The sequence below is a fragment of the Peijinzhouia sedimentorum genome (assembly GCF_049340005.1).
In the GTDB taxonomy this organism is placed as follows: Bacteria; Bacteroidota; Bacteroidia; order Cytophagales; family Cyclobacteriaceae; genus CAXBDP01.
The window spans coordinates 115,343-173,013 of the sequence record NZ_JBMPIY010000002.1 but is presented as its reverse complement, the minus strand read 5'-3'; the positions used below and the strand labels follow the sequence as shown (position 1 = coordinate 173,013).

Sequence of the window (57,671 nt, the reverse complement as noted above, 5' to 3'; positions counted from 1 at the left end):
AGTAATTCGTGAGGAAATGAAGCATCATGGCGTGCGGGTTACATCCGTAATGCCTGGAGCAACATTTACTTCCAGCTGGGAAGGTGCAGGAATGCCCGAAGGGCGCTTTATGAAATCAGAAGATGTAGCAGACGTAGTATTCAATGCCTACTCAATTTCTGATCGAGCAGTGGTAGAGGAACTGATCATGCGCCCGCAATTAGGAGATCTTTAAGGCTTTAAATATTATTTCAGCTATTCTATACCTTTCATTTTTAACAATTCCCGTATTTAAAGGTTATTTTTGCATTAGCTTCAAACATTCATTTTTGGATTCATGTCATTAGCAACATCAAGCATTTCAGAGCTTAAAAAATACTGTAACAGTTTAGTTTCCTACAACAGAAGACAGACTGTAGAAGTACAAATTGGGAACCTCAAAATAGGAGGGAACAACCCAATAGCTGTGCAGTCAATGACAACAGCCGATACGCTGGATACTGCTGGCACAGTGGCTCAATCACTACGAATGGTGGAGGCTGGATGTGAGCTAGTGCGCGTAACGGCTCCAAGTATGAAGGAGGCGGAGAATCTTCGCAAAATCAAAGCTGAATTGCGTAAGCATGGTTGCGATGTGCCCTTGGTTGCAGATATTCACTTTACACCCAATGCAGCCGAACTTGCTGCACGAATCGTAGAGAAAGTCCGAGTGAATCCGGGAAATTATGCCGACAAAAAGCGATTTGAAGAAATAGAATATACAGACGAAAGCTACCATGCCGAGCTGGATCGTATTCGCTCCAAATTCACTCCGCTAGTAAATATTTGCAAAGAACATGGCACTGCCATGCGCATCGGAACCAATCACGGCTCCCTTTCAGATAGAATTATGAGCCGCTATGGAGATACTCCACATGGCATGGTGGAGTCGGCATTAGAGTTTTTGCGCATCTGCGAAGACTTGAATTTCTACAATATCGTGCTCAGTATGAAGAGTAGCAACCCACAAGTAATGGTGCAAGCCTATAGATTGCTTGTGCAGAAAATGGATGAAGAAGGATTGAAGCCTTATCCATTGCATTTGGGTGTAACAGAAGCTGGTGATGGCGAAGATGGCCGTATCAAATCAGCTATGGGAATTGGCACTTTGCTGGAAGATGGCCTTGGTGATACGGTGCGCGTGTCACTGACCGAAGAACCTGAATTTGAAATGCCTGTTGGTAGAAAACTGGTTGAGCGATATACTCATAGAGCAAATCATAAAGCTATCCATCCGATTGAAAATGCTCCTTTCAATCCATTCGAATATGAACTCCGAGATACGCATGAAGTTGCCAATATTGGCGGTGGAAATGTGCCTAGAGTAATTGCAGATCTTAGCACAATTGCTGACCCTCAATATCAAGATTTGAAAGCCATCGGTCATTTCTATTTGCCTGAATTGGATAAATGGAAAATGAATGACCAAGGCGTAGATTATGTATATGCTGGGACAAAGTCATTGGGTTTTATGCTGCCAAATGGCTTAAAAGAAATACTTGACTATCCAGTTTGGAAGCAAGTTGAGGATAAGAAAAATGCCTTTCCACTATTCACCAAAGAGGAATGGAAGCGGGAGGATAAGCAAGCCCATAACCAAATGAATTTCATTCGCTGGGATGCAGCAGATTTAGCAGATATTGAACTTCTAAAAACCAGCCAAAATATAGTTTTACTACTTGAGAGCAGCAATGAACATGCAATGCCCGAAATGAGACGCTTCTTTTTTGAGCTAGTAAATTTGGGTGTCACTATACCAGTAATAACCTTCCGCTCATATGCAAATGTAGATGATGAGGAGGCAAGCATTTTACATGCATCTACGGACATTGGTGGTTTGTTAATCGATGGTTTTGGTAATGGTATTATGCTCTCTTCAACTCATTTGAATAATATAGATAAGGTAGCATATCTCTCTAAAATCAAAGGTCTAAATCAATTGTCTTTTGGGATTTTGCAAGCTTCCCGTACGCGAATTTCGAAGACAGAGTATATTTCATGCCCTTCTTGTGGACGTACATTATTCGATTTGCAAGAAACAACTGCAATGATCCGAAAAAGGACAGAGCATCTAAAAGGATTGAAAATTGGTATAATGGGTTGTATTGTAAATGGTCCCGGCGAAATGGCTGATGCTGATTTTGGCTACGTAGGCTCAGGTCGTGGAAAAATTACTCTCTACAAAGGAAAGGAAGTGGTGAAAAAATTTGTTCCCTCTGAGAATGCAGTGGATGAACTTATTGACATTATAAAAGAAGATGGACGTTGGATTGAACCAGAAAATTAACATGGAAAATAAAGAGCAGAATAGTAGTGGGTCTTGGAAAGAATATTTTCAATTGGGTGATGTACTTTCCTATTTTACAAGGGTATTTAAGAAACCGGATCCAAACAAACCGGCCAATTTTAATTTGCGAATGATGCATGGGATCAATAAAATTTCGATCCTTATGTTTTTATTTGCACTTATTGTAATGCTAACCCGATGCGTAACCCGCTAATATGAAAAATGGATATTGAGTTTTATCGAGACTATTGCTTACAGAAGCCTGGGGTTACCGAATCCTTCCCCTTCGATGATAAGGTGTTGGTATTTAAGGTAATGAACAAAATATTTGCCCTGGCCGATGTAGATTTATTTGAAAGTATCAACTTGAAATGCGATCCCGAAAGAGCGGTGGAATTACGAGAGAGTTACCCAGCAGTGCAGCCCGGTTATCATATGAACAAAGCTCATTGGAATACAATATCAATGGATGGCTCACTATCCGACCAAATGCTCTGCGAACTAATTGACCATTCCTACGACCTGATAGTAGCAAGCCTTCCCAAAAAACTCAAACAGGAATTAGATGAAATGGGATGAGGATTAAGGCCTTTAAGTTTCTAAGCTCAGTGCAGGCTCACCTTATTGTTGCTGGCACGAGCGTGTCGGTCGTGTCTCCTCTCGTTAATCATTTAAATTCATTTACTTATATAAATAAAAAATCATCAAGAATATAACACCTCATTTTATCTTCCCAAAAAAAGCCTTCAACCCAGCTTTCAAATCATCATCTAATGGCAAGGTAGGATCACCATAAACTGGTAATTGCTTAGCGAGCACCTTCTCCTCAACCGTTTTCAATACATGATTCATTTTAGGTGCATACAGGTAATCTGCACTAGGTAAGGCATTTTTTAATACTTCTCCATTTGGATCATCCACTTGTACATCCATCCCACCTTGGACTATCAACACAGGCATATCCAATTTGGCAATTTCTACCGCGGGATCATATTTAAATAAGGTAATCAGATAGGGCTGAACACTTGGCCTAAAAAGACTAAAAAGGAATTGAGGTACTTCTTCTTCCATCTCACCTGCTTTGAGTTTTGCCATTATGGCCAACGAAGGTTCAAGAACCATTGGTGGTTGTGCTTCAAGTTGCTTGGCAATAACTTCATCAAGAGGAAAGCCACCCCCAGCTAAAGAAATAAATCCATCTGCCTCGCATCTTTGCACAGCAATCATTCCTACAAGCGATCCTTCGCTGTGGCCTGCAATCAAAACTTTTTCAAAGTTCTTTTCAGTCTTCAGAAATTTAACCCATTCAGCAGCATCGTTGATATAATCTTCGAAGCTCATATCTTCTTCCTTGGCTCCGGTTTGGCTTTGGGCAATTCCTCTTTTGTCTATTCGCAGACTAGAAATTCCTTCTTCGCCCATAAATTCAGCCAAGTATTTGAGGGAATTATTTTTTCCTTGAAACAATGGCGAATTTCCATCTCGATCTGTCGGACCAGAGCCTGGAATTATAAGGATAGCAATTGAACTTCCTCCCGCAGCATTTAGTAAAGTGCCATGCAAGGTTGCACTGTCATACTCTATGCTTACTGCTTCTTCATTTTGCGCAAACACAAAAACTTGGGTGAAAAAAATGAAACCTACTAACAAGCTAATTTTCATGGTTTATGGCTTTAATAATATTAATCATCTCTTCAGAAAAACACTAAAAGTAGTTCCTTCATTCACTTTGCTACTTACTTCTATTTTTCCTCCCATAGCTTCAGTTTGGGTTTTGATCATATAAAGACCTAAACCTTTACCTTCAATGTGATGATGGAATCGCTTGTATAATCCAAATAGGCTAGATTGAATTTGCGGGAGGTTCATTCCCAGGCCATTATCACTAACTACTATTTCGATAAACTCTCCTTTATCCAATATTTTTATTTCTATTCTTGGCTTAATATCCGGTTGTCTATATTTAATTGAGTTATTTATTAAGTTATATAAAATACTTTGGAAGTAACCTGGAATAGTCAATAAACCTTCAACTTCTATCTGATCAAAAATTATTTCAGCATCGTTCTTTTTGATTTCTTCTTTAAGTTCATTGATTATTTTTTGGAATACTATTTCAAACCTGACATAAGTCTTGGTTTGGTCAAAATTGTCTCGAATATCCAAGATATTATTGAGGTCATTAATTACATGATCCAATTCCACTATAGAATTTCCAATGTAATCAATCAATTCATCTCTTTCTTTTCCGTCTATATCATCCATTGCCATTAAGGCATATAGGCCGAGGATGTTTGCGACAGGCTTGCGGACATTATGAGATACAATGTAGGAAAACTGCTTTAAGTTAGTGTTTTGCTTAGTGAGTTCATCAATCAGCTTAATGCGTTCATCCTCCCTCAATTTTTTATCAGTAATGTCAGATTCTATGGCTATCATTTTTTTAACTTCACCATCCTTATTCAATATAGGCGTTATATTGATACCTAGCCAAAGGTGATTGCCAAATTTGTCATGCGTGAATAATTCTATTGAAAAGGATTTTTTACTTTCTAGCTTTTTGAAATACTGACTCACAGTGCTCATGGCTGTTTCGGAACCAAACAGAAATGAATTTCTAGATTGGCCTATCACTTCATCTAGCGTATATTTTGTTATTCTTGTAAAGCCCTCATTCACCCACTCAATTATTCCATTAGCATCCATTATCACTACACCATTTACCGTTTTGGAGGCAACGAGCGATAATTTTTCAAGTTCTTTTTGATATTTCTTATTTTCGGTAATGTCTGTGGCACTAAATACTACACCGGTAATGGTATTCGAGTCGCTATAAGCTGGGTTATAGTTTAACGCAAGATGTCGGATTTCATCATTAACTTTTATGCTAGTTTGTGTTTCAGTTGAAATGCCTTTTATGGCCTTCTCGAAGTATTGCGAAAAGAGATTAATCTCCTTTTCATGAATAATTGAAGTGAACTGTTGCCCTTCCTCAATTTTGATTCCTTGTCTCAAAAATAGGTTTTTTGCTTCAAGATTTAACTTAAGAATAGTTTGCTCTCTATTTAATAGGAAAAACGCCTGTGAGGTATTGTTCAGCAGTGAATTTAAAGTAAACTCAGACTCTTTTATAATCTGCTCCTTAATTTTCTCGGCCGTTACGTCTTGCATAATTCCACCTAGCCTAATGGGTTTGCCTTTATCATCAAACTCCATTTTGCCAGAATCTTCTACCCATTTAGTTTCTCCATTTGGCGTGATAATTCGATAAATTTCAAAAAAAGGTTTCCCTTTTTTAGCATCCTCCATAGCCTTACTTACTCGCTCTCTGTCAAGCGGGTGGATGATCGTTTTCACAAACTCTGGTGATGAAAGGAACGGTGCTCGTTTTGGAATATTCAATAGTTTAGATATAGGCCCAGTTCTTTGCATTGTACCAGTATCCAAGTGATACACCCAACTGACCATATTTGCCGACTCAAGAGCGTATTTTAGTAAATCTGTTTTTCTTTTGAGTTCAGCTTCTTTATCCTTGATTTCAGATAGATCTGTGCCAACACCCACAAAGCCAATTAGTCTTCCCTTTTTATTATAAATGGCCGATGTTGTTACCAAATAGCTAAGCAGATCGCCATCTTTTTTACGCATTTTGGTTTCAATACTCACAGACTCATTGTTGTTCAATCGCTTGCCTAGCTGGAAAAAAAAGGCATCTAACTCTGAGGATTTTTCAAATACTTTTAGAATATTCTGACCAATTAATTCTTCAGGTTTATAGTCAAGTACCTGGCATGTGTATTCATTTACAAAATTGATGATGCCATTCAAATCGCAACTAATAATACCTTGGCCTATACTATCAATAATTTTTGCTTGAAAGCTTTGGCTTTCCATAGCGAGATATTGCTCAGTGATATCAGTTCCTGTACATGCAAAATATTGAATGGAGTCCGTCTCATCTGATTTGGGCTCAAAGGTAATCTGGTAAATTTTTTTTCCTATGCCTTCAAAAGTGATATGGAAATTGAATTTCACGATTTCCTTACTTTCTGAACACTTTTGTAGTTTCTCTTTTAAGAAACTAGCCGTTTTTGGATTGAAAAGCTGATTGATTTTATTTCCAATAATTTGATAGTCAGACCAATATTCCGCTTCTGCTCTACCAAGACTAGCCTCTACTATTTCATATCTTCCTTTTTCTACAAGCTTAAGAATTACTACAAAATTTTGGTTTTTCTTTAAGGTCTCAAGATGGATTAATTTAGAACTGTCTATTGTGCTTATCTGATTGATATATAAAAGCTTTACTTGCAATCCTTTCCATTGAATTGAGTTTTCGAGGATGTCTTCTTCCCTCAGGCTAAATATGTTTTGCGAAGGGTTTAGATGAGTTTCAGGGTAATTAAGAATTTGGCAAAACTCAGCTTTATAATTTTCACCAAGATTAGAAATAAGATGTTCTGGAAAGAAATACCTTGACCTAAATGATTGGTTGGCACAAAGGATTTTTTGCTGGCTTTCGTCATAAATCCACATTGGCAGTGGATTCAACTCAAATAAAATATTTTCGGTACTATTTTCCTCTGGGCTTTTCATTTCTAGCAGCCTCTAATGTCGGGAAATATGCCCAATAATCTAATTATAAAAGTATATTTCTGACAGGTTAATCAGCTTCTAAACGGCCTGGTTAATCGTGGCTCGGATTATTTCTAAATTTCCGTCCATTAAGGGTTTTGTGAAAAAGCCCTTTACATCTTTGTAAGCTTCAGACCTGTTTTTATCTCTTGGATCGATTGAGGAAGTAAGAATAAAGATGGTGGTCTTGATGTTAAGAAATTGAAATTTCTCTAAAAACTGCCATCCATCAATCTCAGGCAAATTGAGATCTAATAATATTGCAGCTGGAGTTTCACCTTCAATTTCAGCTAAAAAATCAAGCGCCTTAGAAGCACTAGTGAAGCTATAACTGTTTGATGAGATCCCTTTTATCTGAAGAATCTTCTCGCAAATCAAGTTATTGATTGGGTCATCGTCGATTATTAAAACCTCTGGAACACTCATGCCATTAAAAAATCAATTAAATATCATAGGTTATTTAAATAATGAGCTAAATATACTAATTATTCTTGATTCCAATTCATATAAGATTAGTGAAATAAAATTAGCCACATTTGAAAAACACCAAAGAATATTTTAATTGCACCTAAATATAGAATTTTAACGAAAGATGTTGTAGGAATCTTCTACTTTTTAAACACCTTATTTAGAGCTGAAAAACCATTTACAGTCATCTTTACTAGAGGAGTACTAGACATGATTTTTAGTTCTGTTCTAAAGCTAGTTTTTTCATTAAGAAAAGAGAAAATGTCTTCAGTTTTATTTTTTGCAAATAGATTGAAGAAAAATTGATCACCTGAATAGTTTTCTTTGGTTAATAGCCCTAATAAACTACTGTCATACCATCTGAAACGACTATTACTAAAGTGAGTGGAATATAGCGGGAGGTCACCTTGGGCTAGTCTATTGGCCATTAATGCTGCGTCTTCTTGTATACGACTAAAGGTGTAGCCAGTAGAGCCTTTACTTGCTCCACCCGCCGAACCAATCTTAATGATTTTACTATCTTTTTCAGCTCTCTTCAAAGGGAAATCAGTCATAGGAATAGCACCCATTTCTTCTTCTATTACTTCATAGGAGCCATCAATATGTTTTATCATATATTTTTCTAACTGCTTTGCATATTGCTCTTTCGTCCAAATGTCTTTTGAGAAGACCGTGAATTCAAGCAATGCTTCAGTCTCTGAAAAAGGCAAAATATACATAAAGCACGTGCCATCGATTTGAGGAACCCTGAAGTCCATAAAAGTGACGGCGTTTGGATCGAATTGCGGGTTTGATGTACGTATAACTTTACCGTAGAAATGCTGCCATAACCAATGGTATGGGTTTACTTTATCTGGTTTTGCTAGAAGGCTGCTAAAAATCCATTTGCCATTGAATTCACCAATATCACTTATTACCCTCCCGCTTTTATCTATGCTCTTGACTGTAGCATTTGTATAGCTAATATTTGTAGTATTTTGAAAGGCCTTATCAGTGAATTCATAAAAGTCCTTTCCCAAAATGGTTTTATACACAAAAGGCCTCAATTTCAACTTTCTCGAAACACAGCCATAATGTACCCAAGCATTTTCCCATCTCTTATGTACTATTTCCTCAAAAGGGCCAGGTCTCGACTCCCAAAAACTCCAAGTCCTATCATTTTGATTCTTAGATTCCTTCTCAATTATAAGTATTTTTTTCTCCTTAAGAGACTCATGTAAACTCATTTGATATGCCAAGCTCCTTCCAGCACATCCACCTCCAGCAATTATATAATCCCATTGAGTTTTCATCTTCACAATAATACATTAATTGAGTGAATTGTTATTTCTGAAAGTGAATTTCTGAAATTTTGCTCTGGCTACATAGGAGCTCTATCTAAATAGGGATAACGGAATTGCACAAATCAACCACATGTACAACTCTCAGACATGGCAATTGTCAGAACTATGATTAATAATAATTAGATGGTTTTTACATCGGAAAACCCATAACCCACATGTCTTTTATCAATCCGTTAGCAAATTCCCTATCTTTGAACAAACAATTGAAAAGCAATGAATCTAGACTTAGCTCTATTAAAAACAATATGCGAAACACCTGGAGCACCAGGTCACGAGAAGAGTATTAGAGATTTTGTAATTGAACAAATGACACCTTTTGTAGATGAAATTGAGGTGGATAATCTCGGAAATATTTTCACATTGAAAAAAGGAAAACGTAATCCAGATGGCAAAAAAGCAATGGTGGCGGCTCACTTAGATGAAATCGGATTTATTGTAACCCATATCGATGAACAAGGATTCCTCCGCTTTCATACCCTTGGAGGTTTCGATCCAAAAACGGTTGTATCTCAGCGAGTAATCGTGCATGGTAAGAAGGATTTGATTGGTGTAATTGGCTGCAAACCAATTCACGTAATGAGTGACGAGGAGCGTAAAAATCTACCTAAAATGACTGACTTCTTTATTGACCTTGGAATGCAAAAGGAGGAGGTAGATAAGTATATAGCAATTGGAAATCCTGTAACTAGGCAAAGAGATTTTATTGAAATAGGTGACTGTCTAAGCTGCAAGTCTATCGACAATAGAATAAGTGTTTACATTCTAATTGAAACTATGAAAGCACTAGAAACCCAGCCTTATGATGTGTATGGTGTATTTACTGTGCAAGAAGAAGTTGGTCTTCGAGGAGCGCAAGTTGCTGCACACAAGCTCAATCCAGATTTTGGCTTTGGGCTAGATACAACTATTGCTTTTGATTTGCCTGGAGCTCAAGCTCATGAGAAAATCACTTCACTTGGAAAGGGTGCGGCTATCAAATTGATGGATGCTTCAGCTATTTGTGACTATAGAATGATAGATTATATGAAACAAACTGCTGATAATCAAAAAATTACTTGGCAGCCAGAAATTCTGACGGCGGGGGGAACTGATACTGCCGGTGTACAATTACGCGGCAAAAATGGAGCTATTTCTGGAGCGGTTTCTATACCCACCCGCCATTTGCATCAAGATATAGAAATGGTAAATCGCGAAGATGTGAAATCATCTATAGCCCTATTAAAAGCCTGCCTCGAAAATTTAGATTCTTATAATTGGAAGCATTGAAAAAAAGTTGACAGGTAACAAAAGATGGTTATGAGATAACTGGATAAATTTTCATCCAACCACACAAGCCTGAAGTTCCTGTGAGCTAAAATACTAGGTTAATTATAAATCGATAACCCAATAATATCAACTATTCAAAGCATCAATTTTCTTGGCTACTTCCTCAGCTTCGGCTGTTTTTTCATCAGCTTTTCTTCGATCGGAGTGGGAGAGCTTATGCGCTTCTGCCATCAGCTTTGCGTATTCTTTTTGTAGTTTTTCTTTCTTGCTGGTTTTCTTAAATAGTCCAAACATGTTTACGAATTTTATAATACAACCAGCTAATTCAATATCTGTTCAGATCAATTATCTATTTCTTCATCAATTCCTAACTGGATTCCATTTTGGAATGTAACCACTTCAATTAAATAGCCTCTACGATCGTAATACGACCATTCTCCATCAGGTTCTCCATTTCTAAATAATCCTTTCGATTCTTCAGCTCCATTGTCATGGTAGAATATCCATTGGCCTTCTCTTACACCATCAACCATACTGCCTTTACCAGCAGTTCTGCCATTAGGATAAAAGTAAGTCCATTCTCCATGAGGCATGCCATCTAAGTAAGTGCCTTCAGACTCCTTGTTTCCATTACGGTGGTAGCTATAGCGAATGCCAGAGCCATTAGCAAAGCTGCCAGTTGGGAGTGTATCACCAAAAATGTTCATATATGGGCCTAACTCCATTAGTTTACCTCCCGCCCACGTTTCTTCCTGCATCAATTGACCGTTCTCGTGGAAAAGGCCCCAAAGGCCATCTTCTTCACCCAATAGAAATGATCCCACAGATTTTAGATTTCCTGATGGATAATAGAAAAACCATTGTCCATCTTCCATATCCGAACGATAGCGACCTTCTGCCTCAATTGTGCCCTGCTCAGTAAAATATTTCCAAAGCGAAACCTTCAAATCTTCTCTGTAATTACCAATGGAGAACATTTTGCCAGTTTCCAAATACATTTTCCAGAGACCATCTTTGAATCCATTGCGGTATTGTCCTTCCACACTGACCCTTCCATTGTAGTGATTTTCAAGGTAAGCTCCATTAGGTACTCCATTTTCATAAATTACTTCTTTGGCAATTCTGCCATTATCATGGTAAGCTTTCCAAGTGCCTGTAGCTATGCCATTTTCAAAAATGTTTTCACTTTTTAATTGACGATCTTCATAATACTCTTTCCAAATTCCATGCGGCTCGCCATTTAGGTATGGCTTCTCCGCAGCTAAAATTCCACTAGGATAATATTCTTTCCAGAGACCTACTTTTTTTCCATTATCATAGCGGCCTTCTTCTTTCTTCACATTGCCAAAATGGTAGGCTAAATATTCACCATTTGGTTCACCGTTTTTATAATTAAGTTCAGAAACTTGCTTACCCGACATGTCGAATATTCGACTTGGGCCTTCTCTTTCACCTTCGAGAAAATATACTTCAGAGTAGATTTTCCCATCTGCATAATATCCTTTCCAAAGACCCTGCATTTTTCCATTCTGCATTTCACCGGTCAGTTGTGGGTTGCCATTAGGATGGTAGAACGTCCAAGTACCAATCATCAAACTATCTTGAAATTGGCCTTGTGAACTTAATTTCCCATCTACACTATATTCCTTGTAATTGCCAGATGGCTTATCATTTTGATAGGTGATTTCATATCTCAGCATTTTATTTTCGTAAAAAAGCCAGAGGCCATCCCTCTTGCCATTCTCGTAATTTCCAGTTTGAACGAGCTGATCATCAGCATCGTAAAATGCCCATTGACCTTGACGCTGCCCATTTTCCATATTACCAACTGCACGTAAATTTTGCTCCTCAGTTGGAGGATTTACTTGGGCGTAAATATTTGATTGAAAGATGATTAGAAAACCTAAAGTAAGGATAATAAACCTATGCATAATGGATTTATATAATGTATTGATATGATAACAATATAACAGAAAAATGAATGAGAATTGGATGGCTACCTAAATTTTTAGCGATAAATGCCAATTTTGGATTTGCGAATTAGTTCAATCCAAGTTTCGTAACATATTAACGAAAAATCAGGCAAGTCGTTCGAGTTTGTTAAAGGGATTGTTCGAGCGATTTTAAGAACTCTCGGTTGATGATTGATTTGTTCTACTGATTCAACATCGTGCAAATATGAACTTACATCATGGTTCCAGTCTTCATCCACAGAAAAGCGGGAGGAAGGGTCGAAGCTAACTTGAGATAAATTCGCGAATGCATGACTTGCCAAATTTCCTTGTAAGTGCAGTGTAACGCTAAAATAGTTTCCCCACCAAAACATGGTTCGAAATAGTATTAACTCTTTTCCTTTTTTGAATCGCGGATAATCCAATATCAGATAGGGAAGTCCTTGCAAATTCTCGCCCTTGGAAATTTTACCACCTTGGGTGAGACTGCCAGCAGGAAGCAAACTGTGAAGGGAATTTACCTTGGGCTCTAGTCGGTTTTTAACCTCCCGCAATAGTTGCTTTACCTTTTCGTATGCAGTTTCTCGATACCTGAGAATTTCTACATCACTCAGAAACGAAAGTTCTTTTTCATCAAAAATCTCCTTCGAACCCATATTTTACATTTGGATCATTGCCGATGCCCAAGTAAATCCACTTCCAAATGCTGCTAAGCAAAGTAAATCGCCTTCTTTTAATTTACCTTTTTCGAAGGCTTCACTCATTGCAATGGGAATGGATGCGGCAGTGGTATTTCCATAATGCATAATGTTATTGAATACCTTTTCGTTTGGCAAACCAAGCTTTTCTTGTACAAAATTACTTATTCTCAAATTGGCCTGATGCGGAATGAAAAGATCAATATCTTCCTTGCTTTTGCCTGTAGCATCTAAAGCTTCTTGGATTACCTCTAAAAATCTGACCACGGCATGTTTAAATACCGTATTACCATTCATAGTTAGTTTGAAGGTTGGCCCGTCAATTAAGTCATGCGAAAGGCGCTCAGCACGACTACTTCCTGGATCTTTCACGTATAATTCTTCGGCAAATCTACCATCGGCATGCAAGTGGGTCGTTAATACGCCTTTGCTTGAATCATCCGTAGCTTGTAATATCACTGCACCGGCACCATCTGCGAAAATAACGCTAGATGAGCGGCCTTCATCAGAAATATCCAGTGCGGATGATTGTATTTCAGCTCCTACTAGCAATATTGTTTTGTAAGTGCCAGTTTTGATAAATGCATTTGCTACGGATAGGCCGTAGATGAAGCCCGAGCACGCATTGCGAATATCCAATGCACCAATACCACTAAGACCTAATTCTCTTTGCAACAATACTCCTGAGCCAGGAAAAAAATAGTCGGGAGTGATGTTGGCAAAAACGATAAATTCAATGTCCTTCACATCTATTCCTGCTCTTTCTATGGCCATTCTGGAAGCTTTGGTAGCCATATTTGCTACGGTATCTACTTCCGGATTGAACCATCTGCGCTCTTCTATTCCAGTCCGTTCCACTATCCACTCATTGGTGGTGTTCATTATTTTCTCAAGATCCTTATTAGTTACAATCTTTTCAGGTACATAATGGCCAATGCCTGTAATAACACTATTCTTCATAATTCGGGCTTATTTCTGGGTTTGCAATTTTAGGCAATAAATTCTAAACCAATAGTTTGATATTCTTGGTGTAAATCCACTTGTGGATGTGGACTTATAAACTTACTTTTCCTAAAAATGATTTGAAATGCGTTATTTTTCTGTAATCATATTCCTCCTTATTTGCACAAGCAGTTATGCTCAAATAATTGATATCAGTCAAAGTCCGACATTGCAAAAAGGTCTGACTTGGATCGAGAATCAAAAAACTAATTCCGCAGAAAGCTTAATAAAAATAGGTGGAATCATTAGTCCATCTGGCCAAGAGCAAGAAAGAGCCGAGGCTGTGATGCAGGAAATGAAACGAATTGGATTACAAGATGTGCGAATGGATAGCGGGCCAAATGTTATTGGAATTATCCCGGGTCAAAGTGCTGAACAATTGATTTTTGTGTCTACTTTGGACGATCTTGCTGGAGTTGCTGAGCACCAAAAAGCGGCTAATAGACTGCCATTTATCTCAAATGGAAAAGTAATTGGGCCAGGCACAAACACATCTTCCATTACAGTATCGATGCTATTGGCAGCAGAGGCAATTTTGGAAACTGGAATTAAACCACATTACACATTGGTATTTGCGTCGGTAGCGCAGGAGGAAACGGGATTGCAAGGAATGAAACTGCTGTACGACGAATTCAAAAATGATGCAATAGCATTTGTGGATATTTTGGGTGATGGTCGTTCATTAAGTTATGGCGCATTGGGCATCCATTGGTGGAAAATTCAAGTTTCGGGTCCTCCAGGACACTCTCTTAATGGTGGATTACCCAATGTAAATCAGGGAATTGGGAGAGCTATTGATAGAATTTTGAGTTTGGATTATCCGACAAAGTATAAGGATCAAAGCACCGTAATTAATGTTGGGATGATTGAAAGCGGCAATGTATTTAATCATAAGCCAGAGCAAGGTTGGTTTTCATTGGATATTCGTTCATTGGATGGGAAAGTGATAGAAGAAATTGAAACAGAAGTGGCTTCTCTTATTGCGCAAGTTGGCGAGGAAACTGGAGTTGAACTTAAAATGGAGCCGTTTCAGTTGACACCTGGAGGTCAAATTTCTGGCGCATTAGAATCTGAATTGGTTACCACAGGAATATCTATCAGTCAGTTTCTTGGATACGAACCGTCATTGAGTAATCGAGGTTCAAGCAATTTGAATGTTGCCATTTCACAAGGTACTCCTGCGCTTGGCTTGGGTGGTGAAAGAGGCGGGAGGAGAGGTTTCCCCGATGAGTGGGCCGATATTGAGACGATGAACAAATCAGCAAAACATGTATTCCTATTAGCAGCCTTACTGGGAACTAAATAAAAAAACCAATCAAAAAAAATTGCGTTCTATAGGTATCCTGACTTAATATTGTGCAAATAATCTCAATAAAATATATTTTTGAAATGCTTAAACAAACCAAGACAGTATCCTTCTTCCTATTAAGTTTTACCGTTTTTGGTATGATTGCTTGTCAAGAGAAAATTGATGCGCAAACTGTGGTGAGTAAGAGTATAAATGTGCATGGTGGCGATCTATATGAAAACAGTACCATCGAATTTTCCTTTAGAGATAGAGATTATAAAATACACCGCGATGGGGGAATTTATAATTATGAAAGGATTTTTACTGATAGCTTAGGCACTTTTCATGATTTTCTCAATAATGATTATTTCGCACGTGAAATTGACGGACAGCATTTCAGGTTGAGCGAAGAAGATTCCTTAGCTCAAGCAAATAGCCTCAATTCGGTAGTGTATTTTGCATTACTTCCATACTTCCTAAATGATCCGGCTGTTTACAAAACGATGCTTGATGATGTGGAGATTGATGGTGAGAATTATTATAAAATCAAAGTTTCATTTAGCCCTGAAGGTGGTGGAGTAGATTTCGAAGATGAATATGTGTATTGGTTCAATAAGGATGGGTTTACCATGGATTATTTGGCTTATTCATTTCATGTGAATGGTGGAGGAACCCGTTTCAGAAAAGCTATAAACAGAAGAGAAATCAATGGAATTATCTTCCAAGATTATATCAATTACACTGCCGCAACAGAAGTTGAGAATATTGCAAATTTTGACCAGTTGTTGAAAGATAATAAGCTGGAGCAAGTTTCTATTATTGACCTCAAAAATGTAGTGGTCAAAAGATAATAGCTACTATTTTACTTCCTCTATGTGCACTTGAATTTTGCCTATGGTATTTTTTACGGTAAGGTAAATAGTAACTGGGTTTTCTACAGTGTTAGATCTGTATTCATAGATTCCACCACGTTTTGTCAAACCTCCCGCCTCCACATCACCCAAATTCGTAGAAGTAGTCATTTCTACGTTCACAGTGTTTGGTAGCCAAATTTCCACAGCTCCAAGTGTGGTATTTATTTCAGCTTCGATAGTTTGCTTCCAATCACCTCTGAAGTCAGCTTCTACTTTGCCAGCTGTGGAATTAATATCCAAAAACTCCAAGGAAGAATCACCAAGTAGAGCCTCGCATTTGCCTGCTGCTGCATCTACATAAAGTCTCTTTACATTTGAATTGGCGATATTGATATTACTCAGTCCAGCTTTGAGTTCAACATTAAGTTCAAACTCAATGTCTTCGTTAATTTTCAAATTCCAAGCATTCTCAGTTTTCCCGCCTTCTCTATTGAAAACCCATTTGTTATTATTGCCTCCACCAGTAATATGTAATTCACCTACCTCGCTATCTTCTTCAACATAGTCTAAATCAATAGTATAATCCTCCATATTGTAGGTGAATTCTCCTTCCACTAATTTGCTAGTGCCAGGCTCAATACGGAGTTCACCCGCATTCATTTCTATATAGGCTTTCACTCGATTATTTGCGCCAATATCGATGGAGTTGTTGTTGGTAATTGAGCGCTCCATGAGTTTGCCTTCATTCACGATAATTTCGCAAGAAAACAAACCTACGATCAAGAGGCTGCCAACTAGAAACGGGAGAGACTTTTTCATTTTAAGCAGATGGTTTATTTCATTTGATTAAGATTGCCAGCAAGTTCAATAGCAACTTTTTGGTTGTTTTCATAGGCAAGCTCCTTGTATCGAATCAAATCGACGATGGTGCCGATAAAGCATAAGCCACACGTAAATAAAAATAGAAGCCCCATTCCGATTTCATTTTTTAGGAATCGTTGAACTCCAGCTATACATACAAACCCCAAAACGGCGGCAAGCAAAAAGGTCTCTTCAGATTTGCGTCGACTGCGGTAAGCATTTGCAAATATTTGTGCTTGCTCTTCTGTCATATTATTGATCAAAGATTGCACAAAGGCCATTTCGCTACCTTGTAATTCAGGAAGTAATTTTAATACACTAGGCATGGTTTGTCGTTTTTATGATGTTAAAATAATACTGATAATTCAGCTTGAAAATTCTTGAAATTAAAATAATTACAGCAAATGGGCCTAAAATATGCGCTTCTAATGAAGCAGATAAATTGCCATTGAAAAGCCAAGCGACTGAATGCCCTAGGCCGCAACCGAGACAAAAATCGAATCCTATTTGGTGAATTAAGCAAAGACTAAAACTACCAGAACTGTCTGCTGGATTGAAAACAGCCAATGCCACGAGACCTATTGTCCAGATTAGGCTTTCGATTGGCGGTATCCATTTTGGCAGTTTCATTAATTGCTTTTATATAAATATATGAGATTTGTGAGATCTGGGTTCGAATTGTTGATTATCGGAAAATGTGGAATCTTATTGATGATTTTTGATGGTAAGAATTCCTTGAAATGAAAAAAGCCGGCAAATACCGGCTTTCAATTTATTTCTGATTTTTAAGAATATCTCTAATTTCAGCAAGTAGTTTTTCTTCCTTGCTAGGTTCTGGTGGAGCGGGAGGAGCGGGTGGTGCTGCAGCTTTTTTCCTCTTCAGGTTATTCATACCCTTGATTACCATAAAGATGGCAAAAGCTATAATGATGAAATCAATGATAGTTTGGATAAAGTTGCCATAACTAATGGTGACAGCCGGCACAGCAGCGATTACATCTCCGGCAGCATTTGTAGTCTCTAATACACCTTCTTTCAGCACATATTCCAATTCTTTGAAATTCACACCACCTATTAATAACCCAATTGGTGGCATTAGAAGGTCGTTTACTAATGAACTCACAATTTTGCCAAAAGCAGCTCCAATTATGATACCTACTGCCATATCAACGACATTACCGCGCATGGCGAATTCTTTGAATTCTTTGATTACACTCATATTCTAATTAAGGTTGGTTCGTAAAGCAAAATAGTAATTTCTTTTTCTTTTTTTGATTTAGAGAAATTAAATTTTTCTAGGGCATTTTATCCGGTCTAGCCAATAAGGTTCTTCAATCTCATTTCGAGGTTTTTATGAGCCTCAATTTAAAATTGATGATTCTAACTTTGGTTAAGTCGTTTTAAGCCGTATAAGTTTTATAGGATTCTTATCCACAACTAAATTTTCCCTTGATTGATAAATCTCTTGTAAAATTTGGTGAGAGAAGATTGTGGGAAGCCCAAAAAGAAGCCAATGAAGATACAAGCATAAATAAATTGAAGCCTAACAAACCCGTTTTTCTCATAATTCCGCACCGAAACTAACACACTCTTTTGGACGATTTCGAATTTGCCGATTTTCCTCAATCTCCGTAGTAATTCATATTCTTCCATCACTATAAGAGACTCCTTATAACCTCCCGCTTTATCGAAAAGTGATTTCTTTATGAATAAGGTTTGACCGCCACCGCGAAAAATTATGCCTTTGAAACGAGTGAAATAAGAATTGCCTCTTAGAAATTTGTTTGAGGTATGAAATAAGGATCGAAAGCAACCATAATCTACACCTTCATTTATTTTGTGGAGGACATCACTTGTGAAATTTGCAGGAGGGAAACTATCAGCGTGGATAAAGTGCAGAATCTCTCCAGTTGCTTTTTTAGCTCCAGCATTCATTTGCTGGGCTCTTCCTTTATCAGTTTGTATTGCTTTTGCGCCAAAACTTATGGCATAGGCAATGGTTTGATCCTGACTACCACCATCTGCAATGATTATTTCTTTTATAAGAGACTTTTTATCCATTTTGATTAAATGAGGAAGTAATCTTTTCAAATTCTTCTCTTCATTCAAAGTAGGGATAATGATGCTAATTTTTGGTGGCTCCAAATTCATTCGGAAGCAAATTTAAATCAGCCACATTGTCTATATCTGAAAGAGTTTGAAGCATGTGTATGCTCAAGGATTTAGATTTCGCTCTTTGTAGTGATTGTTCCAAAACTTGCGCGTGGCTCCATTCCATATTTTGAAATAGCTCATAATGGACTTCTTTCATGGCAATTAGATAATAGCCGCCATCAGCCGCTGGACCAATTACCAAATCGTGATGATCGAGTGCCTGTTCAGCTTCATTCAATATTAAAATATTGATTTCCGGGCAATCAGAGCCGATAAGTATTAGTTTGGTGAAACTTTCTTTGAAATGAAATTCAAAAGCTTGAGCCATTTTTTCACCAAGACTGGAGCCTTTTTGTAAATGGAATTGGAAGGCTTCGATAGGCCAAAAATCAGAATTATCAATCCAATCCTTATTACTCCAAATCATTTTGGATCCATTGAATTGCAGAGCTACCTTTTTAGTGATTTGTAGTAATTGCCAATATATCTCCAAGGCTTTTTCATCTCCAATATCTGCTGCTAGGCGTGTTTTCACTTCTCCAGCTATGGGTGATTTCACAAATATGATCAGCCCTGATTTTGCCATTATGCTACCGAACCCCCGCAACTTGAGCCATTGCCAGCTGTACAGCCAAAGCAATGCCTACCAACTATAATTTCTCTTTTATTAAGAGCATCCAAATCGAATTCACTTATGTGTTGAGATTTACTTTGGCTCACTTTCAAGTCCAGCATTTGATTGAAATCGCAATCATATAAGAAGCCATCCCAACCGATGGAAAGTGTGTTGCGACACATTACAGAAACGGCAGCAGCAGGATTGAATGCATCAACTAATTCCTGCATATAGCTTTCGTAATTCCCACTATTGACCAAATAATCCAAGAAACGACTTATTGGCAAATTAGTAATGGCAAATAGAGAATTGAATTCAATATTGAAATCCTTTTTTAATGCAGTTTTAAATTCTTTTTCCAAAGCTTCCTGCGATGGAGGTAAAAATGCGCCTGCCGGGTTATACACCAAATTAAGAATCAAGCCGCTATCACTTTTGCCATAACCAACTTCATTGAGCAGTTTGAGGGCGTCTATACTTTTATTGAAAACGCCATCACCCCGTTGGCGGTCGGTTCTGGAACTTGTGTAAAAAGGAAGAGAGGAAACCACTTCTACCCTATGCTTTTTGAAGAACTGCGGGAGGTCATGATATTTTGGATTGGCCAAAATGATGGTGAGATTACACCTCACGATAATATGCCTACCTAGCTTTGAGATTTCTTCCACAAACCATCGGAAATTCGGATTCATTTCTGGCGCGCCACCTGTCAAATCAACCGTTTGGATATCGGTAGTTTTTAGCACATCCAAAATGCTTTGCATGGTAGCTTGGGTCATAATTTCCTTACGGTCTGGCCCAGCATCTACATGGCAATGCTTGCATACTTGGTTACACATTTTGCCCATATTCACCTGCATTATTTCTATGCCAGTGGCTTTTAATGGGCTCATGCCTATTATTTCTAATTTATCTTCGAAAAATGGCTGTTGATTTTCAGCTTCATTTTCTAATATCTCAATTTGCCTTTCGGCATGAGATAAGCGATGCCCGAGGGCGTTCAATGACTTCATTACATTCCAATTTCTTTCACCTTATTCATCATTTGTACACCATGTACTAAGCTGGCTCCACCTCTAATTGCAGCTGCTACGTGCACAGCTTCCATCATTTGCCCTTCCGAATAACCCTTTTTGTATGCATCAGACGAATATGCGTCTATGCAATATGGACATTGCACAGCATGTGCTACTGCCAGAGCAATCAATGATTTTTCTCTTGCAGTTAATTCTCCTTCTGCGAAAACTTCTCCATACCAATCGAAGAATTTGTCGCCCATTTTCTGCTGGAAGTCGGATATGTTTCCAAATTTATTGAGATCTTTCGCATTGTAATAGTGTTTTTCAGACATGTGCTTATGTTTAAGGTTTTAGGTTCAATTGATACAAAGTTCCAATTTTTGTTTCTAGATGTAGAATAGCATACGCTACAAATTGTTTTCAATTAGTTTTTCAGTTTCAAATCAATGTTTAAAAAGCAATTACGAATCTCAACAATTACACTCAAATAATGATTGCATTTTGTATGCTATTTAATTGAATTGTAGATTTAGTACAGGTTGAATTTTCCATTTCTAATCAAAACAACTTGTGGGATTTATTCATCCTCCCGCTTTTCCTTGCCACCTAAAGAATGGTAAACCAATGCAATTAATCGAAATGAGTTCTTTCATCTTCAAATAATTAAAATAATAAAAGCGACCCAATGCAGAGATTGGATCGCTTTTTCTATTGACACTTTTTCTCTTTATTTCCATTGTTATTTTTCATCCAATAGAAATACGAGTTATCCGAACTAATCAGATTTCATTAGGAGGAATTTTTTACATTATTGAATAGGAGCAGAGATATTATCCTGTTGCTGGCTGTGCGCTCCTAACACAACTATGCTGTAGCCTGCAATGATTGTCCCAATCGGGAAATTGAAAATGCCGAAAATTGATAATACAATTCCGAAAATGTAGCCACCTTTACTTTTCTTGTAAATAAGGTAAGCAGCAATTGTATTTAAAATCACAAAAAACAAAGCTATAAAGCCAATTAAACTAAAACCGAAATTAAAAAGGAATTCAATAACCCATTGATCTTGAACTCCTTCGTTCTCAATAATTTGCTTGATGAATGGAGCGAAGGCAAGAATGGCAACGCCTCCAATCAGGGCGAAAAATGCCTTGACGCCAAATATTATCGATACGATTTTACGGTGAATATCTTCTTTTGCCCAATCCATAGGAGTATTTTTTTGATGGTTTATAATCACTAATATAGGAATGAATGATTTTTTTTGCGTACTTTTTGGAAAAGCTTTAAGGAATGGACGAAAAGACACAAGTAAAGGAATATAAGAATGATGAAATCACCATTTTGTGGAAACCAAGTGCGTGCATTCACTCAGAAAATTGCTGGAGAGGACTTAACCAAGTGTTTAATCCACAAGAGAGACCGTGGATTGATGTAAACGGTGCAGATGTTCAAAGCATTAAGAATCAAATTGATAAATGCCCTTCAGGCGCATTATCCTATCCAAATATGGAAAAGCGGGAGGATAAGCCAGCTTTAGAAAATAGAATTAAGGCAGAGCTGCTAAAAAATGGCCCACTGGTTATTTATGGAGATGTAATTGTGAAAGATGCTGAAGGCAAAGAAACCTTAAAGGAAAAGCGAACGTCATTTTGTAGATGTGGTGCCTCCGCAAACAAGCCATTTTGTGATGGCACTCATAAAAAAGTTAATTTCGAAGGCTAATCACACAAGTTCTGGAAGCAAATACAATAGATCAGCTTAGCCTCAATTTTGATAATAGTACCACGTGGTTGCTAAACTTCTGCATTGCCTTTATCATGTTTGGTGTTGCTTTGGCTCTCAAGTTAGAGGACTTCAAGAGAATAGCTGAATATCCCAAGGCAGTACTTATTGGGATTATTTGTCAGTTTATTTTGCTGCCTCTTTTCACTTACTTATTGATATACATTTGGGAACCGATTCCTTCAATGGCTCTAGGAATGATGATGGTTGCTGCTTGTCCTGGAGGCAATGTTTCAAACTTTTTCAGTTTGCAGTCAGGGGGTAATGTAGCTCTTTCAGTCACGCTAACTGCATTTGCTACAATGATGGCCGTAGTAGCAACGCCATTCAATCTATATTTCTATGGAAGTCTTTACGAACCTACAGCTACCATTATCCAAAATGTAAATCTTGACTTTGCCGAAGCTTTAAAGACGGTATTCGTAATACTTGGCATCCCTCTATTTGCAGGGCTCCTTATTCGACAATATAATGATGTATGGGCTGAAAAGTATGGAGATTTGATTCGAAAAATTTCAATCGGAATTTTTATCGCTTTTATTATTCTAGCTTTCTCTTCCAACTACAATAATTTCATCCAGTACATTTCTTATGCATTTATTTTGGTAGCTATTCACAATGCTATGGCCTTTTGTATTGGTTATTATTCAGCGCAGTTGGCCAAGTTAGATGCGCCAGATCGACGTAGTATTGCCATAGAAACAGGTATTCAGAATAGTGGATTAGGATTGCTACTGGTATTTACTTTTTTCAATGGATTGGGTGGAATGGCTTTGGTCGTTGCGTGGTGGGGAATTTGGCATTTGGTAAGTGGACTTGCCCTTAGTTATTTTTGGTCATCTCGAAAAATTCCTGCTGTTTAAACTATGCTTTATTTCGTTTTGAAATACATCACACGCCTTGGGTTCTTCTTTTATTGCAAAAGGGTAATTGTAGAAGGTTTAGAAAATATTCCAAAAAAGGGTGCGGTAATTTTCACTCCTAATCACCAAAGTGCTTTTATGGATGCCATATTGCCCGCGGTGATGCTACCTAGAGATATTCATTTCTTGGCGAGAGCAGATATTTTTAAAAGCAAATGGGCAGGGAAAATACTGACAAAGCTACATATTAGACCAGTTTACAGACAAAGAGACGGTTTGCGTGAAACCTTAAAGAATATCGAGGTTTTCGAAGGCTGTAATGAATTATTGCGGGCGGGAGGTTGGTTGCTGATGTTTCCCGAAGCAAGTCAGTCTATGGTGCGGCGAGTTAGGCCATTATCCAAAGGTTTTACGCGTATTGCTTTTGGCGCATTAGCCTCTGCAGAAGAGGATGTAAATCTTTACATTATACCGATGGGTATCAATTACGAACATTATTCTGCGAGCAATGCGGTGATTAGGATGAGGCTAGGTTCGCCTATTTTGGTGAATGAGTACCTTGAAGAATATCAAGAAAATCCCACAAGTGCTGCTCGTAAATTGACTAAAGAGACAAGCAATGGCATGAAGAAAGTATGCTTGCATATTTCTGAAGCTGAGGAAACAAAGTGGTTTGGTGATGTGCCATACAGAGGAGTTGAATTAACTGATCCGGATTTTTTCCAAAAGGATGAACAAGCGAAGCTTAAGATCAAGAAATTTGGGCCAGCCTTTTTAGTAAAGTTGATGCATTTACCTGTCTATTTGATTTTACGATGGATTCTCACATTCAAAGTAAAAGATCCTCATTTTCAGCCATCAATTAAGTTTGCTGTAGCCTTATTTTTAGTGCCTATTTATTACATTGTAATTCTCATATTTGGCAACTTGTTCGACTTTGAATTTGTTGCTGCTATTCTGGTATCAATAGCTTTTCTATCCTTTTTCACTCAAAAGTGAAATCACCTTTCTCGCCTTAATTCCATTATCTTTGTGCTTTAGTTTTCATCGTTCTCAATAGCAAAACAGCCTTATCTGATTATTACAATTTGAAAATCCTTGCCTATATATTGATTTCCCTTTTAGTAATTGTGCTAGCTGTATTGCGACCTATCGATCGTGACCCAATTGAGGATGAGCCTTTTTACACAGAAATGATGCAGAGAATGGCTGGTTTTGAGCTAGCTGATATGGCAAATGATGACGCAAATCCTTTACAGGTTGGTTGGGCTGCAGTGAATATCACACCAGATGAGCCTGAGTTATTAATTGGCTACAAACCTCGTGGTCCGTATGTAGAAGTTCACGATTCGATTTTTGTGAGAAGTCTGCTGATCGATAATGGTGCAAATGAAGTAGCAATTGTGACAATGGATTTGCTTTTGGTTCCTCCGGCCTTAGTTCAGTATTTGGGGCAACAATTGTCGACTATTAATTTCGATATTAATAATATTTATTTCACAGCAACTCATACACATACCTCTATTGGTGCGTGGCTCAATTCATTTGCAGGCCAATTTATCGCTGGTGATTTTGATCCAAAACGAATAGAATGGCTTGGTGATAAAATCATTGAATCTATAGAGCAAGCAAGAGCTACTAAATCTGATGGAGCAATTGGATTTCAGAAGATTGAAACACAAGGTTTGGTAGAGCATAGATTAGATAAGCCGAGTAAGGATATTGATGAATCGCTGCGGATAATTAGAGTGAATAAGGAAAATGGTGAGCGAGGTATTTGGGTTACTTTCTCGGCTCATCCGAGTTTGATTAGTAAAAATACGCATGTGCTCAGTGGCGACTATCCCGCTGCCATGTTGCAGGATTTAAAAGCGGGAGGGTTTGATTTTGCTATGTTTAGTGCAGGGATGGTTGGCAGCCATCGCCCAAAGGAATATGGACTATTTGATATCGAGTTTCTGGAAGATTATGGAAGTAAGTTAGCCAATATCATTATTGATAATTTGGATAGTGCTTCATTTGATTCAACAGCTGGCATTGCTATACAAAAGCTTTCTTTATCGTTGCCAAAAAGTCAAATGCGTCTGACCAAAGAGATTGGAGTTAGGGATTGGATTTTTACGCTTGCTATGGGTGAGCTTGATGCCGAAATCAAAATACTGCAAATTGGTGATATTTTGATGCTTGGTATGCCGAGTGATTTTTCAGGCGAATTATCTGTAAATGGGCAATTCGATAAACTGGCTATTGATAACGACCGTCATTTAATGATTACAAGCTTCAACGGCGATTATATTGGCTATATCACAGACGATAGCAACTACGATACTTCAGTGAAAGATGAGGTTCGTTCGCTCAATTGGGTTGGCCCATATATGGGTGCGTACTTCACCAAAGTGGTAACTGAAATTATAGATTAGATTCCGTATTCATTATCGGCTAATTTCATTCAGTAAATCCAGCATATCCAAAGCTCTGGTGTACATGTTTAATGAACCATCTTCATAATATGGCCAGTCTTCTTTTGGCCTATCCCAATACAACTCAACTCCATTTCCATCAGGATCGTCCAAATATATAGCTTCGGATACACCGTGGTCAGCTGCGCCAGTTATTGGGTATTTGTGTTCTCTTAGCCTCTTAAGAGCCAAAGCCAAGTCTTTGCGAGTGGGATAAGCAATGGCAGTATGAAACAGACCAACACTTCGAGCTTCAGCGGGAGGTAGATTTTTGCTATACCAAGTATTCAAGCCAATATGGTGATGATATCCTCCCGCCGATATAAATGCAGCGTCGTTGCCAAGCTTTTGAGTTACTTTGAAGCCGAGTAAATCCACATAAAAGGCTAATGCTTTGTCAATATTGGCTACTTTCAGATGCACATGGCCAATACGAGTTTCGCTTGGAATGCTGTAATTTTCCATTTTTCAAAAGGTTAAGGCAAAATTCAAGGTTATGCTAAACTACTTTTTGTGTGTTTTCACCCGCTTTTTGCTGGCGAGAATAAAACTAAATATAGCTAAAAGTAATGTCAATGGAGTGAAAATATATCTTTCCATGTCATTGAGAGATATGATATTACCAATGGTATTCATTACGAAAATGAATACCATAAGCCACAAGGCAATTTTCACAACAATGGGATGAACTTTCAATTTAACGATTTTAGCCTGTATCGCTACAATGGCGAGCATGAGAAAATTTAATAGGATGGAAACCAACTCGAAATTGATCATTTCACTTTGGTTTTGTAGCCTGCCACCCCAAACAATCTGGTAAGGGACAATGCCCAAGAGTACCAAAAAATGAAATAGAATTGTTGCCAAAAGAATAATCATCATGCCTTTTGAGGCAATTTTATGAGAAATTTTGGTATGCATTTAGGTATTCTACAAATGGTTTTTGACTCTGTGAAATTGTTATAATTCATTGAATTTCCAATCGAAAGAGAAAGAATTATTTTGGCTTCTTGACTAAAGGTTTTTATTATCAATTTTAGGAGGATAGGTTTATCTTTGAGTTATGGTAAAAGTTTTATTTGTGTGCTTGGGAAATATTTGTAGGTCGCCTTTGGCAGAGGCTATATTTAGCGAAAAGCTTAAAAAGAAGGAGCTAACTAATCAAATAACGGTAGATTCATGCGGTACATCTAACTTTCATATCGGTCAACAGCCTGACCCTAGAACTATTGAAATTACCAATCATTATAATATTACCATCTCTCATAAGGCTAGACAGTTAATGCCAAATGATTTAGCTCATTTTGATTATATCATTGCTATGGATCGGCAAAATGCAGCCAATATCACCAAAATGGCACATCAGCATAAAGCGGATACTGAGAAGATTTTCTTTATGCGTAATTTTGATGAGCAACAAGATGATATTAATGTTCCTGATCCATACTTCGGTGGAATGGATGGATTTCATGAAGTGTATGAAATCTTGGATCGTTCTTGTGAAAAACTCATCATGCATATTCTCCAAAAGGAAAGTAAGGAATGAGTTTTCCTTTCCAGCAAAACGACTTTTATCAACAAGCCATCTTTCAAAGTGCAGGACTCGAAGTGGAAATTCTCGATGTGAATTTTCAGTCGGGAGGTTGTATCAGCACGGCAGCTAAAATAATTACCAATAAGGATGTATTTTTCCTAAAGTGGAATATGCTTGATATCGGCTTGTTCGAAGCTGAGGCGGGAGGTTTGAAACTGCTAGCTAATAGTGCAGATTTACGTATCCCGAACGTTTATGGCTTTGGTAAAATTGCAGACAGGCAATATATCTTGATGGAGTTTTTGGAGTCTATTCCTCCCGCTAATGATAGTTGGGAAATGTTAGGGAGAGAATTGGCTATACTACATTCTGTCACTAATAATCAATTTGGCTTAGACCATGAAAATTTCATTGGCAAGCTTGTTCAGAAGAATACTTTTTCAAAAGATTGGTTGAGTTTTTTTATCCAGAACAGACTAGAAGTTCAAGCAGGTTTAGCTTATTACAATGGTTTGGTAAACGCAAATTGGCTTAGTAATTTCCAAAAATTGTATCCCAAATTGGAGAGCTTTTTCCCAAAGGAAAAGCCAGCGTTACTGCATGGTGATTTATGGAGTGGAAATGTACATACTGGGTCTGATGGATATAAATGGATGATTGATCCAGCAGTATATTTTGGACATCGCGAAATGGAATTGGCCTTTACTCAGCTATTTGGTGGTTTTGATGCTGAATTTTATAAGAGCTACAAGGAGGTATTTCCGCTGGAGCCGGGTTATGAAGAGCGGGTGGATATTTATAATTTATATCCACTTTTAGTTCATGCTAATTTATTTGGAGCCTCTTATTTAAGTGGTGTAGATAGAGTAGTCAAAAGAATGATTTAGCGAACAGTTAATTAAAGAAACTTTGTAACTATCGCAAATCAATTACTTCAACACCAGGATATCTTTTAACATCAAATTCAAATTCCTTCTGATTGTCAACCGGCTGGTTTTGAACAGATTTTACCAAATAGTTATAACGGTTGCCATTTTTATCAAAAATTTCCCAGCTATTCAAATTCAAGTCATTTTTACCTATAGAAAGCCTAATTTTGAAAAAAGGACTACCAGAATCTTCAGGTACTAAATCTACTATTTGCGTGGCATTTCCATTCGTATTTACTTCCTCTACAAACTGGTATTTATAGCCATTTTTGTAGGCAGCGTAAATATTGCTTGGACTCATTTCCATTTCTTCAGGATAGTAGTTGTCAATATTTACTTCATTTATTTCTTCAATATAAGTCCAAACAGTGGTGCCATTGCAATAGATTTCTTGACCAGCCATTATCAATCGAAACTTGTCACCATCTACCAAAAGAGTACCATCGAAAGATTCGCTAATGCCTTCTTGTTCATTTTGTAAGGAGTAGGTGAAATTGGCCAAATAAGCACCCATATTTTGGTACTTATTGCTCATATCGTCCAAAATGCTCAAAGCACGCGGATCGTATTGTGCCGATACAATTTGATTGAAGAAAATAATTAAAAATACTGAAAGGGAAATCCTACGCATCTTGTTCATCACAGGGGTCATTTTGAAGGCATGTCACGCAATAATTGTTCCAAGGCATACTCGTCGCTAATTAAAACTTCTCTTGCTTTGCTACCTTCAAATTGGCCAACGATTCCGGCTGCTTCTAATTGGTCAATTAAGCGGCCTGCACGGTTGTATCCTAGTTTTAATTTCCTTTGTATCAATGAAGTACTTCCTTGCTGATGCATTACAATTAATCTGGCTGCATCTTCAAATAAATCATCACGATCTGAGAGGTCAACAGCTAAATTGCTATCTCCACTTTCTTCACCTACATATTCCGGTAAGAGATAAGCCGTGGAGTAACCTTTTTGGTTTCCTATGAAATCACATAGATCATCTACTTCACTTGTGTCAATAAATGCACATTGAAGTCTTATCAGTTCTGATCCCATACTCAAAAGTAAATCACCTTGTCCAATAAGTTGATCAGAACCACCAGTATCTAAAATTACCCGTGAGTCCACTTTGGAAGTAACACGGAAGGACATCCTCGCTGGGAAGTTAGCTTTGATTATGCCAGTAATTACGTTTACTGAGGGTCTCTGAGTCGCTACTACTAGGTGGATTCCAATAGCACGGGCCAATTGTGCCAAACGAGCAATAGGCGTTTCCACTTCCTTACCAGCAGTCATCATCAAATCTGCTAATTCATCTATTACCAATACAATGTATGGTAAGAATCGATGACCCTTTTCTGGGTTTAGTTTGCGGGTTACAAATTTCGCATTGTACTCTTTCAAATTTCGACTGCCAGCGTCTTTCAACAAGTTGTATCGGTTTTCCATTTCGATACAGAGCGAGTTTAAGGTATTCACCACCTTTTTGGTATCAGTGATAATGGCTTCCTCAGAATCAGGGAGCATGGCCAAGAAATGTCGCTCAATTTTGTTGTAAAGTGTGAGTTCCACTTTCTTAGGATCTACCAACACAAACTTGAGTTGGGAAGGATGCTTTTTGTACAAAAGAGAAGTTAGCAGAACATTGAGTCCAACAGACTTACCTTGACCAGTTGCGCCAGCCATTAACAAGTGAGGCATTTTGGCAAGGTCAGCCATAAATACTTCATTGGAAATAGTTTTGCCAATTACTACCGGTAATTCCATATCGCTTTTAAGGAATTTCTCCGTTGACAAAAGTGATTTCATGCTTACAAGCTCCCTATTCTTGTTTGGCACTTCTATACCTATGGTTCCGCGACCAGGAATTGGTGCAATAATTCTGATGCCCAAAGCAGCCAAACTCAAAGCAATGTCATCTTCTAAATTTCGGATTTTGGAAATTTTCACTCCTGCTTTTGGAATGATTTCATAGAGGGTAACAGTAGGCCCGATGGTAGCTCTAATCGAATCTATTCCAATTTGGAAGCTAGATAATGTTTCGACAATTTTATTCTTATTCTCCTCCAGTTCTTCACGATCAACTTGTACTTTGGTATTGCCGCCATGGTCTTCTAGCAAATCCAGCGTTGGGTATTTGTATTTTGCTAAATCTAGCGTAGGATCGTAGTTTTCGCTATTGAGTACTTTGGCTTTATCCTCCCGCTTTTGTTCTTCGATGTTTAAAGCAACATCGTCTGTAGGATTATCACCCTCGGCAATAGCTACTTCCAATGGCAATGGATCATTAGGCTTTGAAGCCTTTTCATCCTTAATACTTACTTTCCAATCTTTACTTTCATCATCTTCATCCAAATCTAAAGAGACCTTTTCGCTGATTTTCTCTTCTTTCCAAGGGATAATTTCCTCGTCCTCGTCTTCAGTTAAGTCTGCTTGTGTTTTCTTGCCTCTACCAAAATTGAAAGATGGAAGACTCTGGACATTGAAAAAGTAAATAATGAAAATTAATAAGCTGATTGCTAAAACGATAAGTGTTCCAATTCCGATGATAGCTTCGGCCATACCACCGATTACATATCCAATGCCACCTGTGTAGAGCGACAAACCTTTGCCCACCCAATTGTTGACATCCAAATAGCCAAGAAATAAGGTAATCCAAATAAGGAAGAAAAAGCTAAAGCCAAATACGCGTTGGAAGGCGACGATTTTTCGGACAGTGAGAATGTTGAGGCCAATGACAAAAATGATTGGACAAAGGAAAAATGCGCCCAATCCAAACCAGCGAAAAATCATATAATGCGATACAAATGCGCCAGCGAGCGAAAGACTGTTTTTTACTTCTCCTATATAATTTCGCCACTCTGTCCAACTGACATCTCGCACCAGACTTTGGTCATAAGGCGCTGTAAATAAATATGATGTGAAGGAAAAAAACATAAATACAGATATGGAAATCAATACCAAACCTGCACTGATTTGAAAACGACGATCTTTCCAAAATGCTGGGCGTTTTGGTAAGGGTTCTGCTTTTCGAGCATTTCCTTTTCTGAAGTTTTCTGTTTTAGCCATTGATAAATCTACGTATAAAAAATTGCTGATATAAGCCCCATTTGGCAAATAGCTAGCATTGAAAATCTTAACCTAGGCACCAAAATACAAAAATCCGTATTGTAACGAATAATTCATCGATTCATTTGAGTGCTTTACAAATTTTGCTTGGTAATGCTGGTCCTTCATATACAAGGCCCGAATACACCTGCACAAGTGATGCGCCTGCGTCTAATTTTTCTTGTGCATCGGCAGCATTAAATATCCCACCTACACCGATTATTGGAAATGCGCCATTACTCTTAGTATACAAATAGCGAATGACTTCCGTACTGCGATTTTTTACAGCTTTGCCACTCAATCCTCCCGCTCCAATATTTTCAACTTCAGATTTATCGGTTTGCAAGCCGCTGCGATCTATTGTTGTGTTGGTAGCAATAATGCCAGCCAATTGAGTAGTTGCCACAATTTCTATAATATCATCTAATTGCTCATTACTGAGATCGGGAGCAATTTTTAGTAAGATGGGCTTTGATTTAGGTTTGGCTTGATTAAGTTTTTGTACATGCAAAAGTAGCTTAGTCAAAGGCTCTTTTTCCTGCAATTCACGTAGTCCGGGTGTATTGGGTGAGCTCACATTGATGGCGAAATAATCGACGTAAGGAAAAAGTTTTTCGAAGCAATATTCGTAATCTTTCCAAGCTTCATCGTTTGGAGTCACTTTATTTTTGCCAATATTTCCACCTACAATTACGTCTTTTGGACGATTTTTTAATCTTTCAACCGCAGCATCTACTCCGCCATTATTAAAGCCCATTCGGTTGATCAAGCTTTGATCGAGCGGGAGGCGGAAAAGACGCGGGAGGGGGTTGCCATCTTGAGCTTTAGGCGTAAGTGTGCCAACTTCGATAAAGCCAAACCCCATTGCTGCAAATACATCCATCATTTTGGCGTCCTTGTCAAAACCAGCGGCAAGTCCTACCGGGTTTGGGAATCTTAATCCAAATAAGTCGACAGCTAATTTGGGATCATTTACACCATAAATAAGCTTAAAGAGCGATTTGAAACCAGGAATGTTGAAGCTAAATCGAGCTAAAGAAAAGGTAAGCTTATGAGCTTTCTCGGCTGGAAATGAAAATAGAAATGGTCGAAGAAGGAGCTTGTACACGGCTGATAGATTGTTGCGACGAAGTTAATACGATTTCCGAAGCTTATTAAATCTATTGGCAGAATTAACGAAAAAAGCGGAAATGCTTTTATCACATTTCCGCTTTCGATTGAATTGTACTTGGATGATTTATAGAATCAAGGGAAAATGCCTAAATCCATATAACTCACTGAAATTCTTTGTAATGCCAAGATAAATCCTGCTGTACGAAGGGATTGAATGTTTTTCTGATGGCGCATTTCATTCATGCTGTGGTAGGCATTTACCATGGTTTCTTCTAATCCAGAATTAACCAAATCACGCTCACTTGCACCTTGAGCTAGTAGATGTTTTTGCTCGTCGCTAAACTTATCACCAGTAGCTTTTTCGATACTTTCTAACAAGACTGAGAACTTCTGCATGTCATATCGTTTTTCGATTTTGCCGAAAGACACTCGGGAGAGATTTTTAAGCCACTCGAAGTAAGAGACTGTAACACCTCCCGCATTCAAATACATATCAGGAATAACCATGATGTTGTTTTTGAGTAGGACTTTTTCAGCATCTTGAGTCACCGGGCCATTTGCAGCTTCAGCTACAATTTTTGCCTTTACATCTTTAGCATTTTCTATAGTAATCTGATTCTCTAATGCTGCCGGAACAAGAATATCGCAATCGTAAGTAAGAAGTATTTTACTATCTTCTATAAACTCACCTTTTCCATAGCCTTTGAAGCCTTTGTTTTTAACTTGATATTCTTTTATCTCCATTACATCGATGCCCGACTCATCATAAATTCCTCCATTCCACTCGGCAATTGCTACGATTCTGGCACCTGCCTGCTGAAGATAAAGAGCAGAATAATAACCAACATTACCCAAACCTTGAATTATGACTCTTTTGCCAGCGATACCTGTGCTTAGGCCTATTTCATCCATGTCTTCTTTTACACTTACTGCTTCGCGAATGCCAATAAATACGCCCATACCAGTAGCTTCAGTACGGCCATCTATACCATGCTGTGAGAGTGGCTTGCCCGTAACGCAACCTTTTCCATTGATGGCTTCTGGATTGAAAGCTTCGTATGTATCTACTATCCAAGACATCTCTCTAGCACTTGTGCCATAATCTGGTGCTGGAACATCTATTGCAGGGCCAATAAATTTCTTTTTGATAAGCTCTGATGTGTATCTTCGTGTAATGCGTTCGAGTTGACTAACATCGTATTTTAATGGATCAATTCTAACACCACCTTTGGCACCACCAAAAGGGATATTTACTAAGGCGCATTTATAAGTCATTAGTGCAGCGAGGCCTTTTACCTCATCTTGATTTACGTGCTCGCTATAGCGAATACCACCCTTTACAGGAAGCTTATGATGAGAATGCTGCACTCTGTATCCTGTGAGCACTTCATAGCTTCCATCGTCATTGCGAAGTGGAAAACTGAATTTGTAAATACTATTACATTCCTTGATTTGGTCTAAAAGGCCTACACGTAAATCTAAATGTTTTGCTGCTTCATCTACAAATCCGCAAACATCGTCGAATAAACTATAATCTTTATTTACTGACATACTATATTGGGTTTATGAATAGGGTTTATGAATAGGGTTTATAATTAAATGTGTAATTAAAGGCTTGAATTAAAAAATGTCTGCCATATTTAGGCAAAAGCTAGCGAAAAAAACAATGATTGGCAAAGCTTGTTGTTTGGAATAACATACGTGTGGAATAGGCTAGAAGGTTTACAATCTTATTGCTCCCCTGAAAGTTTAATATGACCAATTATCCCATTAGATTTTTATTCTATTAGTGTTATAGGTAGTTTTTAGCCCGTTTTTAGAAGGTTTTGGTTTTTATTAGTTATAATGAATGGAGAAACTAATAATTGAAAGCACAATAAGTAAGCGTGAGACAGGATTGATGAATTTATGAAAGCGAAATTTACAGTAGAAGGACTTAGGAATATTAGGCAAATAGGAAGCATTGCTTCTAGCAGTAGTTATTTGACTAGAAAAATCATAAAAGGGATTGACTTTGGTAAGCGATTGAACGTGCTTGAACTTGGCGCGGGAGATGGTGTAATCACCAAAGAGATTTTAAATAGAATGTCGCCCGACTCACAGTTATACTCTTATGAAAATCACGCTGGTTTAGCGGCTTTGCTAGGAGATATTAAAGATACACGTCTTACAATTAAAGGTGAATGCGTTTCTAAACTAAGTCAATTGGATGATAATTATTTCGATGTAGTGATTTCGAGTTTACCACTGGCTCTATTTGACACAAGCTTCAAAAACAAGATTTACGAGAATATACAAAATAAGCTACACAGCACTGGCACATTTATACAGTATCAATATTCCTTATACGATTATAAAGAAATAGAAAAAGTTTTTCAAAACTGTAAAATCGACTTTTGTCTATTTAACCTACCCCCTGCTTTTATTTACAAGGTGAAGATGAATTAGTAATAACTCTGTGAAGGGGACTGACAATGAATATTCTAACATTTGTTATGCCTAAGACCAAACACTTTTTATCAGTTATTTCAGCGTTTTTCTTAATTTCAATATCATGTACTTCAATCAATGAATTATACAGTGAGTTTGTGCAAAAGGAGTCTGTGAAACTGAAGACTGTTCGCAAAATCAAAACCTTATGTCCAACCAACCTTAAGATGGTAGGTTCACATTTGGTATTGGTAAATGATTGTGGAGATAATGCTTTACAAATTATTGATACACAAGATTGGTCTGAGCATTGGATCGGTACTCGTGGTGGAGGCCCTTCTGAATTAGGTCAATTTATAGATGTGCTTGATGGCTCCTATAAGCCCAAAAGTTTAAAGGAGCAGTTATTTGTAGATGTGCATAAACGAAATACATTTTATGTAGAGCAGAATGCAGGTGCTTTCAAAATTGTGAATGTGGGCAAATTGCCGAAACAAGCATTTCTATGGGAGAATTTGATGAAAACCAATAATGGTTGGGCATTGAATGATTTAAACGGAAGGACATTTCTCACCATAATAGACGAGAATGAAGAAGTGATATTGAATGACGAGTTTGCCCCAGTGTTAAGCCAATCTTTGCCAACTCGTACACGAGGCTATGTATATTACAGCACCATGGCCTATAATGCAGAGCGTGATTTGGTGGTTTCTGGATTAAGGAATTTCCCATATTTAGCCATCTACAATTCCGCTGGCGAAAAAATTAATTCATTGAAAACCCATGCCCAATTAGAGTATCCTGTTTTCAATAATGACAATGGAGTACCGATTGGAGATGATGCGATTTTCTTTTATTTGCAAACGATCCCAACACCAAAGTACATATTTGCACTAAGGTCAAATACAACACGAAAAAGGATTAATCAAGGAGGTAGTTTTGAACCCGTTTTAGAGATTTATGATTGGGGTTTGAAGCCGTTAGCTGAACTGAGTTTTGATGATTCCTTCGGTCAGTTGGCAATTGATTACAAAAATAAATTGATCTATGGATTTTCATTCAAAAATGAAAACCACGCTGTGAGGGTAGCAGAAATCCCTGAATCGTTTTATCAGTATTTCAACTAATTAACTGAATTAGCACCAAAAGCCCCATTAACAGCCTGCTCAAAACCATTATACACCTTGCTTTGGTGATATGAAGGATACATTTGGCTTAGCATAATGCCCACAGTTTTCCTTTCCTGATCTATCCAAAAGGAAGTTTGAAATGCCCCAGTCCACGAAATGGTATTTGGCGTTCTGTTGAATCTCAAATCTCCATTTTCCGGAACAATCATATAGCCATAAGTAAATTTATTTCGGCCTACTTGCAGGTCGCCAATTTTATTCTCTTTGGCATGTTGCAGTGTTTCTTCTTTTATGACTCTAGTACCATTTAGCTCACCACCATTCAATATGGCTTGTGCAAATTTCAGATAATCATGCGCTGTGGAGCTTAATCCACCTCCTCCTGAGAAATAGCTCTTGGCGCCTTGAATGGGAAAATCACCCGTAAGGTCTCTTTCAGGATCATTTGGGAAAGCTACTAATTTAGGATCACGTTGGTTGGCATACATGGTCGTAAGTCGGTTGGCCATGCTATCGTCAAAGTAAAAACCTGTTGATTCCATACCTAGTGGCTCGAAGATATTTTGCTCTAAATATTGATCGAATGGCATTCCCGAAGCTACTTCAACCACCCGCCCCAAAACGTCGATGCTCAATCCATAAGACCATCTTTCACCAGGCTCGTGTTTCAGTGGCAATTGAGCCAATTTGGCAATATTTTGTTCTAATGTAACCGGACGTAAGGTAGTGAGATCGATAATTCCTGCTTTTGCATATAGCTTATTCATGGTAGTGTCCGCAAATCCATACGAAATGCCAGAAGTATGCGTCAATAAATGATGAATTGTAATTTCCTGACTAGCTGGTGTGCTTGTGTAATTAGAGTCTAGAGGATTGATAGAATCAAGAACCTGAGGATTGGCAAACTCTGGAATATACTTTGACAATGGATCATCAAAATTGAGTTTGCCAGCTTCCTGCAATTGTAAAATAGCCAAAGAAGTAATAGGCTTGCTCATGGACGCAATGCGAAAAATGTCTGTTGTTTCCATGCTGTCTTTCTCGCTAATATTTCGGTAGCCAAAAGCTTTTTCATATACGATTGAGCCATCTACAGCCACTAATGCAACAGCACCTGCAAGCCACTCATCCTCTAATGCTAAGTTGAACAAATCATCAATGTTTGTTAAAGAATCGGCTATTAAACCTTTACTCTCAGGCGTAGTATATTCAAAAGGGCCATCAGTTTGCTCGCTTACATTTGGTCCGCAAGCCGCAATTATAACCGACAAAACAAAACAACTAAGAAGGAAGTATTTTTGAGAAGGGTGAGCTTTCATTATGGCTAATCGTTTATTTGCGTGAAATATATAAAATTTGGCATGCTAATTACTATTTTAATGAAACGAATATCTTTTTCAAGCTGATTCTTATAAAAAACGATTTACTGAAATGAAGAAATTAACTATTGCCCTTTTTGCTTTTTCTATGGTTTTGATATTGAACCCATTGCATGCGCAAGTTTATAGCTATTTGGCATTGGGCGATTCTTATACAATAGGCGAGGGGGTAGCCGAAGCCGATCGTTATCCAAATCAGTTGGCTGCTATGCTAAATATGGATAGCCTATATGTGGCCTCACCACTGATAATTGCTCGTACAGGCTGGACTACAGATGAACTTACTAAAGCGATAGAAGAGCGGACAGACTTGGCAGAAAGCTATGATTTAGTGACTTTGTTGATTGGGGTAAATAACCAATATCGAGGAAGAAGTTTAGAGGAATATGAAGAGCAATTCGCCTATTTGCTAGAAACAGCTATAAAATTTGCGGGAGGGGATAATTCAAGAGTATTTGTGATTTCAATTCCGGATTGGTCGGTTACGCCTTTTGCAGATGATAGAAATACAGATAAAGCTAAAGTGGCAAAGGAGATTGATCAATTTAATGAAGTGAAAAAGATGCTTTGCGAAGAGTATGGGGTCGATTATACAGAAATTACCGAAGCTTATAGAGCAAATGGAAATGAAATGGTAGTGGCAGATAAACTACATCCATCCAAAGAAATATATCAGGAATGGGCTGCTGCTTTGGCCGAAAAGGTTAAAAGTAGATTGGCAAAATAATCAGAGTCTTTGCCCCCCTTCGCGTAGAACTCCGCGCCACTTGCGTTTATCAAAAAGAAGAAGTTTAAACGCAAAGAACACAGAGTAAAGACGCAGTGACCGCAGAGAGGAAAGCTAAAACTTTGCGACCCTTTGCTTCAAACTCAGCGCCACTTGCGGTTATTAAAAAGAAGAAGTTTAAGCGCAAAGAACACAGAGTAAAGACGCAGTGACCGCAGAGAGGAAAAAGCCTTTTGTATCCCATCAACCTTTCTTTGTGGATTTTTTTTCTGCATGTATCAGCGTAATCTGCGAGAGAAAAAAGGTAGCCCACTGATGGTACAGATTTTCGCAGATTTATGAAAAGTCCAACAATGTTTTGATTCTTCTCTGTACTCATATACGTTTTTCCTTTGGGCCTCTATGTTTGAAAGGATTTCATAATTTAGGAAAGAACGAAGAGAGATGTGGCTATTTAAAATGGAGAATATGTGACAAGAGTATACATGTAATTGGATCCCTAAATCATTATTTTAAACATATAGTATAAAAATTTACAATAAATCTTGACTCATATTATTATTATTATTATTATTGACAATCAATCAAAAATTAATACTTATGAAAAACAAAAAAACAATTTTCACTATGATGGTAGGAGCAGTTTTCGCTCTAATCCTTAATTTTTTTCCTCAGCAGATAAGTTTTGCGGAAAATGATCCAGCACCAGCTTGTTCTTGGGGGTATGCATCTGTAGAAAAAAGCTGGTTAAATTGGAATAATGATGGGTATACAAAATTATGTGATTGTACTCCTACTTCTTTTATTATTGATGGGACTCACAGGCTTTGCACCCCAACACCACAATAAATTTTAAAGAATGTTTAGTAATTTTTTGTACTCAAAAAGATGCTTTATTAGTTTTATACTGATACTGCATCTTTTTTTCTCATGTTCAGTTTCAGAAGAATTGGCTGTTGAGGAATTTAATTTGACTGGCAAAGAAGTTGGCCCCACTGATTTCTTTGGCGAGCCTACTAGTATCATTTCACATGATGGATACTTTATATTATCAGATCAACGTACACAAGAAAAATTACACTATTTGAACGAGAGTTTCAATGTGGTGAAATCTTTTGGTAAGACCGGAAAAGGACCTAATGATATTGAGTATCTTGTTCCTATTCTTGCTATTCAACCTTTCCAAGATTACTCTTTAAAAATAAATACTGGTGGACCTATAAAAGAAATTGATTTTTCAGATTCTTTAAACAATCTAAACTTTGTGAATTATCCGGACGATATTGTGTTAACTCAACAAATTGTAATTGTGAACCACAATACTATTTGGGGGCAGGGCGGTTCTGCTCAATTCAAGTTTATGGTGGTTGATACGCAAAGCGGCAATGTGATAAAAGAATTGCCCTTTGTATCTTTTAGTGAATTTTTTTCGCCAAATATACTACCCTATGCATATACCGGTCAAGGCTACTTTCACCCTTGGTGGAATCGTGTAGTTTGGAGTCATAATAAGTTGAATACCATAGAGTTTTATTTACCGGATGGAAAATTTGAAAAGGAATGGGTTTTTGGACAGCCATGGACTGAGGAAGAATTAGGCAATCCATATCCAGTTTTACTAAGATCAGTACCTGTTCCGAAAGGGCTTTTGGTCATGTATATAAAAGAGGCAAAGGAGTTGGCAAAAAGTAGTACTGTCGCGAACCTTTATTACAGTGCAATTGCAAAAATAAAAACCCGCATTCTTTTCTTTAACGAGGATGGTGAAGTGAAATGGTCTTTAAAACTTGATCGTTTTTTAAATGACTTCACTTTCGATGTGAAAAATAAACGTATCGTAGGAATATTTGGTGAGTCGGAAGATAAGAATATTGTAGTTTATGAATTGCCAGAAGATCTTCTCAAGGATGTTGGGTTTTAAAAGAAAATTTATTTTATCAGAATAGTTAATTATGAAAAAACCAAAAAAATCCTTTTGGATAGCAATGGTAAGTGTATTCATTCTAAGTCTGGCTGTGTACTACTACAGCAGGCCAGTCTTGGTATATATGCCTTCAGATTCAGCTGGTGATTGTACGTGGGGGTATGAAGCTGTGGAGGTATCTAGAATACCATTTTTAAATAGCCAAATGAGCAAATTCTGCGACTGTACGGAAACTCCATTGTTTTTAGCGAATGGCAACCATATACCTTGTGGTTCTAAAGAGGAGTAAGTGAGTTTTTAAAATTTAGCTAAGTTAAATTTCACGTGCTTGTCAATCGGTTTACAAGAGGATTGTCAAATTATTCATAATAATTTTTATTGTGTCCACAACAGCGATGACATACGTGCTCTAGTAAAATTGCAATAAATACTAGTTTATCTTTCTGCTCGTATCAGCGTAATCTGCGGGAGAAAAAAAGGTTGCCCGCAGATGGCGCAGATTTACGCAGAGTGAAGACGCAGAGAGCGAATTGTTTTTCACACTGCTGGCGCTTTCGTAGTGTCAATAAAAAAAAATTAGGGTAGGGCTAAAGAATCTGAGTAAACTGCTCACGATAAAAAATGCCAAAAAAAAAATTCAGGAATAGAATCCTGAATTTGATTTTCGAAATTACTAATTGATTAAAATTCTTAATCTTCCTTATTAGTACTCTTCATCCAGATGGCAAGGCCAGCAATGGTTACAACGCCAACTAAAACAAGTCCCAGATTAATATTTCTTTGTGCTTTTTGTGCTTTTTTCAATTGCTTAGAACCTAGACCTTTCTTAGCTATAAAATCTTCAATTTTTTCAATACGATCTTCTAGCTCTTCTTTTACTTTTTTAGTTATATCCATAATAATTTATTTTTTAAATTTATCTATACACCTCTTACAACTTATGAGCGAAGAAAATAGTTCTGATTTTAGCAGTAAATTGATATCTATGGGTAGCTTTAAGGAATGTAGGGATTAAACTAAATTATTATGTCGCTTTATATAATTCTTTGCGTCCTTGCGGCTTAGCGAGAAATAAATAAAAATGAACATAAAAAAACAGCTTCCCAAAATGAGAAGCTGTTTATCGACTTATGAATTTTAATACTATAAGTAGTTCATTAATACACCGAAAACAATGATTATGAAGATAATGAAGAAGTAAAATCCTCTTTCGCTTCTCTTCAAACCTTTACCAAATAAAAGATTGTTGGTAGCATATTTCCAGCGTTTTTCATATGCAGTTTTCATCTTTTTACCTCCTTTTCTTTTTACATTCTGCATCAAAGATACTAAATTATTACGTAAATGTTACCTTAATGTTAAGAAAACTAATTTATGAGGTGAATTTTATCTCTATGTTTTCGAATATACTGTTACGCATTTCAGCTAAATCATCAGGTAAGTTCACGCTTACATTAACGGCCTTCTGAGTAAATGGGTGCTCAAAACTAGTGCTATAGCAATGCAAGACCAAATGATCTACTCCAAAATTGTTACGGATAAAGGCATTGTATTTATTGTCACCATATTTTTTGTCGCCCAGAAGTGGATGTCTATAGTGGCTTAAGTGTCTCCTTATCTGATGCATACGCCCAGTTTCAGCGTCTATTTGAAGAAATGAAAATCGGCTACTTGGATATCTGCCAATAGCAATGGGCAGTTCTACTTTTGCCAAACACTTAAAATGTGTAATGGCAGTTTGCTCATTCCCAATAAGTTCCTTTTTCAGAGGCTTATTGATGGTAAATGAATCTTCTGTAAATCCTCGCACAATTCCGTGGTAGCATTTGCTTACTTTTCGGCTTTCAAAAAGTGCTTTCAAGGCTTTATCAGCTTCTGGATTAGTACTAAACCAGAGCACTCCGCTCGTTTGCCTGTCGAGCCGATGAGCAGGATACACCTTTTGGCCAATGGCATTTCTGAGCAATTGCATCACCGATGGCAATTCATCTCTTCCAACCCATGCGCTTGGATGCACTACATAACCGCTTGGTTTGTTTACTGCAATAAAATTTTCGTCTTGGTAAAGTATCGGGATTTCCACTAAAAAAAGTTTTCCGTGTGATTAGTGGATTTCGCCAGAGCCGATTAGCTCATTGCCATCGTACCAAGCTACAAATTGACCAGAAGCTATGCCCGTTTGTGGCTTTTCAAAAATCACATAGAGTCCTTCTGCTTCCTGATGCAAAGTAGCTGGAATCAATGCTTGGCGATATCTGTATCGCACCATAAATTCCTTTTGCTCATTTTCTTTCATTTGCATATCCTCCCGCACCCAGTGAATATGCTCCTTTTTTACAAATAAGCCACCTCTTTGTAAGCCAGGATGCTCTGCACCTTGGCCAGTGTATAGAATATTATTTACTGTGTCTTTTTCAAGCACAAACAAAGGCTCTTTTTTCCCACCTACTTGCAAGCCTTTGCGTTGCCCTACCGTGAAAAAATGAGCGCCATTATGCTCTCCAACAATCTCACCATCGGCAGGACTAAAATGTACCGAGGTAGAAAGTAGGGAAAGCTTCTCTTTGCCATTGGCTTGAGCAAGGGAATCTGCAAGGTTGAGAATTGGTTGAGCTGACTCAGGAATTTCTACAATTGTGCCTTTCTTTGGAGCTAATTGCTGTTGCAAAAACTCAGGAAGCCTTATTTTGCCTACAAAGCATAGACCCTGTGAATCTTTTTTGTCTGCCACCGGCAGACCAATTTCTGTAGCAATTTCCCTTACCTCCCGCTTTTGCAAATGTCCGATTGGGAACAAAGCCTTACTCAATTGCTCTTGCGATAATTGACAAAGAAAATAGCTCTGATCTTTATTTGCATCTGCGCCTGCTAAAAGTCTATAAACCGTTTTGCCATTTACTTCAATCGTATCTTTTTGGCAATAATGTCCTGTGGCGACCGCATCAGCTTTTAATTTGAGGGCAGCTTTAAGGAAAGTATCGAATTTGATTTCTCTATTACAAAGCACATCAGGATTGGGCGTGCGGCCTTTTTCGTACTCAGCAAACATATAATCAACTATCCGCTCCTTGTACTCTTTGCTTAGATCCAGATTATAGAATGGAATACCCAAATGCTCTGCTACAGCCATTGCATCTGCGCTATCCTCAATCCATGGGCACTCATTATTGATAGTGACAGATTCGTCGTGCCAATTGCGCATATACACGCCAATGACCTCATGGCCTTGCTCTTGTAGCATGTGCGCTGTTACACTAGAATCCACTCCGCCTGATAGTCCTACTACTACTCTCATTTTGCAAATTTATCCAAAACCAACAATAGGCTATGTAAATAAGTTGCCTTTTCTATTTTTGTATTCATTTTTCATAAAAAACCAATTTCGATGCAAGATCCAAAATCACTTCAATCAGTAGCAGAATTCCACAAAACATTTAAACATCCGATCCTAGAATCGCCACAAATTCCGGATGATAAAAGATGTAAATTACGTGTGTCATTGCTTGTGGAGGAGCTAAATGAACTAGTGGAAGGAATTAAATCGAAGGATATCGTTGAAGTTGCTGATGCTTTTTGTGATTTGCAATATGTGCTTTCGGGCGCCATTTTGGAATTTGGCTTGGCAGATAAATTCAAGGAGATGTTCGAGGAAGTGCAAAGATCGAATATGAGCAAGGCGTGTAATAATGAGTTAGAAGCTAAAGATACGGTAGCGCATTACAAACTTGAGAAAGGTGTAGATTGCTATTATGAAGAAGCAGATGGAAAGTATTTGGTGTTTAGGCGGGAGGATAGAAAAACGCTTAAATCAATTTATTACTCTGAAGCTAACTTGAATCGAATATTGGATAAGAAGTGATGTATAGTTGAATTGATTGGAGGGTTGAGGGTATCAGAAATTGAAATTCTGCTAATCTGAAAACTCAATGCTATAATTGTTCAAAAAGTATTTTCATAATCAACTGATAATTAATTGATTAATTTTGCTTAGGAAATTTTTTAGTTTTTTTTATTCAAGCATTTAAACTACGGATGGTGGATTTGCTCTAAGGCTTGAAATCTTATTTAGATACAAGCAATTAAAATGAAGAAAAATCTACTTTTCCTATTTGTCCTACTCATTTCACTCGTATCGATAAACGAAGCAAATGCACAAAACTCCCTCAAAAAAGTGTATGGAGTTGTGATGGACGAAAATGATACCGATCCATTAGTAGGGGCGAATGTCCTTATGAAAACTACTTCGGATTCTTTACTCCAAGCAACTTACACAGATAAAAATGGTAAATTTGAGTTTAAAAACCCCATCCCAAGATCATTTGTATTAGAAATAAGCTACGTAGGTTACGATAATTTTAAGCAAAGTTTCATCCTTGTGAGCAACGAAGATTTGGGAACTATCCGTATTTCTAGCGGTAAGTTACTTAGCGAGATTGTAATTCAAGGGCCTCCGGTTACTGGAGAAATGAAAGGTGATACTGCGGTATTTAATGCAAGTGCCTTTACCACTCGCCCAGATGCAGATGCTGAAGATTTAATTAGAAAATTACCTGGTGTTACAATAGAGGGTAATTCAATAAGAGCCCAAGGAGAAGAAGTTAAAAATGTATTGGTAGATGGAAAGCGCTTTTTTGGCAATGACCCAATGACGGCACTTCGTAATTTACCTGCAGAGATTGTAGATAAAGTAGAGATTTTTGACGAGAGATCCGACCAAGCTCAACTTACAGGTTTTGACGACGGCACTAGAAATAGAACATTGAATATTGTAACAAAAGAAGATGCTCGTGCTGGCTCATTTGGTAAGTTCTACGCCGGCTATGGTACAGATGAAAGGTACCAAGGTGGCGGTAACTTCAACCTTTTCAAAGGAGATAGAAGACTTTCTATTATAGGAGGGGCAAATAATGTTAATCAACAAAATTTTGGAGGTCAAGATCAAACAGGTGGCTTCGGCGGTGGTCGTGGGGGTATGGCTGCTTTGGGAGGTCGTGGTGGGGGTGGCTCCACAGGTATCAATACCGCAAGTTCTGTAGGCCTTAACTTCTCAGATTTCTGGGGCAAAGGTTTCGAGTTTAACGGTAGTTATTTCTACAATACTTCTAGCAATACCTTAGAAAATAAATTGAATCGTGAATTGATCTTGGGTTCAGACTTAAGTCAGTTTTATACAGAAGAAACAGCAGATCTTAGTGAAAGTGCGAATCATAGATTGAATATGAATATCACTTGGAATTTGAGTGATCGTTCTGCGATTATCATGCGTCCAAATATAAGTTTCAATGATACAAATTCTGAAAACACAACTTTTGGTCTGAACTTTCAGCCTGATGGAACAGCACTAAGTAGCAATAACAACGCAACAACGCGGGAGGGTAACAGTTTCAACTTCTCCAACAACCTTACTTACCGTTTGAGATTCGATAAGCAAGGTAGATCAGTCTCCACAAATATTACTACCTCATCGAACAACAATGATAGTGATACTTACTTGGATGCGATCAATATCAATCCAAGAATCAATAGAGCAGATACGGTAAACCAAGTAACGAATGCTTTATCGAGCGGAGTTAGCTACAATGCAAACTTTGTCTATACAGAGCCATTATCAGCAAGATCAAACTTGCAAGCTAACTATTCATTGGGTAATAACTTTACAGACAGTGATCAGCGTGTATTTAGATTGCAAACAGAAACAGGTTTGATGAATTTGGATACGGCCCTTACAAACACATTTGACAATAGCTATTTTACACAGAGGGTTGGTTTAGGCTATGTGTACAACTACAATAAGTTGAATATTAACACAAATCTTAATTATCAATTTGCAAGGTTGCAGAACGAGCGAATGTTCCCTACAGAATCGGAAACTGAATTGCAATTCAATAACCTGATTCCAACAGTGAACGCTACTTACCGTTTCACGCCAATGCAAAACTTGAGATTCAACTATAGAGCCACTACGCAAAACCCATCGATCAATCAATTGCAAGATGTGGTAAGCAATGCCAATCCATTGCAGCTTTCTAGCGGTAACCCAGATTTGAAGCAAAATTTCGGACATTTCATGACCTTGAATTACACAAGCTTCAATCTTGAAAATGCTCGTACTTTCTTGGTATTCCTTACAAGTAATATCACTAGCAATTACATTGGTAATGCAACCTATATAGCGCAGCAAGATACCTTGATCAATGGTACTATTCCGTTGGCTCGTGGTGGTCAGTTTACACGTCCTGAAAATATGGGCGGTAGTATTACCTCCCGCGCTTTCGTGACCTACGGTTCTTATATGAAGGGAATTAAGAGTAATCTGAATGTAAACTCTTCGGTGACTTACAGTCAAATTCCGGGTATTGTTAATGGGCGCAAAAACTTCAACAGAAGTACTACTTTGAGCCAAGGTGTTACTTTAAGTAGTAATATCAATGAGAATGTTGACTTTACTCTATCATCAACTGCTAGCTACAATTTTGTAGAAAGTAGTTTGAATACAAGTGCAGAAAATAACTTCTTCACCCAAGTTAGCTCATTCCGATTCTTCTATCGCTTTGCTGGAAAATGGTTCTTTACCAATACTACAACACATCAGTTGTACAGAGGTTTGGGCGAAGAGTTTAATCAATCGGTATGGATGTTAAATGCTGAAATAGGTAGAAAATTCTTCGAGAAGGATCAGGGTGAATTGAAGCTATCAGTTTTTGATGCACTTGGTCAAAACCAAGCCATTAGCCGTACCATTTCAGACATTTCAATTGAAGATAGAAACACAACAGTGTTACAACAATATTTCATGCTCACATTCACTTACAACCTTAGAAACTTCGGCGGTAATAATCAGCAGCAGCAAAGAGGTGGTATGAACCCAATGATGATGAGAGGCGGCAGATAAACAAAGTATAGATTTAGTTAAGGTTGATGATAAAGGGCAGTGCAATTTGTACTGCCCTTTTCTATTTTGCCCTAGCGTCTTAGGTTTTATATTATTACTTAATCTGTTTTATTTTTCATTTTAAAATGTTTTTATAATTTAGAGCATTGATGAACTAAAAAACCATTCTAATGAAAATTCAAAACTCCCTCTATCTATTACTATTTGTAATAATGTTTGCCTCAGCTTGTGCTAATTCCGATGAAAAAACTGAAACTGAAGCAGAAGAGACAAACCAGCAATGGGTTATTTCAGATTCCATTGTTGTAGATTTAGCTTTGGCTGAAATAATCCCATACGATTATAATTCTGATAAAAAGCTATTTCTTGGTAAAAATGATAGAGATATAGTCATTTTCGATGAAGGTGGTTCTGTGTTGCATCAGATAAAAGACAAGCCAGCAGGTGACCCAGATTATCTAGGGAATTGGAAAATTGGAACAGGATTTTTCGAGGATGATAAAATATTGGTGCAACCCAATATGTCAGATAAAATGCTCATCGCGGATTACGATGGTAAGGTGGTTGAGAAAATTCAAATGCCTTATCGTGTGATTGTTAGCGTAAGTAAGGATGGGCCAAAATTCTACGAAATTAAAGACAATAAATATTTATTATATGCACCAGGTAGGTATGATCAAATGGAATTATGGAACAATGGCTTTAAAGAATTCTTGTTTGAAATTTGGGATCGAGAGTCTAATACATTTAGCCCAACCATTAAACTTCCTGAAGGTCATCCGCATAATAAGGCGAGAAACAATCGCTTTTTTCCTGAATTTATGTATGAGGATGGAAAGCTCTTTTTATATACTGCGGAATTTCCAGAAATCTATATGTATCAGTGGGATGGTGCTGACTTTCAATATGAAAAGACGATCAAGCCCAATTTCCCTAAGTTTGTCCGCTATCCTGAAAACGCAGAGGGTGATATAGATTTCAGAGCAGTAAGTGCTGGTGGTATAATTAGTCTAGATGTTGAGGGAAATGAGCTTTACATTGCCTATTCAGAAGGTATTGAGGAGGAACGATATAGCGTTATGTCCGAAGAGGAACAACAAATGTCTCAAATATCAGAACCAATGTATAAAATTGTAAGCGTCAACCTTGATGACTTATCGGAGCGTTATCAAGACGCGCCGCAAGAAATCCTTCCTTTTTATTTCCGAGCTGGAGAAGGGCGTTGGATTGGACTTAAAAATATCTACCTGAAAATGGAAGAGGAAGATTATCCAACATTATATCTGATGGAAAGAATGTAAGAGCTATTGCTTGAAATTATTGTCAAAGTAAATATTCGATAGTCTAGTTTTCTCTAATCTGTTCACTTGGCTTTGGACATGAAAAAGTATTAGCTAAATTGAGAAATCAATACTTTTTCTCCCAATTCTATGAATATCACTAAGATTTCCCGTTTGCTAGTTGCCAATCGTGGCGAGATAGCTATTAGAATATTACGTGCTGCTTCTGAGTTACGCATTCGCACAGTTGCTGTTTATTCCTTTGAAGATCGCTATTCGCTTCACCGATACAAAGCAGATGAGTCTTATCAAATAGGGTCGGATCAAGAGCCGCTGAAGCCTTATTTGGATATAGAGGAAATCCTCCGTATTGCCAAACTAAAGAATGTAGATGCAATCCATCCGGGTTATGGTTTCTTATCCGAAAATGTGCAATTCGCTCGAAGATGTGCTGAGGAAGGAATCATCTTCGTAGGCCCAAAGCCAGAAGTGATGGAGCGCTTGGGAGATAAAGTCGCAGCCAAAATTGTGGCCAAAGAAGTCCAAGTACCTACCATTCCAGATTCGGCTTTGAAATTGGATTCGGTGGAAATTGCCTTGGAACAAGCCAAAAGCATCGGTTATCCCATAATGGTGAAAGCAGCCGCGGGAGGTGGAGGACGTGGAATGCGTGTTGTCCAAAATGATGAAGAACTGCATAAAGCCTTTCAAGAAGCTAGAGGAGAAGCTGCCAAATCATTTGGTGATGACACTATTTTTCTTGAAAAATACATCGAGAACCCCAAGCACATAGAAGTGCAATTGCTAGGTGATAGCTACGGCAATTTGGTGCATTTATACGAACGCGATTGCTCTGTTCAGCGCCGTTTCCAAAAGGTCATTGAGCTTGCACCATCCAATTTGCCCGATCAAATTCGAGAGAAGTTATTTGAGTATGCGCTGAAAATTGGCAAGCATGTAAACTACAATAATGCTGGTACAGTTGAATTTCTGGTTGATCAGGAACTCAATATTTACTTTATCGAAGTAAATCCGCGCATCCAAGTAGAGCATACTATTACCGAAGAGATCACCGGAATTGATATTGTACGCTCACAGATTTTAATTGCAGCAGGAGTGCCTTTAGACCACCCGCAGATTTTCATTCACTCGCAGGAAGACGTTCGCTGTAATGGTTTTGCTGTGCAGTGCCGCATTACCACAGAGGATCCACAGAATGGTTTCAAACCTGATTACGGACAAATAATTGCTTATCGCAATGCAGCAGGCTTTGGAATCCGACTTGACGAGGGCAGCTCGTATGCCGGCGTGAAGATTTCGCCGTTTTTTGATTCTATGTTGGTGAAAGTTTCCGTTTGGGGTCGCACACTCAAAGGGGCTACACAGCGTATGCGCCGTTCGCTTACCGAATTCCGTATCAGAGGGGTAAAAACCAATATCCAATTCCTAATTAATGTAATGGACGATGAGGAATTTCAGGATGGTTTGGCTCGTGTGAATTTTATTCCAAGCAAGCCTGAATTGGTCATTCCGAGAATTGGCACTGGAAAAGATAGAGCCACAAAAGTCATCAAATATTTGGGTGAATTAGTTGTAAATGGCCATCCTGATATTAAAGAGGGAACATTGGCAAAAGATTTTCGAACGCCAATTGTTCCTGCTTTTGATAAATTAGCTGATTATCCGACAGGTTCCAGAAATCAATTGCAGCAACTTGGTCCACAAGCATTTGCCCAAAAACTGCGGGAGGATAAACGGATTCACTACACCGATACCACCTTACGCGATGCGCATCAGAGTTTGTTTGCTACTCGAATGCGAACAGCCGATATGCTGGCAATTGCCGAAGGTTATGCCAAATCTCACCACGAAGTATTTTCGTTGGAAGTATGGGGCGGTGCTACCTTCGATGTGTGTATGCGCTTCCTCCACGAAAACCCTTGGGAGCGCTTGAGATTGCTTAGAGAAGCCATTCCTAATATTCTATTTCAAATGCTTTTCCGAGGAAGTAACGCAGTAGGTTATACAGCATATCCTGATAATTTGATTGTGCGCTTTATCGAGAAAAGTGCTGAAAATGGAATTGATATTTTTAGGATTTTCGATTCGCTCAATTGGTTGGAAGCCATGAAGCTAAGTATAAAAACAGTGCGAGAGCGAACACAATCTTTGGCAGAGGTTTGCATTTGCTACACGGGTGATATTACAGATCCCTCCCGCAACAAGTACAACTTACAATACTATTTGGACTTGGCAAGAAGGATTGAAGACGAGGGAGCACATATTTTGGCCATCAAGGATATGGCAGGATTGCTCAAACCTTATGCAGCTGAACTCTTGGTGAAGGAGCTGAAAAAATCCATCGATATACCTATTCATTTGCATACACATGATACCGCTGGTATCCAATCTGCCACTTATCTGAAAGCGATAGAAGCTGGTGTGGATGTGGTAGATGTGGCGCTTTCATCTATGTCTGGACTTACATCGCAGCCTAATTTCAATTCATTGCTTGCGAGTATGAAAGGGCATGAAAGAGAAAATCCGATAGACTTGAAATCGCTCAATCAATACTCGAATTACTTTGAAGCCGTACGAGAATTTTACCATCCTTTCGAAAGTGAATTGAAAAGCGGAACAGCCGAAGTTTATGAGCATGAAATTCCGGGAGGACAATATTCAAACCTGCGACCGCAAGCGAGAAGTTTGGGTTTAGAAGAGCGATTTGAGGAGGTGAAGAAGAATTATGCGCTGGTCAATCAGCTTTTTGGAGATATTGTAAAAGTGACACCATCATCCAAAGTGGTGGGCGATATGGCTTTGTTTATGACTTCCAATAATCTGACCGTGGAAGATGTATTGAAGCGTGGAGAGAATTTATCATTTCCTGATTCTGTGAAGGCACTTTTTAGAGGCGATTTAGGACAGCCCGAAGGAGGTTGGCCGTCTGAGATTCAGAAGATCGTTCTGAAAGATGAAAAGCCTTATACCAATAAGCCAAATGAGCATTTGGAACCTATTGATTTTGCAAAGGAGTTGCCAGCCTTTATCGCTGAATTTAATGATGATAAATTGACGGAAGAGGATTTATTGTCTTACAAACTCTACCCGAAGGTTTACAAGGATTTTCACACATTCATGCAAGAGTATGGTAATACGGGTATTTTGCCTACTTCTGGCTTTTTCTATCCCATGCAGCCCAATGAGGAAATAATGGTAGAGCTGGAGCCCGGCAAAAATCTGCTAGTGCGCTATATGTACAAAACTGAGGCAAATGATGAAGGAAACCGCGATGTCTTTTTCAAAATCAATGGAATGACTCGAAGTGTTTCTGTACATGACAGACAAGTGGCCGTCACCAAAGTGAAAAACCGAAAAGTGAAAAGCGACAAGGACATTGGCGTACCACTTCAAGGCCGATTGATTAAGGTATTGGTAAAAGAAGGTGATAATGTTAAGAAGAATCAAGCGCTCTTTATGATAGAAGCTATGAAAATGGAATCGACCATCAGTGCACCGACCGATGGGGTTGTGAGTGATGTGTATTTAGAGGAAGGCGTAATGGTGGAGCAGGATGATTGTGTGGTGACGATGGGGTAGGGGATCGTATTGCAGATGGCAAATCAAACCCTCCAATAATCTAATTGGCTTTGGCCTTCAATTTTATTAATTTTGCAGGCCGTTTGGCTAGAGAGATATTTTTTTGCCGCAATTTCAGATTCATGACCTTACAAGAAGAAATCAACATCCGTAAAACTTTTGCGATTATTAGTCACCCAGATGCGGGTAAAACTACATTGACAGAGAAATTCTTGCTTTTTGGTGGAGCGATTCAAACTGCCGGAGCGGTGAAGTCCAATAAAATCAAAAAGGGAGCAACTTCCGATTTTATGGAGATTGAGCGTCAGAGAGGTATATCGGTAGCAACTTCTGTAATGGGCTTTGAATATGGAGGCAAGAAAATCAATATCCTCGATACGCCCGGTCACAAGGACTTTGCGGAAGATACTTTTCGTACCCTTACGGCTGTAGATAGTGTAATCTTAGTGGTTGATTGTGTGAAAGGTGTGGAGGAACAAACTGAGAAGTTGATGGAAGTGTGTCGGATGCGGAATACGCCTGTGATCATATTTGTGAATAAAATGGATCGTGAAGGCAAAGATCCATTCGATTTGCTGGATGAGTTGGAAGAGAAACTTTCGATTAGCGTTCGTCCACTTACTTGGCCGATTAGTCAAGGATCCTCTTTTAAGGGAATTTATAATCTGCAAAAGAAGAATTTAAACCTTTACTCAATCAACAAGACCAAGATTGCTGATGATTTGGTGAAAATAGATGATCTGGCAGATCCGCAATTGGATAAGCTGGTGGAAAAGCGCTATGCCGACAAATTGCGGGAGGAAGTAGAGTTGATTGAAGGTGTGTATGAAGATTTGAGTGAGGAGGATTATGCAAAAGGAAAGATTGCTCCAGTTTTCTTTGGCTCGGCTATCAATAATTTCGGAGTGAAGGAATTGCTTGATATATTCTGTGAAATAGCTCCATCCCCCCGCCCAAGAGAAACGCAAGCTAGGATGGTAATGCCTGATGAGAAGAATTTCAGCGGATTTGTTTTTAAAATTCATGCCAATTTAGATCCCAATCATAGAGATAGAATTGCCTTTTTGAGAGTGTGTTCAGGCAAGTTTGAGCGAAATAAATTTTTCTATCATACCCGCTTAGGTAAAAAACTAAAATTTGCAAACCCTACTACCTTTATGGCAAATGAAAAGAGCTTGGTGGAAGAATCCTTTCCCGGGGATGTGGTAGGCTTGTACGATAGCGGCAACTTCAAAATAGGAGATACGCTTACGGAAGGAGAGGCTTTAGCCTACAAAGGAATTCCTAGTTTCTCGCCAGAGATATTTAGGGAATTGGTAAATAAGGATCCTTTTAAAGCCAAGCAATTAGAAAAGGGAATCCGTCAGTTGAGCGAAGAAGGTGTTGCTCAGCTTTTCTTGCAGCAACCCGGGAATAGAAAAATCATCGGTACGGTTGGCGAGCTTCAATTCGATGTAATCAAATTCCGATTAGAGCATGAATATGGTGCCAAAGCAGATTTTTATCATCTCAACTATTACAAAGCTTGCTGGATGACTTCGGATAAAAAGGAAGCCATTGAAGAGCTGATCAGAAAAAGAGGCAGTTATGTGGCTTATGATAAAGATAATAATCCAGTGTACTTTGCTGAATCTCAATGGCTACTCAATACCGTAAGAGAAAATTTCCCTGATGTGCAATTCCATTTCACCTCAGAGTTTAAGAATAAATTGGCGGAATTGGCTTAGGCAAAGCAGTTTAGTTAATTACAATTAAGAGGTTGTTTTGGGTTTTAATTACATAAACAATCCATCTTTTTAATGCCTAAATATTTTTTGATCGAAATAAATAGAATAAGAGAAAGCCTCGATAGATAATTTTTGATATAAAAATCAATTTTATATTTATCTGTTTCCAACTACCGGTTATTTAAATGTGTCTCCATTAGTAAGATTTAGTGTAATGAGGTCTCAATGTCTTTTTAACCTTGTAAAAAAAATAATATGAAGAAGAACATTCTAATACTTTCAGTGCTATTGATCATTCTGGGTAATGTAAAAACTGTTGCGCAGGATTCGCCATTTAGGTTTGGTATTAAGGGAGGAGTAAATTTGTCATCATTAGCGATTGAAAGGGATGGTTTGCCAGACTATAATAGAAAGTTAGGCGCACATCTTGGTGTAACTGCTGACTACACCGTAATTGATGCATTTTTTCTGCAAACCGGATTGTCAATAATAAGCAAGGGAACGGAAATCAAAGGAGATGCCCCTATTGGGTTTGATGAAACTATATTATCTTCAGGAAGAGAGGCAAGTATGCAGTCACAGCAATGGAACTTGCATGTTCCTTTATATTTAGGATACGAAATTGAAGCATCTCCTAAATTCAATATCCTGATAAATGCAGGCCCCTATTTTGAATGGGGAATTGCCGGGAAAACGAAGCTTACGGGCGATATCATCTATGGCGATATGATTGAATTTAGTACGCTTGAGTATGATACTTATGGAGAGAAGGGTTTAGACAGCTTTGATATGGGAATTGGCGCAGGAGTAGGTGTAGATATAGGCGAAGTAGTAATTGGTTTAAACTATGAATTAGGGATGAGAGATATTGGTCCCAGCGAAGAATCTCCTATAGCTTTTTATAATAATTCAAGCTATAAAAACCGAAACATTTCTTTGTCTTTGAATTACAGGTTTTAGTTGGATTGAGCCTTCTATTTGCTTGAGTATAGGTGCAAGCAAATAGAAGGTTCAATACATTTTGATTACAAATCTGCTTTCGCCTTCATGTAGAATTTGATTTCACCTCCCGCAGCAATATCACTATGCTTTAGCTGGAGGTTTTCGATTTGCTTCCCATTTACCATAACCTTGTCGACGTACACGTTTTCAGTACTTTGATTTTCGGTATTGATTGTGAGCGTTTTGCCATTTTCTAATCGGATAGTTGCCTTATTTACCATAGGGCTACCAATTGCGTATTCATCCGATCCGGGTAATACGGGATAAAAGCCAAGTGCACTAAATACATACCAAGCACTCATTTGGCCAGCGTCGTCATTTCCACAAAGTCCATCTGGACCATTGCTATACATTGTGTTCATAATATTTCGGACTCTAGCTTGCGTTTTCCAAGGTTCATTGGTCCAGTTGTATAAGTATGGAATGTGATGACCAGGCTCATTGCCGTGCACATAGTTTCCAATGATGCCGTCACGAGTGATGTCTTCATTTTTTTCAATGTATCGTTCTTCAATTTCTGTAGTGAAAATGCTATCCAGATGGATACTGAAGCGATCTTTGCCACCCATTAGTGAAATCATATTATCTATGTTCTGCGGCACATATAGCCCATAATTCCAAGCATTGCCTTCGATGAAGCCTTGTCCATGTGTATCCAATGGATCAAAATCCTCCCGCCATTCTCCATTGGCAAGTTTGGGTCTCATATAGCCACTCTCAGCATGGTACACATTGTTATAATATTCTGCCCTTTTCATATACTCATCATACACGGCAGTATTTCCAGCTTTTTTGGCTATTTGTGCAATACACCAATCGTCATAAGCATATTCTAAGGTCTTGGATACAGACGAGCTGCTTTTATCTTCCGGTACAAATCCTAGCTCCATATAGTGTTCTAATCCATCATAATAGGGAACAACTGATGTATTGATACTAGCTTGTAAAATTTTATCTAGATCTACGTCTGTAGTGTTTTTGGCAATAGCATCAGCAATCACTGAGACAGAATGATAGCCAACCATACACCAGTTCTCATTGGCATAATGACTCCAAACAGGAAGCATTTTATGAACGCTTTCGTCGTGATGAGCCAACATGGATTTTACCATGTCGTTGTTGCGAGAGGGTTGGGTGATATTGAAAAGCGGGTGGAGGGCTCTATACGTATCCCAAAGCGAGAAAATGGTATAATTGGTAAAGCCATCCGATTGATGAATATTTTGATCTAAACCTCTATAACTCCCATCTACATCTTCATAGATAATTGGCCCAAGCATGGTATGGTAAAGCGCGGTGTAGAAGGTTTCCTTTTGAGCTAATGTTTCGGTTTCTACTTCAATTTTGGAAAGTTCTTTCTGCCATTTAGCTTGGGTTTCGGCTTTCGTTTTTTCAAAATCCCAATGTGGAACTTCCGCTTCCAAATTTTTTACAGCCCCTGCCATGCTTACCGGAGAGAGTGCAAACTTGATTTGGATTTGCTCATTTGGCTCGGTATCAAAGTCAAAATAGGCTCTAAGGTTATGTCCTGCCATTTCAGGAAAGTTATTTTCTTCATCAAATTTTCTGTAGAAGCCATTGTACTTCACATCGTCGTATTTCTTATGGCCATAATTCTTGAATGGCTTAGAGAACTTCATCGCAAAATGCACCAGTCGCGTTCTTGCCCAACCGTTAGTTTGTCTGTAGCCGGTTACGGTTGAATCATTTTCTACACGGATAAACGTCCATACATTTTTTCCCTTATAGTTGTAGATGTTGGACATTAAATCGAAGATAATATGTGCATCGCCACCCTCTTGAAATGTGTATTGATGGAAGCCAACTCGATCGGAAGCAGTAAGTTCAGCAGTGATTGAATAGTCATCTAAAAGAACTTTATAATAGCCGGGCTCAGCAGATTCATTCTCATGTGAGAATTGTGAGTGGAAACCACTTTGAGGAACTGCAGCATCACCAGGCTCTAAGGTGAGATCACCTACTGTAGGCATAATCAGGAAATCGCCTAAATCTGAATGACCGGTTCCACTAAAATGCGTATGACTAAAACCAAATATGGTTGAATCATCATATTGATATCCAGAGCAATATCTATAGGTTTCCGGATTGTATTCACCATCTATATGCATTGGTTCCTGGTTAGTTTCTGGACTGAGCTGCACCATCCCAAATGGAGTAGTAGCACCCGGAAATGTATGACCCATATTCTTGGTGCCAATCATCGGGTTTACATATTGGATTAGGTTGTTGCTACTTGGCTCTTGAGCTTGAATTATTGCAGAATCCTCATCGGATTTCTTGCATGAAACAATGGTAAATATGAAGATGATTAATAGGGAGATTACAATAGAGGAGCGATTCATTGTAGACTTGGGTATAGTTTTGTTATAATATTCAATTAAAGATAAATTGAATTTGCTTATCAACCTGAGTGAGTGGGAAAATTTCAATTTATATATTGTTAATTAGAAGGAATTGCTAAATGGCTTTTTGATTTCTAAGAAGTTGGGACCCTATCAAATGCTTCTTGGCTTCTTTTTCAGATTGAGGATTATCAAATTAAACTATCACGATTTAAGATTTACCCAAAGATGAAGCATATGCAGTTCAAGTAATTCCTTTCTTTTGGGAGCGGATGAGTATTTATACACTTTACCGCTAGTGTTTGATTGATGAACCTTTATATAATCTTCATTATCCCAAGTTAATGAAGAATCATGCGGACTATCTATTTCTTCTTTTATCCAGCTATTTATCCTGGCTTCCCAAACAGCAAAGGAATCTGTTTGAACATAGCCAATAATGCAAGCATGGTGTACATCATTGCCGTGACGTAAATTCTTAAAACGTTCAATTCCTCCCGAATTTTTCAATTGATTTCCAGCTTTATATTCCCCAATCACGTACTCTCGTTCCCTTTTTTTAGGCAAAGTAGCACTCAAACGTTTCGCCTCAAACTTAACAAGTGGAAATTTCTTCCCTTTTTGATGGGGAGTTTGAGCGTAGGTATATGTTCCAAAAGCTGCAAAATCAGTTGAAGTGTTTTCTTTACTATTTTCTATGTTTTGGTGTTGGAAATAGAAAGGGTATTCATCTGGTTTATGAAAACCAAGTGAATGACAGAGTTCATTTGTAAGATGGTTTTCATTGTCTTCACAATTTCCTTCAAAATCTTCCAGAACTAAAATGACCAATGAATATACTTTTTCGATTATTCGTCCATCAGGTGCACTGCTTAGTGTACCAAAAGTGTTATTACTATGATACTCCATTATTTACCCTGATTATATAAGTCACTAAAAGTTTCATCTGCATCACGAATGGCAATGGACCTTAG

At 38.1% G+C, this 57,671-nt stretch carries 56 protein-coding genes (2 of these 56 running past the window's edge); 25 read left to right on the top strand and 31 right to left on the bottom strand.

What is annotated here, in order from left to right:
- The 4 genes from ACOXY8_RS03810 to ACOXY8_RS03795 form a co-directional block, all read left to right on the top strand.
- A protein-coding gene (locus ACOXY8_RS03810; RefSeq protein ID WP_458330220.1) for an SDR family oxidoreductase crosses the window boundary here: on the top strand, positions 1-214 show its 3' end. The gene continues 506 nt to the left of window position 1, outside the view; the window shows 214 of its 720 coding nt (coding positions 507-720); the start codon falls outside the window, past its left edge; it ends in the stop codon at positions 212-214.
- 102 nt (positions 215-316) lie between these two features.
- Positions 317-2,305 carry a (E)-4-hydroxy-3-methylbut-2-enyl-diphosphate synthase gene (gene ispG, locus ACOXY8_RS03805; RefSeq protein WP_458330219.1) on the top strand — a complete coding sequence of 663 codons (1,989 nt, stop codon included), beginning with the start codon at positions 317-319 and terminating at the stop codon, positions 2,303-2,305.
- Position 2,306: 1 nt separating this feature from the next.
- Positions 2,307-2,519 (top strand): DUF6728 family protein, encoded by a 213-nt coding sequence (locus tag ACOXY8_RS03800; RefSeq protein ID WP_458330218.1) that lies wholly within the window; start codon positions 2,307-2,309, stop codon positions 2,517-2,519.
- 8 nt (positions 2,520-2,527) lie between these two features.
- Entirely contained in the window at positions 2,528-2,884 is a 357-nt protein-coding gene (locus ACOXY8_RS03795; protein WP_458330217.1) for an MmcQ/YjbR family DNA-binding protein, read from the top strand.
- Positions 2,885-3,025: 141 nt separating this feature from the next.
- Here ACOXY8_RS03795 and ACOXY8_RS03790 read toward each other — a convergent pair whose 3' ends face one another.
- From ACOXY8_RS03790 to ACOXY8_RS03775, 4 genes are all read right to left on the bottom strand, one after another.
- Positions 3,026-3,967, bottom strand: coding sequence for an alpha/beta hydrolase (locus ACOXY8_RS03790; RefSeq protein ID WP_458330216.1), 942 nt, complete (start codon positions 3,965-3,967; stop codon positions 3,026-3,028).
- A gap of 24 nt (positions 3,968-3,991) precedes the next feature.
- Positions 3,992-6,901 (bottom strand): PAS domain-containing sensor histidine kinase, encoded by a 2,910-nt coding sequence (locus ACOXY8_RS03785; RefSeq protein ID WP_458330215.1) that lies wholly within the window; start codon positions 6,899-6,901, stop codon positions 3,992-3,994.
- Between the two features lie 78 nt (positions 6,902-6,979).
- Positions 6,980-7,366 (bottom strand): response regulator, encoded by a 387-nt coding sequence (locus ACOXY8_RS03780; RefSeq protein WP_458330214.1) that lies wholly within the window; start codon positions 7,364-7,366, stop codon positions 6,980-6,982.
- A gap of 182 nt (positions 7,367-7,548) precedes the next feature.
- Complete coding sequence (locus ACOXY8_RS03775; RefSeq protein ID WP_458330582.1) at positions 7,549-8,700, bottom strand: lycopene cyclase family protein; 1,152 nt, start codon at positions 8,698-8,700, stop codon at positions 7,549-7,551.
- 264 nt (positions 8,701-8,964) lie between these two features.
- On the opposite strand from ACOXY8_RS03775, the gene ACOXY8_RS03770 reads away from it, so the two are divergent.
- Positions 8,965-10,017, top strand: coding sequence for a M42 family metallopeptidase (locus tag ACOXY8_RS03770; RefSeq protein WP_458330213.1), 1,053 nt, complete (start codon positions 8,965-8,967; stop codon positions 10,015-10,017).
- Positions 10,018-10,143: 126 nt separating this feature from the next.
- On the opposite strand, the gene ACOXY8_RS03765 is transcribed toward ACOXY8_RS03770, so the two are convergent.
- From ACOXY8_RS03765 to ACOXY8_RS03750, 4 genes are all read right to left on the bottom strand, one after another.
- Positions 10,144-10,311, bottom strand: a complete 168-nt coding sequence (locus tag ACOXY8_RS03765) for a Lacal_2735 family protein (RefSeq protein WP_458330212.1) — start codon at positions 10,309-10,311, stop codon at positions 10,144-10,146.
- A gap of 47 nt (positions 10,312-10,358) precedes the next feature.
- On the bottom strand, positions 10,359-11,948 hold the full coding sequence (locus tag ACOXY8_RS03760; protein WP_458330211.1) for a toxin-antitoxin system YwqK family antitoxin: 1,590 nt from the start codon (positions 11,946-11,948) through the stop codon (positions 10,359-10,361).
- A gap of 77 nt (positions 11,949-12,025) precedes the next feature.
- Positions 12,026-12,625, bottom strand: coding sequence for a hypothetical protein (locus ACOXY8_RS03755; RefSeq protein WP_458330210.1), 600 nt, complete (start codon positions 12,623-12,625; stop codon positions 12,026-12,028).
- 3 nt (positions 12,626-12,628) lie between these two features.
- Entirely contained in the window at positions 12,629-13,627 is a 999-nt protein-coding gene (locus ACOXY8_RS03750) for a 3-oxoacyl-ACP synthase III family protein (RefSeq protein WP_458330209.1), read from the bottom strand.
- Positions 13,628-13,754: 127 nt separating this feature from the next.
- Here ACOXY8_RS03750 and ACOXY8_RS03745 point away from each other — a divergent pair, with 127 nt between their 5' ends.
- Positions 13,755-14,975, top strand: coding sequence for a M20 family metallopeptidase (locus ACOXY8_RS03745; protein ID WP_458330208.1), 1,221 nt, complete (start codon positions 13,755-13,757; stop codon positions 14,973-14,975).
- 83 nt (positions 14,976-15,058) lie between these two features.
- Positions 15,059-15,808: a DUF6503 family protein gene (locus ACOXY8_RS03740; protein WP_458330207.1), complete on the top strand. Its 750-nt coding sequence runs from the start codon at positions 15,059-15,061 to the stop codon at positions 15,806-15,808.
- A 6-nt stretch (positions 15,809-15,814) separates the two neighbouring features.
- Here ACOXY8_RS03740 and ACOXY8_RS03735 read toward each other — a convergent pair whose 3' ends face one another.
- The 9 genes from ACOXY8_RS03735 to ACOXY8_RS03695 form a co-directional block, all read right to left on the bottom strand.
- Entirely contained in the window at positions 15,815-16,630 is an 816-nt protein-coding gene (locus tag ACOXY8_RS03735; protein WP_458330206.1) for a toast rack family protein, read from the bottom strand.
- A gap of 14 nt (positions 16,631-16,644) precedes the next feature.
- On the bottom strand, positions 16,645-16,998 hold the full coding sequence (locus tag ACOXY8_RS03730) for a TM2 domain-containing protein (protein ID WP_458330205.1): 354 nt from the start codon (positions 16,996-16,998) through the stop codon (positions 16,645-16,647).
- Positions 16,991-17,302, bottom strand: coding sequence for a DUF2752 domain-containing protein (locus tag ACOXY8_RS03725; RefSeq protein WP_458330204.1), 312 nt, complete (start codon positions 17,300-17,302; stop codon positions 16,991-16,993). Before ACOXY8_RS03725 ends, ACOXY8_RS03730 begins: the two co-directional genes overlap by 8 nt.
- Before the next feature lie 142 nt (positions 17,303-17,444).
- The gene (gene mscL, locus ACOXY8_RS03720) at positions 17,445-17,891 is read right to left on the bottom strand and encodes a large-conductance mechanosensitive channel protein MscL (protein ID WP_458330203.1); all 447 of its coding nucleotides are present in this window, start codon (positions 17,889-17,891) and stop codon (positions 17,445-17,447) included.
- Between the two features lie 218 nt (positions 17,892-18,109).
- Positions 18,110-18,823, bottom strand: a complete 714-nt coding sequence (locus ACOXY8_RS03715) for a TIGR04283 family arsenosugar biosynthesis glycosyltransferase (protein WP_458330202.1) — start codon at positions 18,821-18,823, stop codon at positions 18,110-18,112.
- Positions 18,798-19,412, bottom strand: coding sequence for a TIGR04282 family arsenosugar biosynthesis glycosyltransferase (locus tag ACOXY8_RS03710; RefSeq protein ID WP_458330201.1), 615 nt, complete (start codon positions 19,410-19,412; stop codon positions 18,798-18,800). Before ACOXY8_RS03710 ends, ACOXY8_RS03715 begins: the two co-directional genes overlap by 26 nt.
- On the bottom strand, positions 19,412-20,455 hold the full coding sequence (gene arsS, locus ACOXY8_RS03705) for an arsenosugar biosynthesis radical SAM (seleno)protein ArsS (RefSeq protein ID WP_458330200.1): 1,044 nt from the start codon (positions 20,453-20,455) through the stop codon (positions 19,412-19,414). The genes ACOXY8_RS03710 and arsS overlap by 1 nt, the downstream gene beginning before the upstream one ends.
- A complete protein-coding gene (locus ACOXY8_RS03700; protein WP_458330199.1) occupies positions 20,455-20,793 on the bottom strand; it encodes an arsenosugar biosynthesis-associated peroxidase-like protein in 339 nt (112 codons plus the stop codon). The genes arsS and ACOXY8_RS03700 overlap by 1 nt, the downstream gene beginning before the upstream one ends.
- A 476-nt stretch (positions 20,794-21,269) precedes the next feature.
- Positions 21,270-21,671: a hypothetical protein gene (locus ACOXY8_RS03695; protein WP_458330198.1), complete on the bottom strand. Its 402-nt coding sequence runs from the start codon at positions 21,669-21,671 to the stop codon at positions 21,270-21,272.
- Between the two features lie 83 nt (positions 21,672-21,754).
- On the opposite strand from ACOXY8_RS03695, the gene ACOXY8_RS03690 reads away from it, so the two are divergent.
- From ACOXY8_RS03690 to ACOXY8_RS03675, 4 genes are all read left to right on the top strand, one after another.
- On the top strand, positions 21,755-22,186 hold the full coding sequence (locus ACOXY8_RS03690) for a (4Fe-4S)-binding protein (RefSeq protein ID WP_458330197.1): 432 nt from the start codon (positions 21,755-21,757) through the stop codon (positions 22,184-22,186).
- Positions 22,187-22,254: 68 nt separating this feature from the next.
- Entirely contained in the window at positions 22,255-23,109 is an 855-nt protein-coding gene (locus tag ACOXY8_RS03685; RefSeq protein ID WP_458330196.1) for a bile acid:sodium symporter family protein, read from the top strand.
- 3 nt (positions 23,110-23,112) lie between these two features.
- The gene (locus tag ACOXY8_RS03680) at positions 23,113-24,108 is read left to right on the top strand and encodes a 1-acyl-sn-glycerol-3-phosphate acyltransferase (protein ID WP_458330195.1); all 996 of its coding nucleotides are present in this window, start codon (positions 23,113-23,115) and stop codon (positions 24,106-24,108) included.
- 89 nt (positions 24,109-24,197) lie between these two features.
- Entirely contained in the window at positions 24,198-25,529 is a 1,332-nt protein-coding gene (locus tag ACOXY8_RS03675; RefSeq protein ID WP_458330194.1) for a neutral/alkaline non-lysosomal ceramidase N-terminal domain-containing protein, read from the top strand.
- Between the two features lie 12 nt (positions 25,530-25,541).
- Here ACOXY8_RS03675 and ACOXY8_RS03670 read toward each other — a convergent pair whose 3' ends face one another.
- Positions 25,542-26,033 carry a VOC family protein gene (locus ACOXY8_RS03670; protein WP_458330193.1) on the bottom strand — a complete coding sequence of 164 codons (492 nt, stop codon included), beginning with the start codon at positions 26,031-26,033 and terminating at the stop codon, positions 25,542-25,544.
- 39 nt (positions 26,034-26,072) lie between these two features.
- Positions 26,073-26,489, bottom strand: a complete 417-nt coding sequence (locus tag ACOXY8_RS03665; RefSeq protein ID WP_458330192.1) for a hypothetical protein — start codon at positions 26,487-26,489, stop codon at positions 26,073-26,075.
- A 142-nt stretch (positions 26,490-26,631) separates the two neighbouring features.
- On the opposite strand from ACOXY8_RS03665, the gene ACOXY8_RS03660 reads away from it, so the two are divergent.
- Positions 26,632-27,114, top strand: a complete 483-nt coding sequence (locus tag ACOXY8_RS03660) for a low molecular weight protein-tyrosine-phosphatase (RefSeq protein WP_458330191.1) — start codon at positions 26,632-26,634, stop codon at positions 27,112-27,114.
- Positions 27,111-27,989 carry a fructosamine kinase family protein gene (locus tag ACOXY8_RS03655; protein ID WP_458330190.1) on the top strand — a complete coding sequence of 293 codons (879 nt, stop codon included), beginning with the start codon at positions 27,111-27,113 and terminating at the stop codon, positions 27,987-27,989. The genes ACOXY8_RS03660 and ACOXY8_RS03655 overlap by 4 nt, the downstream gene beginning before the upstream one ends.
- Positions 27,990-28,017: 28 nt before the next feature.
- On the opposite strand, the gene ACOXY8_RS03650 is transcribed toward ACOXY8_RS03655, so the two are convergent.
- The 4 genes from ACOXY8_RS03650 to ACOXY8_RS03635 form a co-directional block, all read right to left on the bottom strand.
- Positions 28,018-28,671, bottom strand: coding sequence for a LolA family protein (locus ACOXY8_RS03650; protein WP_458330189.1), 654 nt, complete (start codon positions 28,669-28,671; stop codon positions 28,018-28,020).
- A gap of 8 nt (positions 28,672-28,679) precedes the next feature.
- Positions 28,680-31,091, bottom strand: coding sequence for a DNA translocase FtsK 4TM domain-containing protein (locus tag ACOXY8_RS03645; protein ID WP_458330188.1), 2,412 nt, complete (start codon positions 31,089-31,091; stop codon positions 28,680-28,682).
- A 121-nt stretch (positions 31,092-31,212) separates the two neighbouring features.
- The gene (locus tag ACOXY8_RS03640; protein WP_458330187.1) at positions 31,213-32,238 is read right to left on the bottom strand and encodes a quinone-dependent dihydroorotate dehydrogenase; all 1,026 of its coding nucleotides are present in this window, start codon (positions 32,236-32,238) and stop codon (positions 31,213-31,215) included.
- 137 nt (positions 32,239-32,375) lie between these two features.
- On the bottom strand, positions 32,376-33,794 hold the full coding sequence (locus ACOXY8_RS03635; protein ID WP_458330186.1) for a Glu/Leu/Phe/Val family dehydrogenase: 1,419 nt from the start codon (positions 33,792-33,794) through the stop codon (positions 32,376-32,378).
- A gap of 357 nt (positions 33,795-34,151) precedes the next feature.
- Between ACOXY8_RS03635 and ACOXY8_RS03630 the strand changes: the two genes are divergently transcribed.
- Positions 34,152-34,691, top strand: coding sequence for a class I SAM-dependent methyltransferase (locus ACOXY8_RS03630; protein ID WP_458330185.1), 540 nt, complete (start codon positions 34,152-34,154; stop codon positions 34,689-34,691).
- Between the two features lie 47 nt (positions 34,692-34,738).
- On the top strand, positions 34,739-35,800 hold the full coding sequence (locus tag ACOXY8_RS03625) for a hypothetical protein (RefSeq protein ID WP_458330184.1): 1,062 nt from the start codon (positions 34,739-34,741) through the stop codon (positions 35,798-35,800).
- Here ACOXY8_RS03625 and ACOXY8_RS03620 read toward each other — a convergent pair.
- Positions 35,797-37,074: a serine hydrolase domain-containing protein gene (locus tag ACOXY8_RS03620; RefSeq protein WP_458330183.1), complete on the bottom strand. Its 1,278-nt coding sequence runs from the start codon at positions 37,072-37,074 to the stop codon at positions 35,797-35,799. The two genes, ACOXY8_RS03625 and ACOXY8_RS03620, sit on opposite strands and share 4 nt — an antisense overlap.
- Positions 37,075-37,234: 160 nt before the next feature.
- On the opposite strand from ACOXY8_RS03620, the gene ACOXY8_RS03615 reads away from it, so the two are divergent.
- From ACOXY8_RS03615 to ACOXY8_RS03600, 4 genes are all read left to right on the top strand, one after another.
- Positions 37,235-37,909, top strand: a complete 675-nt coding sequence (locus ACOXY8_RS03615; protein WP_458330182.1) for an SGNH/GDSL hydrolase family protein — start codon at positions 37,235-37,237, stop codon at positions 37,907-37,909.
- 600 nt (positions 37,910-38,509) lie between these two features.
- Complete coding sequence (locus ACOXY8_RS03610; RefSeq protein WP_458330181.1) at positions 38,510-38,758, top strand: hypothetical protein; 249 nt, start codon at positions 38,510-38,512, stop codon at positions 38,756-38,758.
- A 100-nt stretch (positions 38,759-38,858) separates the two neighbouring features.
- Positions 38,859-39,830: a hypothetical protein gene (locus tag ACOXY8_RS03605; RefSeq protein WP_458330180.1), complete on the top strand. Its 972-nt coding sequence runs from the start codon at positions 38,859-38,861 to the stop codon at positions 39,828-39,830.
- Between the two features lie 31 nt (positions 39,831-39,861).
- Complete coding sequence (locus tag ACOXY8_RS03600; protein ID WP_458330179.1) at positions 39,862-40,122, top strand: hypothetical protein; 261 nt, start codon at positions 39,862-39,864, stop codon at positions 40,120-40,122.
- A 401-nt stretch (positions 40,123-40,523) separates the two neighbouring features.
- Here ACOXY8_RS03600 and ACOXY8_RS03595 read toward each other — a convergent pair whose 3' ends face one another.
- The 4 genes from ACOXY8_RS03595 to mnmA all read right to left on the bottom strand — a co-directional run bounded on the left by ACOXY8_RS03595 (position 40,524) and on the right by mnmA (position 43,128).
- Entirely contained in the window at positions 40,524-40,730 is a 207-nt protein-coding gene (locus tag ACOXY8_RS03595) for a hypothetical protein (RefSeq protein ID WP_458330178.1), read from the bottom strand.
- 246 nt (positions 40,731-40,976) lie between these two features.
- A complete protein-coding gene (locus tag ACOXY8_RS03590; RefSeq protein ID WP_458330177.1) occupies positions 40,977-41,120 on the bottom strand; it encodes a hypothetical protein in 144 nt (47 codons plus the stop codon).
- An 85-nt stretch (positions 41,121-41,205) separates the two neighbouring features.
- Complete coding sequence (locus tag ACOXY8_RS03585; protein ID WP_458330176.1) at positions 41,206-41,916, bottom strand: pseudouridine synthase; 711 nt, start codon at positions 41,914-41,916, stop codon at positions 41,206-41,208.
- A 21-nt stretch (positions 41,917-41,937) separates the two neighbouring features.
- A complete protein-coding gene (mnmA, locus tag ACOXY8_RS03580; RefSeq protein ID WP_458330175.1) occupies positions 41,938-43,128 on the bottom strand; it encodes a tRNA 2-thiouridine(34) synthase MnmA in 1,191 nt (396 codons plus the stop codon).
- A gap of 90 nt (positions 43,129-43,218) precedes the next feature.
- Between mnmA and ACOXY8_RS03575 the strand changes: the two genes are divergently transcribed.
- The 6 genes from ACOXY8_RS03575 to ACOXY8_RS03550 all read left to right on the top strand — a co-directional run bounded on the left by ACOXY8_RS03575 (position 43,219) and on the right by ACOXY8_RS03550 (position 54,292).
- Positions 43,219-43,692, top strand: a complete 474-nt coding sequence (locus tag ACOXY8_RS03575; RefSeq protein WP_458330174.1) for a pyrophosphohydrolase domain-containing protein — start codon at positions 43,219-43,221, stop codon at positions 43,690-43,692.
- Between the two features lie 225 nt (positions 43,693-43,917).
- Complete coding sequence (locus tag ACOXY8_RS03570) at positions 43,918-46,725, top strand: outer membrane beta-barrel protein (RefSeq protein WP_458330173.1); 2,808 nt, start codon at positions 43,918-43,920, stop codon at positions 46,723-46,725.
- A gap of 170 nt (positions 46,726-46,895) precedes the next feature.
- A complete protein-coding gene (locus ACOXY8_RS03565; protein WP_458330172.1) occupies positions 46,896-48,026 on the top strand; it encodes a hypothetical protein in 1,131 nt (376 codons plus the stop codon).
- A gap of 129 nt (positions 48,027-48,155) precedes the next feature.
- The gene (locus ACOXY8_RS03560) at positions 48,156-51,605 is read left to right on the top strand and encodes a pyruvate carboxylase (protein ID WP_458330171.1); all 3,450 of its coding nucleotides are present in this window, start codon (positions 48,156-48,158) and stop codon (positions 51,603-51,605) included.
- Between the two features lie 122 nt (positions 51,606-51,727).
- On the top strand, positions 51,728-53,332 hold the full coding sequence (locus tag ACOXY8_RS03555) for a peptide chain release factor 3 (RefSeq protein WP_458330170.1): 1,605 nt from the start codon (positions 51,728-51,730) through the stop codon (positions 53,330-53,332).
- A 255-nt stretch (positions 53,333-53,587) separates the two neighbouring features.
- Positions 53,588-54,292, top strand: a complete 705-nt coding sequence (locus tag ACOXY8_RS03550) for a porin family protein (RefSeq protein ID WP_458330169.1) — start codon at positions 53,588-53,590, stop codon at positions 54,290-54,292.
- A gap of 65 nt (positions 54,293-54,357) precedes the next feature.
- Here ACOXY8_RS03550 and ACOXY8_RS03545 read toward each other — a convergent pair whose 3' ends face one another.
- The 3 genes from ACOXY8_RS03545 to ACOXY8_RS03535 form a co-directional block, all read right to left on the bottom strand.
- A complete protein-coding gene (locus ACOXY8_RS03545; RefSeq protein WP_458330168.1) occupies positions 54,358-56,697 on the bottom strand; it encodes a GH92 family glycosyl hydrolase in 2,340 nt (779 codons plus the stop codon).
- 204 nt (positions 56,698-56,901) lie between these two features.
- The gene (locus ACOXY8_RS03540) at positions 56,902-57,606 is read right to left on the bottom strand and encodes a hypothetical protein (protein ID WP_458330167.1); all 705 of its coding nucleotides are present in this window, start codon (positions 57,604-57,606) and stop codon (positions 56,902-56,904) included.
- On the bottom strand, positions 57,606-57,671 hold the end of the coding sequence (locus tag ACOXY8_RS03535; RefSeq protein WP_458330166.1) for an HsdM family class I SAM-dependent methyltransferase. Its footprint extends 2,922 nt past the window's final position; only the last 66 of its 2,988 coding nucleotides appear in the window; its start codon lies off the right edge, out of view; it ends in the stop codon at positions 57,606-57,608. Before ACOXY8_RS03535 ends, ACOXY8_RS03540 begins: the two co-directional genes overlap by 1 nt.

Bases quoted from the DNA above. Each gene is read 5' to 3' on its own strand.
- ACOXY8_RS03670 (WP_458330193.1), bottom strand. From the start codon at position 26,033: ATGGAAAATTACAGCATTCCAAGCGAAACTCGTATTGGCCATGTGCAT.
- ACOXY8_RS03595 (WP_458330178.1), bottom strand. From the start codon at position 40,730: ATGGATATAACTAAAAAAGTAAAAGAAGAGCTAGAAGATCGTATTGAA.
- ACOXY8_RS03795 (WP_458330217.1), top strand. From the start codon at position 2,528: ATGGATATTGAGTTTTATCGAGACTATTGCTTACAGAAGCCTGGGGTT.
- ACOXY8_RS03735 (WP_458330206.1), bottom strand. From the start codon at position 16,630: ATGAAAAAGTCTCTCCCGTTTCTAGTTGGCAGCCTCTTGATCGTAGGT.
- ACOXY8_RS03775 (WP_458330582.1), bottom strand. From the start codon at position 8,700: ATGAAAACTCAATGGGATTATATAATTGCTGGAGGTGGATGTGCTGGA.
- ACOXY8_RS03710 (WP_458330201.1), bottom strand. From the start codon at position 19,412: ATGGCAAAATCAGGGCTGATCATATTTGTGAAATCACCCATAGCTGGA.
- ACOXY8_RS03650 (WP_458330189.1), bottom strand. From the start codon at position 28,671: ATGAACAAGATGCGTAGGATTTCCCTTTCAGTATTTTTAATTATTTTC.
- ACOXY8_RS03545 (WP_458330168.1), bottom strand. From the start codon at position 56,697: ATGAATCGCTCCTCTATTGTAATCTCCCTATTAATCATCTTCATATTT.
- ACOXY8_RS03655 (WP_458330190.1), top strand. From the start codon at position 27,111: ATGAGTTTTCCTTTCCAGCAAAACGACTTTTATCAACAAGCCATCTTT.
- ACOXY8_RS03760 (WP_458330211.1), bottom strand. From the start codon at position 11,948: ATGCATAGGTTTATTATCCTTACTTTAGGTTTTCTAATCATCTTTCAA.
- ACOXY8_RS03790 (WP_458330216.1), bottom strand. From the start codon at position 3,967: ATGAAAATTAGCTTGTTAGTAGGTTTCATTTTTTTCACCCAAGTTTTT.
- ACOXY8_RS03540 (WP_458330167.1), bottom strand. From the start codon at position 57,606: ATGGAGTATCATAGTAATAACACTTTTGGTACACTAAGCAGTGCACCT.
- ACOXY8_RS03575 (WP_458330174.1), top strand. From the start codon at position 43,219: ATGCAAGATCCAAAATCACTTCAATCAGTAGCAGAATTCCACAAAACA.
- ACOXY8_RS03570 (WP_458330173.1), top strand. From the start codon at position 43,918: ATGAAGAAAAATCTACTTTTCCTATTTGTCCTACTCATTTCACTCGTA.
- ACOXY8_RS03725 (WP_458330204.1), bottom strand. From the start codon at position 17,302: ATGAAACTGCCAAAATGGATACCGCCAATCGAAAGCCTAATCTGGACA.
- ACOXY8_RS03645 (WP_458330188.1), bottom strand. From the start codon at position 31,091: ATGGCTAAAACAGAAAACTTCAGAAAAGGAAATGCTCGAAAAGCAGAA.
- ACOXY8_RS03745 (WP_458330208.1), top strand. From the start codon at position 13,755: ATGCGTTATTTTTCTGTAATCATATTCCTCCTTATTTGCACAAGCAGT.
- ACOXY8_RS03610 (WP_458330181.1), top strand. From the start codon at position 38,510: ATGAAAAACAAAAAAACAATTTTCACTATGATGGTAGGAGCAGTTTTC.
- arsS (WP_458330200.1), bottom strand. From the start codon at position 20,455: ATGAAGTCATTGAACGCCCTCGGGCATCGCTTATCTCATGCCGAAAGG.
- ACOXY8_RS03780 (WP_458330214.1), bottom strand. From the start codon at position 7,366: ATGAGTGTTCCAGAGGTTTTAATAATCGACGATGACCCAATCAATAAC.
- ACOXY8_RS03590 (WP_458330177.1), bottom strand. From the start codon at position 41,120: ATGAAAACTGCATATGAAAAACGCTGGAAATATGCTACCAACAATCTT.
- mnmA (WP_458330175.1), bottom strand. From the start codon at position 43,128: ATGAGAGTAGTAGTAGGACTATCAGGCGGAGTGGATTCTAGTGTAACA.
- ACOXY8_RS03800 (WP_458330218.1), top strand. From the start codon at position 2,307: ATGGAAAATAAAGAGCAGAATAGTAGTGGGTCTTGGAAAGAATATTTT.
- ACOXY8_RS03695 (WP_458330198.1), bottom strand. From the start codon at position 21,671: ATGGATTGGGCAAAAGAAGATATTCACCGTAAAATCGTATCGATAATA.
- ACOXY8_RS03565 (WP_458330172.1), top strand. From the start codon at position 46,896: ATGAAAATTCAAAACTCCCTCTATCTATTACTATTTGTAATAATGTTT.
- ACOXY8_RS03560 (WP_458330171.1), top strand. From the start codon at position 48,156: ATGAATATCACTAAGATTTCCCGTTTGCTAGTTGCCAATCGTGGCGAG.
- ACOXY8_RS03635 (WP_458330186.1), bottom strand. From the start codon at position 33,794: ATGTCAGTAAATAAAGATTATAGTTTATTCGACGATGTTTGCGGATTT.
- ACOXY8_RS03555 (WP_458330170.1), top strand. From the start codon at position 51,728: ATGACCTTACAAGAAGAAATCAACATCCGTAAAACTTTTGCGATTATT.
- ACOXY8_RS03715 (WP_458330202.1), bottom strand. From the start codon at position 18,823: ATGAATTTGGAGCCACCAAAAATTAGCATCATTATCCCTACTTTGAAT.
- mscL (WP_458330203.1), bottom strand. From the start codon at position 17,891: ATGAGTGTAATCAAAGAATTCAAAGAATTCGCCATGCGCGGTAATGTC.
- ACOXY8_RS03765 (WP_458330212.1), bottom strand. From the start codon at position 10,311: ATGTTTGGACTATTTAAGAAAACCAGCAAGAAAGAAAAACTACAAAAA.
- ACOXY8_RS03680 (WP_458330195.1), top strand. From the start codon at position 23,113: ATGCTTTATTTCGTTTTGAAATACATCACACGCCTTGGGTTCTTCTTT.
- ACOXY8_RS03625 (WP_458330184.1), top strand. From the start codon at position 34,739: ATGCCTAAGACCAAACACTTTTTATCAGTTATTTCAGCGTTTTTCTTA.
- ACOXY8_RS03550 (WP_458330169.1), top strand. From the start codon at position 53,588: ATGAAGAAGAACATTCTAATACTTTCAGTGCTATTGATCATTCTGGGT.
- ACOXY8_RS03690 (WP_458330197.1), top strand. From the start codon at position 21,755: ATGGACGAAAAGACACAAGTAAAGGAATATAAGAATGATGAAATCACC.
- ACOXY8_RS03740 (WP_458330207.1), top strand. From the start codon at position 15,059: ATGCTTAAACAAACCAAGACAGTATCCTTCTTCCTATTAAGTTTTACC.
- ACOXY8_RS03700 (WP_458330199.1), bottom strand. From the start codon at position 20,793: ATGTCTGAAAAACACTATTACAATGCGAAAGATCTCAATAAATTTGGA.
- ACOXY8_RS03600 (WP_458330179.1), top strand. From the start codon at position 39,862: ATGAAAAAACCAAAAAAATCCTTTTGGATAGCAATGGTAAGTGTATTC.
- ACOXY8_RS03785 (WP_458330215.1), bottom strand. From the start codon at position 6,901: ATGAAAAGCCCAGAGGAAAATAGTACCGAAAATATTTTATTTGAGTTG.
- ACOXY8_RS03730 (WP_458330205.1), bottom strand. From the start codon at position 16,998: ATGCCTAGTGTATTAAAATTACTTCCTGAATTACAAGGTAGCGAAATG.
- ACOXY8_RS03660 (WP_458330191.1), top strand. From the start codon at position 26,632: ATGGTAAAAGTTTTATTTGTGTGCTTGGGAAATATTTGTAGGTCGCCT.
- ACOXY8_RS03755 (WP_458330210.1), bottom strand. From the start codon at position 12,625: ATGGGTTCGAAGGAGATTTTTGATGAAAAAGAACTTTCGTTTCTGAGT.
- ACOXY8_RS03615 (WP_458330182.1), top strand. From the start codon at position 37,235: ATGAAGAAATTAACTATTGCCCTTTTTGCTTTTTCTATGGTTTTGATA.
- ACOXY8_RS03750 (WP_458330209.1), bottom strand. From the start codon at position 13,627: ATGAAGAATAGTGTTATTACAGGCATTGGCCATTATGTACCTGAAAAG.
- ACOXY8_RS03630 (WP_458330185.1), top strand. From the start codon at position 34,152: ATGAAAGCGAAATTTACAGTAGAAGGACTTAGGAATATTAGGCAAATA.
- ACOXY8_RS03770 (WP_458330213.1), top strand. From the start codon at position 8,965: ATGAATCTAGACTTAGCTCTATTAAAAACAATATGCGAAACACCTGGA.
- ispG (WP_458330219.1), top strand. From the start codon at position 317: ATGTCATTAGCAACATCAAGCATTTCAGAGCTTAAAAAATACTGTAAC.
- ACOXY8_RS03665 (WP_458330192.1), bottom strand. From the start codon at position 26,489: ATGCATACCAAAATTTCTCATAAAATTGCCTCAAAAGGCATGATGATT.